Here is a 55,279-nt window from a genome sequence, read left to right as displayed (position 1 = left end):
CACGCGGCGCCAACACCACGGCCAAGTACCTCAACGACCGGGGGCTGCGCATTCTGGCGGCGCTGGACGCCGTCGCGCACCGCTACAACGCCACGCCCGGCCAAGTGGCCGTGGCCTGGCAGATGGTGCAACCGGGCATCACCGCACCCATTGCCAGCGCCACGTCGGTGGCCCAGCTGCACGAGCTGGTCAAGGCCACCCGGCTGCAACTGGACAGCGATGCACTGTCCCAGCTGGACGCTGCCAGCGCCCAAGGCTGAACCCAACAAAAAAGAACCCGCGCGTGCGCGGGCCCTAGGCGTATGGCTTGACGGGTTGCGGGCTGAATGGAATGACGCCCCCTCAGCCCATCAGCTGATCCGGCGACCGTTCTCCGCGTAGATCGCCAGGTAGATGGCGTCCGAGCCGATGTAGGGCGCCTTGTTGCCAAAGCCCACGTTGAAGTCGCCAAACGACAGCGACCGGATGGCCATCAGCCCGGCGCGCAGGCGTTCGCGCGTGGGCTCTTTGCCTGCGTTCTTCAGGCCTTCGATCATGATCTGGGCGTTGAGCCAGCCTTCCAGCGCGCTGCCGCTGTTCAAGAACGCAGGATCACCCCCCGTGGCTTTCATGGTGCTCTGGAACTTGCGCACCACCACCGACTTTTGCGAGTTGGCATCGGGGAACACCTGCACCAGCGCCAGCCCGCGCGTGGACGCGGCCAGCTTGGGCAGCTCCGACGAGATCACCGTGACAGACAGGCCGGCCAGCGGCACGCCCTGCGCCTTGGCACGGAAAGCCTGCACAAACGCGGTGTTGGCCGTGCCCGTGGTGGCCAGCAGCACGGCACCGGGGCGCTCAGCCGCCACCTTGTCGGCCAGCTCGGCGCCATTTTTGCCGTCCACGGCCAGCGCAAACTCGCCACCGCGCTCGACCTTGATCTCATCCAGCGCCGAAGACATGTCCTTGAGCACCTCTTTGCCAAACGGGTTGTCCAGGTACACCACGGCAATGCGCTTGAGGCCCATGTCCACGATCTGCTTGACCAGGCGCTGGGTTTCTTCGCGGTAGCTGGGGCGCAAGAAGAACACGTGCTTGTTGGCTGCTGCACGCAGCGACGTGGCACCGGTCACCGGGCCCACCGTAGGAATGCCCTTGGACTCGATCAGCGGCAGGATAGACGCCGTATTGGCCGTGCCCAGGGGCGAGATGAGCGCGAACACCGACTGCGCATCGACCATGTCGGTCACGTTCTTGAGCGTGCGCGCAGCCACGTAGCCGTCGTCCTTGACCTCCATGCGGATTTCACGACCCAACACGCCGCCAGCGGCATTCACCTCGGCAAACGCGGCCTTCATGCCCGCCACCTGCTCGATGCCTGCCTGGCCGAGCGGGCCCGTCAGGGCAATGGAACAGCCCAGGGTGATGGAGCGCGCAGTCAACGCCTCCTCGGCCGCCATCGCGGTGTGGGCCCATGCGGGCAGGCCAGTGGCGGCAACGGCCCGGGTGGCACGCAAAAGAAAGTGGCGACGGCTCATGGTGTGCAGGGCAGATAAAACAAAGGTGGGGCAGGCTACCGGCCAGAGCGCCTCCCCGCCTGTCAGCTGTGCGACAAAGGGTGGCAGGAGTACGTCAAATCAGGGTTTCTACCGAGATTCGACGGCGTGTGAGCCCCTGCAGCACCGCGCAACCCGGGGCTGAGCGCCTGCGCCACGCACACCCGCTCAATCGCCCAGCAACTGCGGCAGCACCGTCGCCGCCGTGCCACGCAGCACCGCGTGCGCTGCATCGTCCAACGCACTGGGCGCGGGGTTGAGCACCAACACCCTGGCACCGGCGGCCCGAGCCTGGTGGGCCAGACCGGCTGCGGGGTACACCGCACCGGCCGTGCCCACCACCAGCATCAGGTCGCACTGGTTGGCCGCCTGTTCGGCGGCCTCCAACGTCGCCAGCGGCAAAGACTCTCCAAACCACACCACGCCCGGACGCAGCAGGTTTCCGCAGCGGTCGCAGTACGGCGGGTGGCCGGCCACTGCGTGGTCGATGAAGCAGCAGTTGCGCGGGGTGTCGAGCCAGCGGTCCTGAAAAATGTCGCCGTGCAGGCATAGCACGCCGGTGCTACCCGCGCGCTGGTGCAGCCCGTCCACGTTCTGGGTGATGAGGGTGGTGCGGTCGGGGTGGCGGCGCTGAAAGTCGGCCAGCGCCAGATGCCCTGCGTTGGGCGACACACCGGCCAGCAGGTCGCGCCGGTACTGGTACCAGTCCCACACCCGCTGCGGGTGGGCGCGAAAGCCTGCCTCGGTCGCCATGTCTTCGGGGCGGAACTGTGCCCAGTAGCCCGTCTGCACATCGCGAAAGGTCGGCACGCCAGATTCGGCGCTGACCCCTGCGCCCGTCAGCACGGCGATGCGCTGGCTTTGCCGGACCCAGGCTTTCACGGTGTCCAGCATGGTGCCTTCCCCGGTGGAGCCAGCGGGCCGAGGATCAAGTCCTCTGGCGCAGCGCCTCGTACAGGCACACGCCGCTGGCCACGGATACGTTCAGGCTCTCGACCGCGCCCTTCATGGGGATGCTGACCAGCTCGTCGCAGGTCTTGCGCGTGAGCTGGCGCATGCCGTCGCCCTCGGCGCCCAGCACCAGGGCCACGGGGCCTTTCAGGTCCACCTGATAAATGGTCTTGGGCGCATCGTCGCTGGTGCCGATGCACCAGATGTTGCGCTCCTTGAGTTCGTTCAGGGTGCGCGAGAGGTTGGTGACCATGAAATACGGCATGGTCTCGGCCGCACCGCTGGCCACCTTGGCCACGGTGGCGTTGATGCCCACGGCGTGGTCCTTGGGGGCGATGACGGCATGGGCACCAGCGCCGTCGGCCACACGCAGGCAGGCACCCAGGTTGTGCGGGTCGGTCACGCCGTCCAGCACCAGCAGCAGGGGCTGCTCGATGCCTGCGGCTTCGAGGTTTTCCAGCAGCTCATCGAGCGAGGTGACCTGCGCCACGGGCTCCACGCGCGCGGCCACACCCTGGTGGCCATGGCTGCCCGCCAGCTTGGCTATGCGCACGCTGTCGGCTTCGATGAGGCGGGCACCGGCCTCGCGGGCACGGTCGAGAAACTGGCGCATGCGCGCATCGCGGCGCGTGGCTTCGTAGTAAATCTCGATGATGGATTGCGGCGCGGTCTTCAGACGCACGCCCACGGCGTGAAAGCCGAAGAGAACTTTGGGGCTGGACATGGGGGGATTATCCGCTGGGCGCAGCCCACTCCCTCAGACCACTATCAAATTCATAGCTGCTTGCGCATGTTTCACTAGCGCCTGCGGCCCAAAACGCTCAAAAACCCCACCCACCACTCACACCACGCGCCCTGCATCGATCGTGATGCGCCGCTCGCACTGCGCGGCGATCGCGCGGTCGTGGGTCACCAGCACCAGCGTTGTGCCCAACTCGCGGTTGAGCTCGAACATGAGCTTCATGATGGTTTCGCCGGTTGCAAAGTCCAGGCTGCCCGTTGGCTCGTCGGCCAGCAGCACGGCAGGCTGCACCACAAATGCCCGGGCCAGGGCCACGCGCTGCTGCTCACCGCCCGACAGCACCTTGGGGTAGTGCGACAGGCGCTGCCCCAGCCCCACGCGCGCTAGCATCTCGGTGGCGGCCTTGCGTGCATCACGGCGGTCGGCCAGCTCCAGCGGCAGCATGACGTTCTCCAGCGCTGTGAGGTTGCCCATGAGCTGGAAGCTCTGGAACACAAAACCCACCTTCTGGGCCCGCAATGCAGCCCGCGCATCTTCATCGATGGCAAACAGGTCGTGGCCGTCCAGCCGCACCGTTCCGCGCGTGGGGGTATCGAGCCCCGCGATGATGGACAGCAGCGTGCTCTTGCCCGAGCCCGAGGCGCCGACGATGGCCGCCGTTTCCCTGGCAGCCAGGCGGAAATCGATATCCCGCAGAATGTCGAGGGTTCCGGTGGAATCCGTCACCGACTTGAACACATGCTCCACGGCAATGATGGGGGTGGCGGGCGGTGTCTTGGGCAGCGGGGAGGGTTCGGACATGAAAGGCTCTTTACTTTGATTCGCAATCTGCAGCAACGGCGCCACTTTATCCTGAGCGCATCTATCGGCCTGGTGGTGGGGCTTTGTGCGCCCACGGCCTTTGCGCAGGCCGCCGCCAAGGCAGGGACTGCCGGACGCTCTTCGGTGATTCTGGTGCTGGGGGACTCGCTCAGCGCCGAATACGGCCTGGCGCGGGGCACGGGCTGGGTGGCACTGCTGGAAAAACAACTGGCGCAAGACAAGCTCGCAGCCACCGTGGTCAATGCCAGCGTGAGCGGCGAGACCACCTCGGGCGGCCGCTCGCGCCTGGCTGCACTGCTCGCGCAGCACAAGCCCAGCCATGTGGTGATTGAACTGGGGGGCAACGATGCCCTGCGCGGCCTGCCGCTCAAGAACACCGAAGAGAACCTGGCCTGGATGACCCAGGCGGCGCAAAAGGCCGGGGCCAAGGTCTTGCTGGTGGGTATGCAGGTGCCACCCAACTATGGCACCGACTACGCGAACAAGTTTGCGGGCCTGTTCACCACCGTGGCGCAGGCCCACAAGGCGGCTGTAGTGCCATTTTTCTTGAAGGGTGTGGCTGACGGACCAGACCCGACCCGCCTGTTCCAGCCCGACCGCATTCACCCTCGCGCCGAAGCGCATCCGCAAATGCTGGCCAACGTGTGGCCAGAGCTCAAAAAGCTGCTGCGTTAGGGATTCGCTGCACGCGTCGAGCGGTCAGTGTGCGCTGCGGATCGGGAGGGGCTGCCACGTGAACAACGCAGCAATAGCCGTAGCTATTGCGAGTATTTGCAACGCTGCAGACCGCCAGAGACCGCAGATGCACAGGGCGCGGCGATTTGTGCAGCGGACCCCCAGGTCACTCAGCCTGCAGGCTGCTCGGGATGGCCTGCAGCGCCCGCTGGCTGGTCGTCAGCGGGCTGGTCATCCCCTTGCGGATCGTTCGGCCTGCGCTGTGTTTTGGCCCTCAGCTTCTCTTCCTTTTTTTGTTTTTTGGCGAGTTCGCGCTGGCGTTTTTCGTATCCGTAGTTGGGTGTTGCCAAGGTAGTTGCTTCCTGAAGTTGAGACTCACTGTAACAGGACGGGGTTTTCAGGCCCCTGCCGGGGTGCGCTGCAGCGGAATGACGGCAGCTCGGTACGCATGCCAGCTGGCAAAGCCCAGCACAGGCCCCGCCAGCACCAGGCCCACCCCCCAGAACCACAGCGAGACGGCCACGATGAGGGTGATCAATGCCCCCCACAGCAGCATCACGCCGGGGTTTTCAATCACCACACGCATGCTGGTGATGCCCGCAGTCAGCGCGTCGGTGTCGCGATCCAGAATCATGGGGATGGACACCACGGAGGTGGAAAACACCAGCGCCGCAAACACACCGCCCACCACCGTGTACACCGCCACAAAGCTCCAGTTCTGCGGGTTGAACACCGCCTGAAGCACACCGGTGGTCGAGGGCATGCCGGTGTTGAAGAACACGGCAAACACCACCAGCGAGGCCCTGCCCCAAAGCAGCTCCAGCACCACCAGCACCAGCACCAGCATGCCCATGCTGCCCATGTGGCTGTCCCAGCAGGTAAGGGATTCGCTCAGCTGCGGCTTCAGGCTCGCCTCGCGCCGACGGCTGGCGTCATACAGCCCCATGGCCAGAAAAGGCCCCACCAGCAGACAACCACTGGCGAGCGACATGGTGTATTCAGGCCGCGTGCGGAACACCCAGCCCAGCACCCCCGCCATGACCCAGAAGCACACGCCATAGAAAACAGCAATGCCCGGCGCGGCGCGCACATCGTCCAGGCCGCGCCGCAGCCACCGGAAGGGGTCAGCCACGCGCAACGGCTGCAGCTGCACGGGCTGCGCGGTCTGGGCCTTCACGCGGTCGGCAATGGCCTCCGCCTGCCGGGCCTCGGAGGTGTCTGGGGTGCCAAGGGTGTCCGGCGCAGGCTTGGAGGATGTCGCGTTCATGCCGCCACACTAAGCCCGCCCGTTCGGCTGCGCCACTGAGGAAAGCCCGTATCCCACACGAAATCCAGCGGCAATGGGCCGCACCGGATCCCTGCCGAGGCCGCTCAGCCCTGGGTGAAGGCGCGTTCCATCGCCTGTTGCAGGTCGCGCCGCAGGTCCTCCACAGCCTCCAGGCCGATCGAAAACCGCACCAGCGTGCCCGGCTTCAAATGGGCGGGCGGCCGACTGCGCATGCTGGCAATGTTGTAAGGGACGACCAGGCTCATGGGGCCGCCCCAGCTGTAGCCCAGCTTGAACAAGCGCAAGCCGTCGCAGAAGGCATCCACCTGCTGTTGCGTGTACCGGGCGTCGATCATCACGCTGAACAGGCCAGCTGCCAGCCCCTGCCCGCCGTGCGCAGCGCCACACAGGCCCTTCCAGTGTGCATGGCCGGGCGCGCCTTCCAGCGCGGGGTGCAGCACTTGCGCAATGGCGGGTTGCTGCTGACACCACCGCGCCAGGTGGCGGGCAGCGTCATCGTGGGCGCGATAGCGCAGTCCGATGCTGGGCAGCGCACGCAGCACGGCCTCGGCGTCGTTGGCCCCCACGCCCAGTCCCAGCCGCATGTGCGTCAGCTTGATCTTCATGTGCAGGCCCGGGTCGCGCGTGATCACGCTGCCCATGAGCACGTCACCTCCACCGCTCGGATACTTGGTGAGCGCATGGGCCGAAATGTCCACCCCCAGGCTGCCGTCGCCCGTCAGGTCAAAGGGCGCAAACGCCAGGCCAGCGCCCCAGGTGTTGTCCAGCGCGGTTGTCACGCCCCTATCGCGGCAAATGCGCACCTGCTCGCACAGGTCCGGAAACTCCATGCTGACAGAGCCCGGCGCCTCCAGCCAAACCAGACGGGTGGCCGGCGTGATGCGGGCAGCCAGGTCGGCCGGATCCAACGGGTCGTAAAACACATGGGTGATCCCGAACCGGGCGAGTTCGCCATTGGCCAGATCCTTGCCGGGCCCGTAGGCGTTGTCGGGGATCAGCACCTCATCGCCGGGCTTGAGGAGCGCCAACCCCACGTTGGCAATGGCCGCCAAGCCACTGGGCACCAGCACACACTGCAGACCGCCCTCCAGCGCACACAGGCGCTCTTCGAGAATGAAGGTCGTGGGCGTACCGTGCAGCCCGTAGGTGTAGCCGCTTTTGTCTTTCCACTCGCGCGAGCGCATGGCCGCAATGCTGGGAAAGATGACGGTGGAGGCCTTGAAAACCCCCGGTTGGGGGGCTACAAACCCGGCCGGAGGCTGGTAGTCGTGGTGGACGATATGGGTGGCAAGATCAATGTCGTGGTCTTTCATGCCAGCCATGGTAGCGCGCCGCCCGGAGTGACCCGGGCGGCGCTCAGATTGCTTGGCGATCACACCGCAGGGCTTGGGATGCATGCACCACGAGCCCTGCAGGTTGGCATTAACCAGCCGTCACGACCAGCTGGTTGTTCACCGAGGTCACGCCACTCACGCCCTTGGCGATTGTCTCGGCGCGGTCACGGGCCACCGTGGAGGGTGCGGGCCCGTTCAGCGTGACCTTGCCGTTGACAGTGTCCACATTGATCTTGACGGCGCTCAGGTCGGGGTCCTTAGCCAGGCCCGCGCTTACCTGGGCAGTGATGGTGGCATCGTCGATCACGCCCTTGGCGGAGTTGGCTGCCTGTTTGGCCGTGGCTTCCGCATTGGCGGCGCCCTGCTCCATCTTGGTCTCTGCGTTCTGCATCGCGCCCTCGGCCTTTACACGAGCGTCAGCTGCGGCTTGTTCGGTCTTTTCGACGGCAGAGTCCAGTCGCTGGCCCACGGTGGGCTCTTCGGTCTTGTTGCAGGCGGCCAGGCCCAGGGCCAGGGCACTCACGGCCAGAATGCTCGCAACGCGATGGGCGGGACGGTCGATCAGATTCTTGGGGTTCATGCAATGACTCCTTGCGGTTGAAACATGGCCTCACTGTAGGCAGCGGGCCGCGGCTTGCGGGTCGGACATCGCCGAAGTGCTTGTAGGACGGCAACGCCAGCCGCGCATCGGCCGCAGTCCCTGCTGAGCGGGTGACAATCGGGGCATGACCGTGTCTTCGCTCGCCCGTTGGCTTCCTTTTTTGAAATGGCCCCGCCCTGACCGACAACTGCTCAAAGGGGAGTTCTGGGCGGGCATGACGGTGGGGCTGATGCTGGTGCCGCAGGGTGTGGCCTATGCGGCACTGGCGGGCATGCCGCTGGTCACGGGCATTTACGCATCGCTGATTCCGGCGTTGGTCGCCGTGCTGTTCAGTTCATCCACCCGGCTGGGGGTGGGGCCCACGGCACTCACCAGTTTGCTGATCGGCGCCTCGCTCACCGGCCTGGCCGAGCCAGGCAGTGCGCAGTGGGTGGCCCTGGCGGCATGGATGGCCCTGCTGTCGGGTCTGCTGCAGATGGTGATGGGCATGGCGCGCTTTGGCTGGTTGCTCAACCTCGTGACCTCACCCGTACTCAATGGTTTTACGCAGGCGGCGGCCCTGCTGATCCTGGGGTCGCAGTTGGGGGCACTGACCGGGTTGCGGGCTGCCGACTGGGGCGCCCTGCTGTCCACGCCATCGCTGGGGCTGTTCGACCTGACTGCAGCGGGCTTCGGCCTGGGGAGCCTCGCTTTGCTGATGCTGGCGCGCCGCCTGTTGCCCCAGTTCCCGGCGGCCATCGTGGTGGTGGGTGCTGCGGGTGCTCTGAGCTGGGCCCTGGGTTATGCCGATGCAGGTGGCGCAGTGGTGGGCGCCTTGCCGTCGGGCTTGCCAGCGCCCTATTGGCCCGGCGCCCTGCCCTGGTCCAGCTTCAGTGCATTGGTCATGCCCGTGCTGGTGGTGACGCTGGTGAGCTTTCTGGAGACGGCATCGAGCGCCAAGGTGGAAAGCCAGCGCTCCAAGGAGCAGTGGAACGAAAACCAGGACCTGATTGGCCAGGGCCTGGCCAAGATCAGCAGTGGCCTGTGCGGCAGTTTTGCCACGAGTGCGTCGTTTTCGCGCTCAGCCATCAACCTCTACGCCGGTGCCAAGACGGGCTGGGCCACACTGTTTGCGATCAGCCTGGTGCTGGTCGTGCTGCTGTGGCTGACGCCCGCGCTGTACCACGTGCCGCAGTCGGTGCTGGCGGCGGTCGTGGTCACGGCCGTCACCAGCCTCATCAAACCGGGCACCCTGATGAGGCTGTGGCGGGTGTCGCGGGTAGAGGCAGTGATCGGCGGCGTCACCTTTGCCCTGACCCTGGCCACGGCGCCGCGCATGTACTGGGGCGTGCTGGTGGGCTTGCTGATGAATCTGAGCCACTTTCTCTACCAGCGACTGCACCCGCGCATCATTGAAGTGGGCCTGCACCCTGATGGAAGCCTGCGCGACCGGCACCTGTGGCACTTGCCGCCACTGGCACCCCGGCTCCTGGCGCTGCGCATGGATGCGGAGCTGGACTTTGCCTCTGCCAGCGCTCTGGAGCGGCGCGTGACCGAACACCTGGCCGCCCACCCCGAGGTGCTGCACCTGTGTCTGCTGGCGCAGCCCATCAACCGCATCGATGTGACCGGCGTGGAAACCTTCGCCCAGTTGCTGGCGCAAATGGAACTGCGGGGTGGGACATTGCATCTGAGCGGACTGAAGCTGCCAGCAGAGCAGGTCCTGCGGCAGGCGGGGTTGCTGAAGCTGGGCCCCGGGCTTGCCATGTACCGCACCGATGCCGAGGCGCTGGTGGCACTGCAGCAGCTTCCCCAGCCCGTGGCGCGGGCGTGAGCCGGGTTTTACCTACGCTGCGCCGGCCTTGCGTTGGCCCTGTTCTTGCTGGCGCACTGGTACACTTGCCTAACTCTTTTTGTTCCAATTTGTGTCTGACTCTGCGGCCTCTCATCTGGTAGATTTGCGCGACCTTCGCCTGGATACTGCTCACGCTCTGGTGGCTCAGGCCGGCGGCAGCGAGGCAGCACTGCACCGCGAGGTGCCTTCCCTGTACCTGCAGGGTCTCATCGATGGCCTGTGCGAGCTGTCGCTCAAAGACCCGCTCACCGGCCTAGCCAACCGCAGACATTTCCGCGCGGTGCTCGAGCGCGAGATCGACCGTGTCACACGCTCAGGCGAGGCGGCCCTGCTGCTGATGCTGGACATCGACCATTTCAAGAAGGTGAACGACACCCACGGCCACCTGGCTGGTGACGTGGTGTTGCAGTCGGTGGCCCGCACGCTCAGTGCTTGCGTGCGCCCCATGGACACCTTGGCCCGCTACGGCGGCGAAGAATTTGCCGTGGTGCTGCCGGCCTGCCAGGCTGCCTTTGGCCGCGTGGTGGCAGAACGCATCCGGCGCGCAGTGGCCAACACGCCCATCCGCATTTCCCCCACGGTGGAGCTGAACGTCACCGTGAGCATCGGCGGAGCGTTTGCCATGCAGTGGATCCGATCCACCACCCTGCTGTGGACCGACCGGGCCGACCACCAGCTCTACCAGGCCAAGGCGTCGGGCCGCAACCGCGTCAGCATCGAGGAACAACCCGACAGCACCGTCAGTGCCGAAGAGAAAAGCCTGTTGTTTGGCCCGCTCTACACCCCTTCGGGTTGGGGCGACCTGCCTCCACTGGACCCCAACCCAACAGGCAGCGCCTACTGAAAGTTAGATGATGAGCGACGCGCTGTCCCCCCAACCCACAACGCCTGCAGCCCCTGCAGGCCCTGCCACCCCCCTGGCCTCTGCCGCTCCTGGCGCCCGCATCATTGCGGTGACCAGCGGCAAAGGCGGTGTGGGCAAGACTTTCGTATCGGCCAACCTGGCCGCCGCCCTCACCCGCCGAGGCCAGCGCGTGCTGGTGCTCGACGCCGACCTGGGCCTGGCCAACCTGGACGTGGTGCTGAACCTGCACCCCAAGATCACCCTGCACGACGTGTTCACCGGCAAGGCCGCACTGGACGACGCCGTGATCGCCGCGCCCGGTGGCTTTGACGTGCTGCTGGCCGGTTCGGGCATGGTGGAGTATTCGCGCCTCACGCCCGAAGTGCGCAACCAGTTCCTGAACGTGATCCAGGCGCTCACGCCGCGGTATGACGTGGTGCTGCTCGATACCGGCGCGGGCATCTCCGACGTGGTGCTGTTCTCGGTGTCCCTGGCCTCCGAGGTGCTGATCGTGGCCACGCCCGAGCCCACTTCGCTCACCGACGCCTACGCTGCCATCAAGGTGCTGGCCATGCAGCAAAAACGCCAGCATGTGCGCATGGTCATCAACCAGGCGGCGCGTCCGGGCGACGGCCGCGCCATCACCAGCCAGCTGCAGCAGGTGCTCGACCGCTTTGTGAGCACCGAATCCGGTCGCCCCATGCGGCTGATCCACATGGGCGACATCCCGGCCGACACCTCGGTGCGCGACGCCGTGATGCGCCGCCAGCTGCTGCTGTTGCAGACCCCCGGCTGCCCGGCGGCACTGGCCATTGCCCAGCTGGCCAACAAGATCGAGTCCACACTGCTGTCGCCTGCGGCCTGACCCGAATACGCCGAGCGGCGCATGAGGCGCAGCCCGGCCACTGTGACCCACAGGCCCGCCAGCGGGCCTTTGTGCATTTTTACTGCCGTGAACACTACCGACACCGTCCTCAACATCTCCTGCTACAAGTTCGTGCCGCTGCCCGATGCCGCCGCGCTGCGCGATGTGCTGCATGAGCGTGCAGTGGCCGCCCATCTCAAGGGCACCATCCTGCTGGCCGAAGAGGGCATCAACTTCTTTCTGGCGGGCCCGGTCGACGCGGTGCGGGGTTTTGTGGCTCAGCTGCGTACCGACGAACGCTTTGCCGACCTGGAGCCCAAGGAGAGCTGGTCGGCCACGGTGCCGTTTCGCAAGATGCTGGTCAAGGTCAAGCGCGAGATCATCCGCATGGACCACCCCACCATCCGCCCCGCCGCAGGCCGTGCGCCTTCGGTAGACCCGGCCACGCTGCGCCGCTGGCTGGACCAAGGCCATGACGACGACGGCCGCGAAGTGGTCACGCTCGACACCCGCAACGCCTTCGAGGTGGACGCAGGCACGTTCGACAACGCCATCGACTGGCGCATCGACAAGTTCACCGAGTTTCCCCCTGCGCTGCGTGCGCACAAAAGCGAACTGCAGGACAAGACGGTGGTGAGCTTCTGCACCGGCGGCATCCGCTGCGAAAAAGCCGCCATCCTCATGCGCGAGGAAGGCCTGCCCCATGTCTACCAGCTGGAGGGTGGCATCCTGAAATACTTTGAGCTGACAGACGGCGCGCACTACCACGGCGGGTGTTTTGTGTTTGACGAGCGCCGCGTGCTGGACACCGGGCTCGCCATCGACACGCCTACAGCGGCTGCAGCCGCTACAGAAGGCGCTATCAAATAATGAGCTGCCAGCGTTTTATGTACTGGCGCTACAGCCCATTTTTATCTCCATATCACACTTTGATCACGCCTTGAAGCGGTGTTCCGGCAGGGGTATCCACTCCACCTCGCCCGGCACCTGGCCCATGGCCTGGGCCTCCCAGTCGCTGGCGGCCTGCACGATGCGGTCCTTGCGGCTGGAGACAAAGTTCCACCACATGTGGCGTGGCGCATCCAGCGGCTCGCCGCCAATCACCATCAGGCGCACGGCGCTCTCGCCCGCCGTCAGGCGCAGGGGCTGGCCGGGTTCCGCCACTGCCAGGATGTGCGCAGGCACCTCATCGCCGTTCAGCGACACGGGTGCATCCACGGTGTACACCGCCAGCTCGGGCACCAGCGCCGGAATCTCTATCGTGGCGCCGGCAGACAACTGAATGTCCAGGTACAAGGTGCGCGAATACGTGGCCACCGGCGAGGTCTGACCAAAGGCCTCGCCAATCAACACCCGCACGGTGGCGCCATCCACCAGCAGCTCCGGAATGGCCGCCGCAGGCGTGTGCACAAACGAGGGGTCGGCTTCCTCGTGGGCGGCCGGCAACGCAGCCCAAAGCTGGATGCCATGGTTCACATAAGCCTGGTTCGCCAGGCTCTCCGGGCGGCGCTCGGAGTGCACGATGCCGCGCCCCGCTGTCATCCAGTTGATGGCGCCGGGCTCGATCTGCTGCACGTAGCCCAGGCTGTCGCGGTGCATGATGGCGCCAGAGAACAAGTAGGTCACCGTCGCCAGGCCAATGTGCGGATGGGGCCGCACATCGTGGCTGTCGCCCGGTGCCACCGTCACCGGACCGAAGTGGTCGAAAAACAGGAAGGGCCCCACGGCCTTGCGCTGCACAGCGGGCAGCAGGCGGCGCACGGTGAAACCGCCGCCCAGATCCTTGGCATGGCCCGTGAGGGGCAGAAAGCTGGGGGTATCGCTCATGGTGCACGCTCCAACGAAGTGCTGATCTCGGTCGTCACCGTGGTCATCAGCTTGTGCACAGGGCATTTCTGCGCCACGGTTTCCAGCTCGGCGATCTGGGCATCGGTGAGATCACCGCTGACCTGCAGCCGGGTCGCGAGGCGGTAGACCCCCGTGCGTTCGGCCGATGCGTCGCGCTCGACCACGGTCAGCACATCTTCCACCGGCAGGCCCTTGCGGCGTGCGTACCACAATACCGTGAGCGCCTTGCAGGCCCCCAAGGCAGCGTCATACAGGTCGTGCGGGCTGGGGCCGCTGTCAGCGCCGCCCTCCTCCACACTGCCATCGGCCACGAGGTCGTGCGCGCGGATATGCACGGTCTGGGCCATGGGCGCGCCGGGGACGCGCCGCAATTCAACTGCCATGGGGTGTTCTCCTGGTTGTATTGGGGCGCGCCACTGTAGCGCCAAAAGTGGGCTTCGCCTTAACGGACGAGGCGGCGGGCCACGTCAGCCACGCGCTGGCCGAACTGCTTGCCCGTTTCCAGGTCGCCAGGGAACATCTCGGCGGCCGAGGCGTCGGACGGCGACTGGGACATGGCGCCACTGAACGAGCCGATCCAGTTCACATCGTTGCGCGTGGCCGCCTTGGAGTTGGCGGGCATCATGCCGTTGCCCACCCAGATGCCGCCGTGCTGCATGGCCAGGTGGAACATGTAGTCCAGCGTGATCTGCTTGTCGCCATTGGTGCTGGCGCTGTTGGTGAAGCCCGCGAACAGCTTGTCCTTCCAGGCCTGGCTGAACCAGGGCTTGGACGAGGCGTCGGCAAATTTCTTGAACTGCCAGCTGGGGCCCGCCATGTAGGTCGGCGAGCCAAAGATGATGGCGCTGGCAGCGGCCAGCGTTTCCCAGCCGCCTTCGGGCAGGTTGCCCTCTGCATCAATGGCGACCAGCTGGGCGCCTGCACCTTCCGCCACAGACTGCGCCAGGCGCTGCGTGTGACCATAACCCGAGTGGTAAACAACTGCGATGTGTGCCATGAGATAACTCCTGTTGAAACGATGAGGGAACGAGACCAGGGGAAAGAACCAAAAGAACTACCAACAGAACGACAACCAACGACGAGATTGAATGCCAGAACCTGCACCCCTGCGGGTTGCAGGCCCTTTCCATGCCAACCGGATCAACGGTCCGAGCGGCGTGCGTCCAGGCTCCAGGCGCCGGCGCCAAACGCTGCCAGGGCCAGCAGGCCGCCGGTCACGCCCACGTTCTTGAAGAACATGAGCTGCTGCATCATTTGCTTGTCAGCGGGCAGGTTCCAGTAGGCATGAAAGAAGAAGCTGGCCACCAGCGTGAAGAAGGCCAACGCCAGTGCGGCAAAACGGGTGCCCACGCCAAAGATCAGCGCCAGGCTGCCCAGCACTTCGACCGCCGCCGCAACAGCTGCCGCCACCGTGGGCATGGGCAGGCCCACCGAAGTGATGTAGCCCACGGTACCGGCAAAGCCGGTCAGTTTGCTGATGCCCGCAGGCAGGAACAGGGCGGCCAGCAGCAGGCGCGATGCCAGGGCCAGAGGGTTTTGCAGGGATGTGAACATGGTGAAGAACTCCTGAGTGAAAGTGGTTACGAGGTAAAGATCAGGCGGCCAGGTCAAACACCAGCACCTCGGCGTCGTGGCCATCGGTCAACGACAAGGTGGTTTCCTTTTCCATCAGCAGCGCATCGCCGCCCGACAGGGCCTGCCCGTTGGCGCTCAGCGCGCCACGCACCAGGTGCACATAGGTCTTGCGGGCGGGGTTCAGCGCCAGGGTGGCGGACTCGTCACCATCCAGCAAGCCCGCATACAAGGCTGCGTCAGCATGGATCTTCACCGAGCCCTGGGCGCCGTCGGGCGATGCCACCAGGCGCAGGGCGCCGCGCTTTTCCGACTCGGCAAAGGTCTTTTGCTCGTAGCTGGGCGGGATGCCGCGCACGTTCGGCTCGATCCATATCTGCAGAAAATGCGTGGTCTGGCCAGCAGCGTGGTTGAACTCGCTGTGCTGCACGCCGGTGCCTGCGCTCATGCGCTGCACGTCACCGGGCGGGATGCCCTTGACGTTGCCCATGCTGTCCTTGTGGGCCAGTTCGCCCGACAGCACGTAGCTGATGATTTCCATGTCGCGGTGGCCATGGGTGCCAAACCCGGTGCCCGGCGCAATGCGGTCTTCGTTGATGACCCGCAGGTTGCCAAAGCCCATGTGGGCAGGGTCGTAGTACCCGGCAAACGAGAAGCTGTGGAAGGAATTGAGCCAGCCATGGTCGGCGTGGCCCCGGTCTTGCGATTTACGAACAGTCAGCATGTGAGTGCTCCTTTCAAGACTCGACTGTAGGACCGCAGCCACCTCTACGGGCACAGACGGATTGATGGCACTGTTCAAATAATCTGAATTAACATGGCGCCACCATGCAAAACGCCCGCGATGTCCTCACCCCCGATGCGCTGACCATGCTGCAGGTGATTGCCGAGGCTGGCAGCTTTGCCGCCGCCGCACGGCAACTGGGCCTGGTGCCCAGCGCCCTCACCTACCGCGTGCGTCAGATCGAAGACGCACTGGACGTGCTGCTGTTCGACCGCAGCGCACGCCAGGCCCGCCCCACTGAGGCCGGGGTGGAGCTGCTGCGCGAAGGCGCGCGCCTGCTGCAAGACATCGACGCCGTGGCCCACCGCGTGCGCCGCGTGGCCACGGGCTGGGAGCCGCAGCTCACGCTGTCGGTGGACGGCATCATTTCGCCCCACACCCTGCTGGAGCTGGTGGACGCGTTCTACGCCATGAAGCCCCCGACGCGGCTGAAGCTGCGCGACGGCATCATGACCGGCACGCTGGAGGCGCTGACCTCCGGCCGCGCAGACCTGGCCATTGGCGTTTCGGTGGCCAGCAACAACGTGGCCGGCCTGCAGCAAGGGCTGCTGGGTGACGTGCTTTTCATCTACGTGGTGGCGCCCCATCACCCGCTGGCCACCGCGCCCGAGCCCATCTCCGACGCCACGCTGCTCGAACACCGCGCCGTGGCCGTGGCCGATTCGGCCACCCGGGGCGGCGCCACCATGGGCCTGCTGGGTGGGCAGGATGTGCTGACGGTGGACACCATGCAGGCCAAGGTGCGCGTGCAGTTGCGCGGCCTGGGCGGCGGTTTTCTGCCCGAACCCATGGTGCGCCCCTACCTGGAAGCCGGGCGCCTGGTGGCGCGCCGCGTGGCCCGGCCCGAACGCAACGTGCGCGTGCACTACGCCTGGGGTGGTCCTGGCTTCACCGCACCCGGCCGCGCGCTGCAGTGGTGGCTGAACCAGCTGCAAAGTCCCGCCACACGCCGCGCTCTGCTGGAAAACCACCATCATTTGTGACCCTGATCAAGTGCGCACAGGCCGGCACCGCGTGTAGAGTGGTTCCTGTTGGTTCTGCATCGCATTTCTTTTGCCGACCGTCACCGAAAGGCCTCCCATGAGCAAACCTGATCCTCTCCCCGCCAAACGGCTCCGACGCACCAGCGCCCCGATCCCTGCGGCCTCCGCAGCGCCCGCCACCCCAGTCACCCCCTCCGGCAAACCGCAGCGCCACTTCGCCATCATCGGCGCAGGCATGGCGGGCATTGCCTGCGCCCGTACCCTGGTCCAGGCCGGCCACCGGGTGACGGTGTTCGAAAAATCCCACCAGGCCGGTGGCCGCACCGCCACCATCGACAGCCCCTTTGGCAACTTTGATGCCGGCGCCCAATATTTCACCGTGCGCGACCCGCGTTTTGCCCGCGCCATCGACACCGTGCCCGGCATCTGCAAGCGCTGGAGCGCCAATTCGGTCCAGGTGCTGGACGCTGCAGGCCGCGTAGCCGCGGTGGGCCTGCCCCACCGCGAGGCCCATTGGGTGGCCAGCCCGGGCATGCAGTCGCTGGTCACCACCTGGGCCGCCCCCCTGGTTCAGGCAGGCCAGCTCATCACCCACACCCGCGTCACCCGCATCGAACCCGACGCCGTGAACGCACCAGGCTGGCAATTGCGCACCGAAGGCGCCGGCGGCGAGCAACATGTGTACGCAGGCTTCGATGCCGTGCTGCTGGCCCAGCCCTCCGTGCCTGCGCAGGCCCTGATTTCCGGCTCCGGACTCGACTCCCCACTGGCCGACGCCATGTCCAAGGTGGCCATTGCCCCCTGCTGGACCCTGATGCTGGCCTACCCCCAGGCCGTGCGCCCGGGCCTGACCACACTGGGCCCGCAATGGAACGCCGCGCGCAGCACCCACCACCGCATTGCCTGGCTGGCGCGCGAGTCGTCCAAGCCGGGTCGCAATGTGGTGGAGCGCTGGACGGTGCAGGCCAGCCCCGCCTGGTCGGCAGAACACCTCGAAGACGACGAAGCCCGCGTGCAGGCCAAGCTGCTCAAGGCATTTGCCGAGGTCACCGGCATCCGGGCCGAGCCCGCGCATGCCGACACCCGCCGCTGGCGCTATGCGCAGACCACCCACCCGCTGGGCAAGAGCCACCTGTGGGACGCCAAGGCCGGCCTGGGTGCGTGCGGAGACTGGTGCCTGGGGCACCGGCTGGAAGATGCCTTTGTGTCGGGCCTGGAACTGGCACTTGCCGTGGCATGACGGGGGGCGTGGGCGCAAAGCCGCACGACAAGGGCAGCTCCGCAGTACGCGTTGAAGGGCGCTATGTGGGGCGGTTTGCCCCCTCTCCCACGGGCCCGCTGCATGCGGGCTCTCTGGTGGCCGCGCTGGCCAGCTGGCTGGACGCACGCGCACACAACGGCCGGTGGCTGGTACGCATGGAAGATGTGGACCAGCCCCGCTGCGTGCCGGGGGCTGACACCTTCATCCTGCAGCAGCTGGCCGCCTGTGGTCTGCACCCCGATGCCCCGCCTCAGTGGCAGTCTGCGCGCAGCGGGCTGTACCAGCATGCCCTGGACCAGCTGGTGGCGCAGGGCGATGCCTATCCCTGCGCCTGTTCACGCAAGGACGTCGAAGACGCCCATGCCGCGCAGGGCCATGCGCGTGAACGCCATGCCGCACTGCCCTACCCCGGGACCTGCCGCCATGGGCTGCATGGCCGCACAGGGCGTTCCTGGCGCTTCAATGTGACAGACTTCAAGCCAAAACAGCCGATAGCGCTAGTGGATCATGCCTGGGGTGCTACATATTCAGTAGCGGACGGGCTACTGCAGTGGCACGACCGCCGCCTGGGCCGCCAGCAGCAACAGGTTGCAACCGCCGTGGGCGACTTTGTGCTGCGCCGCGCAGACGGGCTGTGGGCCTATCAGCTGGCGGTGGTGGTGGACGACGCCGACCAGGGCATCACCGATGTGGTCCGGGGCGAGGACCTGGCCGACAACACGCCCCGCCAGATCCTGCTGCAGCAGGCCCTGGGGGTGCCCACACCGCGCTACCTGCACACCCCCCTGGTGTGCGGGGACAACGGCGAAAAACTCTCCAAACAAAACGGCGCGCAGGCGCTGGAACTGCAGAACCCGTTGGTGGCTCTGTCGCACGCTGCGCTGGCACTGGGCCTGCCCGCTGTGGCAAATCTGCACAACATTTGCATACCCGACGCACTGGCACAGTGGGTGGTGGCGTGGCGACGAAACTACAATGGCCCACCGTGACCGAATTGACCACAGCTTCCGCCCCCGCCAGTGCTGCGCCTGCCGCAGCCGCCGTCCCTACAACGCCCGCCGTGCAGGGCTCTGCCCCCGCCGGTGTGACCCACCCCAAAACCATCAAGAGCTTTGTGCGCCGCGCCGGCCGCACCACCACGGGCCAGGCCAAGGCCTTTGAGGACTTCGGCCCGCGTTTTGTGCTGCCCTACACCCCCGCCCCGCTGGACGCCACCGCCGCCTTTGGCCGCAGCGCCCCGCTGGTGCTGGAGATCGGCTTTGGCATGGGCGAGGCCACGGCCCATATCGCCCGCGTGCGGCCTGATGACAACTTCCTGTGCTGCGAGGTGCATGAGCCCGGCGTGGGTGCCCTGCTCAAGCGCATTGGCGAGCAAGAGCTGACCAACATCCGCATCCTGCAGCACGACGCTGTGGAGGTGATCGACCACATGCTGCCGCCCGGCGTTCTTGACGGTGTGCACATCTTCTTCCCCGACCCCTGGCACAAGAAAAAGCACAACAAGCGCCGCCTGATCCAGCCCCCGCTGGTGGCCAAGCTGGCTGCACGCCTCAAGCCGGGCGGCTACCTGCATTGCGCCACCGACTGGCAGCCCTACGCCGAGCAAATGCTGCAGGTGCTGAGCGCCGAACCCCTCCTGCAAAACACCGCAGACGGCTTTGCACCGCAACCCGACTACCGCCCGCTGACCAAATTCGAAAACCGGGGCCTGCGACTGGGCCATGGGGTGTGGGACGTGGTGTTTGTGCGCCGTAACTGACCCCACGACATGCCCCGATCGGCCCGCACCACACCGCCTATGAAACCCATCCTGCAAAACCTGGTGGAGATGACTGGCCACCGCGACCACTTGCGGCTGGAGGTATCGGTGCTGTCCACGCTGCAAAAGCTCAGCAGCATCATCGAGGTGCGGGCCCTGGAGCTGTTCACGGACGGTGGCGTGCCCCATGTGCGCCCCCGCACCTGGGTGGACAGCGGCCAGCTCGTGTCCACCGACTCCGAAGCCGCCGCCGACCCCCGCCGCGAGCCGCTGGACCAATACCCCGCGCTGCGGGACTGCGTGGACAGCCATGGCGAAAGCGCGCTGGCCTCGCCCCGCCGGGGCCGCCATGTGCTGTGGCTGCCGGTGTGGATGCATGACAAGGTCAGCACCTGCCTGGAGATCACGCAGTCGCGCCCGTTCTCGGCCCACAAGCTCGACGTGCTCATGGGCGTGTTTCAGGTGTACCAGAACTACCAGAGCCTGCTCGACTACAGCGAGCGTGATGCGCTCACCGGCCTGTTCAACCGCAAGACGTTTGACGAGCAGTTCTCCCGCTACACCATGAGCGGGCTGGCCAGCCGGACGGGCGCCGTTACCGAGTCTTTTGCGGCCGAGGAAACCGCAGTGGCCAGCGACAACGAACCCGTGCAGCAATGGCTGGCGGTGGTGGACATCGACCACTTCAAGCAGGTCAACGACCGGTTCGGCCACCTGTATGGCGACGAGGTGCTGATCCTGATCGCCAACATCCTGCGCAGCTCTTTCCGCAGCCATGACCGCATCTTCCGCTTCGGCGGCGAGGAGTTTGTGGTGCTGCTGCGCTCCACCACACTGAGCACCGCCCACAAGGTGTTCAACCGCTTCCGGCTGGCCGTGCAGGAGTACCATTTCCCGCAGGTGGGCCAGGTCACGGTGAGCCTGGGCTTTGTGAGCACCACGCGCGGCTCGCCCGTAGAGATTCTGGGCCAGGCCGACCAGGCGCTTTACTACGCCAAGGAACATGGCCGCAACCAGGTTTGCTTCTATGACGATCTGGTGGCCAGCGGTCAACTGGCAACCAAGGTCGCCAACGACGACGTCGAGCTGTTCTGACCGGGCCCGGCCCCATGGCCATATGGCCCGCTGTCCGCTTCAACAAGGCTGGCCCGCGCAAGAAGTCATTGCCCCATCGTCCACCATAGGGCGTCTTTCCCCTCTCAGCCCAGCGACGCCAGAATGGCCTCCACATTGACCTCGTCGCGCTGCGCAGGCGTCAGAAAGCGCTCTGCGTAGTCGCGCCACACGCCGCTGGTCAGGAAGAAGCGGAACACCTCGGCATCGATGTGACGCTCGCGCACCATGTGGGTCATGATCTTGAGCGACTCGGACAAGGTCTTGGGTGGCTTGTAGGGCCGGTCGGCCGCAGTCAGCGCCTCAAAGATATCGGCCAGGGTCATCACCCGGTCGGCCAGCGTCAGCTCTGGCGCCTTCAGACGCCGGGGGTAGCCGGTGCCGTCCAGCTTTTCATGGTGGGACCCGGCAATCGACGGCACGCGCGCCAGGTGCGGCGGAAACGGCAGACCGCTGAGCATGATGATGGTCTGCACGATGTGGTCGTTGATCTTGAAGCGGTCTTCGGCGGTGAGCGTACCCCGCTGGATGGACAGGTTGTGCAGTTCGCCCAGGTGCGCCTCGTAGGGCGGCAACACCATGTCAAAGCCCCAGCGATTCGCGGGGTTGCCCGCCTCCACCGGCGGCTTGCGTGTGCCCCAGGGCACGATGTGCTCGGGCCGGTCGGCCAGCAGCGGCTCGTTGGCGGGCAAGGGGCGCACCGGCACGCTGGAAAGCCGCAGCATCTCGGCGGCCGACAGGCCCAGGCGGTCGTCAAAATGCCGTTGCCATATCTGGCGGCCAACGGCCTTGAGGCGGGCAATGTCCGCCTCGGCCATGAATTCGCCCCCCACATTGCAGCGGGCTACAAAGGCAAAGTCTTCCTGCAGTTGTTCGCGCCGCTGCAGCAACTCACGCTGCAGGCGCACCGGGTCCACGCCGGACACATGCTGCTTCCAGTAGTCCAGCTCAGCGTCCCGCCACAACACCTCAAAGCGCATGCGCACCTCGTGAATGCGGTTGTAGAGCGTTTCCAGCTTGGTGGCCTTGTCGATGATGTGCTCGGGGCTGGTGACCTTGCCGCAGTCATGCAACCAGGCCCCCAGGCGGAATTCGTAGCGCTCGGCATCGGTCATGGCCACCTGGGCAAACGGGCCGTCCTTGGCCGCACACATGCGGTCCATCAGCGCCTCGGCCAGCTCCGGCACGCGCTCGCAATGGCCACCGGTGTAGGGGCTCTTGGCGTCGATCGCGTCGGCCAGCAGGCGGATGACAGCATCGAGCAGCTTCTTCTGGCCTTCGATCAGGCTGCGCGTCTCGATGGCCACCGACAGCGTGCCCGACAACTTCTCGACAAACGCCCGGAAATGCGCGTCGTCCTGCGTCTGGTCCGCGATGTAGCGCAGCACCAGCAGACCCAGGGGCTGCCCGTCACGGGTGCGCAGCTGCACCCGCAGCACACGCGCGGGCTCGGTGTCGTCGTCGTCTTCGTGCTGGTCGCCCGGTTGGGGCTCGGTATGGTTGATGAAATGCACCATGGCCAGGTGCTCGGGGTAGCGCGACTGCTGCTCCGGGTCTTCGCAATGGCGGGCCGCGCGCAGCAAGCCGGTGCGTTGCGGGTCCACCAGGTACACCGCACCGCCGGTGCAACTGGTGGCGCGCACCAGCTCGTACAGCACGCTCGACAGCATCAGGTCGGTGCGCGACTCGGCGCTGATGTGGTGGGTGATGTGCAAGAACTCCTGGATGGTGTCGGACATGCGGTCCATCACTTGCCCCAGGTCGCGCACCTCGCGCACCGGCGACACCCGCCGTTCGGGCCGCCGGAAATCAAACCGCGCCAGCGCCCGGGCCTGCAACGCCAGCCCGAACAGACTGCGCCCCACGCGCCGGCCGGCCAGCCAGCCCAACGGCAGCATCAGGCCGATGAGCGACACCGACAGCCACACCTGCTGGCGCAGGTTGTTGTTCACCTCGGCCAGCAGCTCCTTGGTAGGAATCGCCATCAGGATCTGCAGCCCCTGCCAGCGCATCGATGCCAGCGGCAGCGAACGGCCCAGCCATTCCTCGCCGTCGGCCTGCAGGCGGCGTGACTCGCCATCTTTCAGGCCCAGCGCCTGCAGCGCATGCAGGCTGGGCACACCCAGATCGTCCAGGGCACGCAGCCGCAGGCCCGGCGTGTTGCCATCACGCAGTAGCACGCGTGACATATCGGGATAGGCCAGCACGCGGCGGTCCTTGTCCACCACCGCGATCTCGGTGCGGGGCATCAGGCGCAGGCCACTGATCTCATGTCCCAGGTCGGTCAGGGCCACGTCCAGGCCAATCACCGCACGCCCGTCCTCGCTGGGCTGGCTCAGCGTGATGCCCACCTCCTGCGTGGTGAAGAACACATAGGGTGCCGTGAGGATCTGGGTGTTCTGCTCCAGCGCCTCGGCGTACCAGGGGCGGGTACGGGGGTCGTAGCGGTATTCCGGGCGCACGGCCGAGTCGATCAGCCGCAAGTCTGCGTCGTAATAACTCCAGCGCCCCACCATGCCCGCCAGCCCACGCTCGCGCGCCATGGACTGCACCAGGTACGCCGTTTTGGGCGGTGCATCCAGCCGCACCCGCAAGGCCTCGTTTCGCACCGGCCGCACCAGCAAAAACTGCCCGTCCGGGTAACCGATGAACACCGCCGACAGCAGCGGGTTCTGCTCCAGCAGCCGCGCCAGTACAGGCAGGCGCCGCAGCCGCGCTGGCAGGGTGGACGCAGAGGCCACCGGGTCGAACGCCAGCAGGCGGATGGTGGCATCGGCCGGGTCCACGATGCGATGCACCCGTTCGGCAATGAGCTGGCTGATGCGCTGCGCACTCTCGTCCGATGCCGCAATGATGGCCTGGCGCGCGCTGGTGCTGACCTGGTACACCAGCAACGCTGTCAACAACAGCATGGCGGTGACCACCACGGTGGCGATCAGGACCTCAAAGGGGATGGTGATGCGGCGCCACCATGGCAGGTGGCCGCCTTGGCCCACCGAAGCAGCGCCCGTACCGCGAAGCACAGCGGACGGCGGCGGGTCTTGGGGGCTGTCGCGCAGGGTGTCCATGCGCTGCACTTTAGGGTGAAAGCTGGCGTTCCGTCACCCTCTTTTTGGCAGCCATGGCTGCCACACCACAGCGGCTGGTGCCGCTGTGGTGACAGGTACATCAGCCCAGTTGCTGCGTGACCCAGCCTGTCACCGAAGCCAGTGCTGCGGGCAGTTTGGACGCGTCCGTGCCGCCAGCCATGGCCATGTCGGGCTTGCCGCCGCCCTTGCCGCCGACTTGCTGGGCGACAAAGTTGACCAGTTCGCCCGCCTTGAGCTTGCCCACGCTGTCGGCGGTGACGCCCGCGGCGATCTGCACCTTGTCGCCATCCACGGCGGCCAGCACGATGGCAGCGGTCTTGAGCTTGTCCTTGAGCTTGTCCATGGTGTCGCGCAGGGTCTTGGCGTCGGCACCCGGCAGCGCCGCAGCCAGCACTTTGAGGCCCTTCACCTCCACCGCCTGGCTCACCAGTTCGTCACCCTGGCTCGAGGCCAGCTTACCCTTCAAGGCAGCCACTTCCTTTTCGAGCGCGCGGGCGTTGTCCAGCGCTTGGCTGATGCGGCCGTTGAGCTCGGCCACCGGCGCCTTGAGCGTGCTGGCGGCCTGGTTCACGGTGTCTTCCAGGTTCTGCAAGTACGCCAGTGCGTTGGCGCCGGTCACGGCCTCAATGCGGCGGATGCCAGCAGCCACGCCACCCTCGCCCACCACCTTGAACAGGCCGATGTCGCCCGTGCGCTGCACGTGTGTGCCGCCACACAGTTCGCGGCTGGTGCCGATGTCGAGCACGCGCACGGTTTCGCCGTACTTCTCGCCAAACAGCATCATGGCGCCGGTCTTCTGGGCCGACTCGATGTCCATCACGCGCGCTTGCGTGGGCTGGTTGGCCAGGATTTCTTCGTTCACACGGCGTTCGATCTCGCGGATTTCAGCCGCCGTCACGGCGCCGTTGTGTGTGAAGTCGAAGCGTGTGCGGTCGGCATTGACCAGGCTGCCCTTTTGCTGCACATGGCTGCCCAGTACTTCGCGCAGGGCCTTGTGCATGATGTGCGTGACCGAGTGGTTGCGCATGATGGCAGCGCGCACGGCGGTGTTCACCTGGGCCTGCACCGTGTCACCCACGTTCAGCGTGCCCTCTTCGAGCGTGCCGTGGTGGCCAAACACATCGGCCTTGATCTTGAGCGTGTCACCCACCGCAAAGCGTGCCGAGCCGCTGGTGATGACACCTTCGTCACCCACCTGGCCGCCGCTTTCGGCATAGAACGGGGTGGTGTCCAGCACCACCACGCCGTTTTGGCCGGCTTTCAGTGCTGCAGCGCTAGTACCGTCTACATAGATTGCTACGATTTTTGCAGTCTCTGCGAGGTGTTCGTAGCCCGTGAACTGGTTGGCGGCACCGGTGTACTCCAGCGCCTTGTCCATCTTGAACTTGCCAGCAGCGCGGGCCTGGGCCTTCTGCTTTTCCATGGCGGTCTTGAAGCCTGCCTCGTCCACTTCCACGTCGCGCTCGCGGCACACGTCGTTGGTCAGGTCGAGCGGGAAACCATAGGTATCGTGCAGCTTGAACGCCACGTCGCCAGGCAGCACCTTGGCGCCGCCATCCAGTGCCGTGTCCAGAATTTCCATGCCGTTGGCCAGCGTTTCGAAGAAGCGCTCTTCTTCCACCTTGAGCACCTCGGTGATGCGCTGCTCCTGCTCGCGCAGGGACGGGTAGGCATCGCCCATCACACGCACCAGGTCGGCCACCAACTTGTGGAAAAACGGCGTCTTCTTGCCCAGCTTGTAGCCGTGGCGGATGGCGCGGCGCACGATGCGGCGCTGCACGTAGCCGCGGCCTTCGTTGCTGGGGATCACGCCGTCGCTCACCAGGAAGGCGGTGGCACGGATGTGGTCAGCGATCACACGCAGGCTCTTGTTGTTCAGGTCGGCCACGCCGGTCTCGCGGCCAGCGGCCTTGATCAGCGCATCGAACAGGTCGATCTCGTAGTTGCTGTGCACGTGCTGCAGGATGGCGGCCAAGCGCTCCAGGCCCATGCCGGTGTCCACGCAGGGCGCGGGCAACGGGGTCACGGCGCCGGTTTCGTCCATGTTGAATTGCATGAACACGTTGTTCCAGATCTCGATGAAGCGGTCACCGTCTTCATCGGGGCTGCCGGGCGGGCCACCGGCAATGTGCGGACCGTGGTCGTAGAAAATTTCGCTGCACGGGCCGCAGGGGCCGGTGTCGGCCATCATCCAGAAGTTGTCGGACTTGTAGCGGCCGCCCTTGTTATCGCCGATGCGGATCACGCGCTCGGGTGGCAAGCCGATTTCCTTGGTCCAGATGTCGTAGGCCTCGTCGTCTTCCTGGTAGACCGTGGCCAGCAGGCGCTCTGGCGGCAGCTTGTAGACCTCGGTCAGCAGCTCCCAGGCCCACTTCAGCGATTCGCGCTTGAAGTAGTCGCCAAACGACCAGTTGCCCAGCATTTCAAAGAAGGTGTGGTGGCGCGCGGTGTAGCCCACGTTTTCCAGGTCGTTGTGCTTGCCACCCGCACGCAGGCAGGCCTGAACTGACACCGCCCGGTTGTACGAGCGCTTGTCGGTGCCCAGGAACACGTCCTTGAACTGCACCATGCCCGAGTTGGTGAACATCAGCGTGGGGTCGTTACCAGGCACCAGAGGGCTCGACGGCACCACGGTGTGGCCCTTGGAGACGAAGAAGTCCAGGAAGGACTTGCGGATGTCAGCGACAGAAAAAGTGGGAGTGCTCATGGTGTTGTGGAGTGGTTGCACGCAGCAGGCAGGCCGCAGGACCCGCGCCTGCGCGCTGCCTGTCGCTGCCCCTATGGGGACCAACCTTTCATTATAGGTTTGCAGTCTGGCGGTCCGTGGCGGGAGGGCGACAGGGCGGAGGTAGGTGCCTCCGATCCATGCGCCAACGAATGCGGAAAAATCCGCTTGCGCGCTTTAAATATCTTGTTAATATATTAATAACTTCAACCCGACCACCGATCCAAGGAGTCCCTCGTGAACCCACAACCCCGCTGGCAAGGCATCTTCCCTGCCATCACCACCAAGTTCCACGCCGACGAGTCCATCGACGCCGAGGGCACAGCCCGCCACATCGACTTCCAGATCCGCAACGGCATCCACGGGCTGGTCACCTGCGGTTCTCTCGGCGAAGCCAGCACCCTCACGCTGGAGGAAAAGCTCCAGGTCGCCAAGATCGCCCTCGAAGCTGCTGACGGCCGCGTACCAGTGCTCGCCAATGTGTCCGAAACCAGCACCCGCGAAGCCCTGCGGTACATCGACGGCGGCAACAAGCTCGGCGTGGCCGGCTACATGGTCATGCCCTCGGTGATCTACGTGGCCGACGCCCGCGAGGCCATGGCCAATGTGCGCGCCATGGCGGGTGCCGCCCAGCGCCCCCTGATGGTCTACAACAACCCTGTGGCCTACCGCGTGGACCTGAAGCCCGAGCACATGGTGGAGCTGGCCGACTGCGAGTGGATCGCCGCCATCAAGGAAAGCACCGGCGACATCCGCCGCATCACCGACCTGCGCAACACCGTGGGTGACCGCTACCAGCTCTTCCTGGGCGTGGACGACCTGGCTTACGAAGGCCTGGCCCTGGGCTGCGACGGCCTGCTGGCCGGCGTGGGTTGCGCCTTCCCGCGCGAAACCGTGGCGCTGTACGACCTGATGAAGGCTGGCAAATTTGCCGAGGCGCTGCCGCTCTACCAGTGGATGACGCCCATGCTGCACCTGGATGTGTCCAACAAGCTCGTGCAGAACCTCAAGCTCATCGATGCGCTGGTGGGTGTGGGCACCGAACACATGCGCCGCCCCCGCCTGCCCCTGGTGGGCGACGAACGCGCATTTGTCGAGAGTGTGGTGCGCAAGGCCCTGGCCACGCGCCCTACAAAATACCAGTCTGTCGCCTGAGACACTGAGCGCCCTACTCCACCACCACAGCACCATGCAACGCATCCACGTGATCGACTCCCACACGGGCGGCGAGCCGACCCGGCTTGTCATCGACGGTTTCCCGGACCTGGGCACCGGCACCATGGCCGAACGGCGTGCGCTGCTGGCCGAGCGCCACGATGCCTGGCGGGCCGCCACCGTGCTGGAACCGCGTGGCAGCGACGTGGTGGTGGGGGCGCTGCTCTGCGCGCCGCAAGACCCGGCCAACGCAGCGGGCGTGATCTTCTTCAACAACAGCGGCTACCTGGGCATGTGTGGCCACGGCACCATCGGGCTGATCGCATCGCTCGCCTACCTGGGCCGCATCACCCCTGGCGAGCACCGCATCGAAACCCCGGCGGGCACCGTCACCACCACCCTGCACACCGATGGCTCGGTCAGCGTGCGCAATGTGCCGGCCTACCGCCTGCACCATCAGCTGGCGGTGGACGTACCCGGCCATGGCCGCGTGGTGGGCGATGTGGCCTGGGGAGGCAACTGGTTCTTCCTGATCTCTGACCACGGCCAGCGTGTAGCCAGTGACAACCTGGAGGCGTTGATGGCCTACAGCTGCGCCGTGCAGCAAGCCCTCAAAGACCAGGGCATTCGGGGCGACAACGGCGGCGAGATTGACCACATCGAGCTGTTTGCCGACGATGACCAGGCCGACAGCCGTAACTATGTGCTGTGTCCCGGCAAGGCCTATGACCGCTCGCCCTGCGGCACGGGTACCAGCGCAAAGGTGGCCTGCCTGGCGGCTGACGGCAAGCTCGCACCGGGCGCACTCTGGCGCCAGGCCAGCATCATCGGCAGCCAGTTCGAGGCCAGCTACACGCTGCAGGACGATGGCAAGGTCATCCCCACCTTGCGGGGCCGCGCGCACATGAGCGCCGACGCTACTTTGCTGATTGAAGACAAGGACCCCTTTGCCTGGGGCATCCGGCTTTAACCCGACCCTGCTGCACCCGCGCCCCATGCAACACACCGATGTCCTTGTGATTGGCGCTGGCATCGTGGGTGCCGCCTGCGCCCATGCGCTGGTGTTGGCCGGGCTGTCGGTGCGTGTCATCGATGCGCGCCTCGGCGGCGCTACGGCAGCGGGCATGGGCCACCTGGTGGTGATGGACGACAACCCGGCAGAACTGGCGCTGAGCCAGACATCGCTGGACCTCTGGCACGCCTGGGCGCCCCACATGGACGCGGGCTGCGCGTTCACCCCTTGCGGCACGCTCTGGCTCGCTGCCAACGATGCCGAACTGCAGGCTGCGCATGACAAACGCACCACCCTGCAAGCGCATGGCATCGCCTGCGAGATGCTCGACGCCACCGCCCTGGCCCGCGCAGAACCCGCACTGCGCCCCGGTTTGGCGGGCGCGCTCAAGGTGCAGGGCGACAGCGTGGTCTATGCCCCGCGCGCAGCCCAGTGGCTGCTGGACCAGGCCGCAGCCCACGGGCGCCTTGTGTTGGAGCAAGCCGAAGCCCTGCAGATCGACGGCCACACGGTCACTCTGCGCGATGGCAGCCAACGCAGCGCAGGCGCCATCGTGCTGGCCAGTGGCATCCACGCCCCACGGCTGTGCCCCGGCCTGCCGCTGCGCCCCAAAAAGGGCCACCTTGTCATCACCGACCGCTACCCGGGCACCGTCCACCACCAACTGGTGGAGCTGGGCTACATCACCAGCGCCCACCACAGCGATGGCACCTCGGTGGCCTTCAACGTGCAGCCCCGGCCCACGGGGCAGCTGCTGATCGGCTCGTCGCGCGAGTTCGACACCACCGCCCCCGCCGTCAACAACGGCGTGCTCGCGCGCATGCTGCAACGTGCGCTCGACTACCTGCCCAGCCTGGCCGACCTCAACGCCATCCGCACCTGGACCGGCTTTCGCGCCGCCACGCCCGACAGCCTGCCGCTGATTGGCGCGCACCCCGAACACCCGCACCTGTGGCTGGCCGTGGGCCATGAAGGGCTGGGGGTAACCACCGCCCCGGCCACCGCGCAGTTGCTGGCGGCCCAGATCGCAGGGGGCACCCCGGCGATCGACCCCACGCCCTATGCACCTGCCCGCTTTGCGGGTCTGAGCGCACCATGACCCCATCCAGAACACCCGCCCTGGTGCACATCGTGGTGAATGGCACCCCCTCGCTGGTGCCCCCAGGGACCAGCGTCGCCGCCGCGCTGGCGCAGCAAACACCCGGCACCACACGCACCTCTGTCACCGGCGCGGCGCGGGCACCACTGTGTGGCATGGGTGTGTGCCACGAATGCAGGGTCCGCATCCACGGCCGCACACGCCTGGCGTGCCAGACGGTCTGCACCGAGGGCATGTCGATTCATACCGATGTCGGCACAGCACCCGGGAGCGCCACGCCATGAACCAGCCCGTGACCCCATCCATGACCGAGCAACACTCGGCGCACGAGCGCTGCGACATCCTCATCATCGGCGCTGGCCCTGCAGGTTTGGCGGCCGCCCTCGCTGCCGCATCCAGCGGGGCCGCGATCACCATCGTGGACGACAACCCGCAGCCCGGCGGGCAAATCTGGCGCGACGGCCCTCAGGTGATCTTGCCCGCCCTGGCGCAACAGCACCGCGCGGCGCTGGCCCGGCACACCAACATCCGCCTGCTGCCTGGCACCCGCGTGGTGGGCCTGGGTGATTCCCAACCCGGCGACAAAGCCCCGGCCCTGCTGCTGGAAGACGCTGACCGGGGCTGGACCCAGCACAGCCACCGCATCGTGCTGTGCACCGGAGCCCGCGAGCTGCTGCTGCCCTTTCCGGGCTGGACGTTGCCCGGTGTGACCGGTGCGGGCGCCTTGCAGGCCCTCATCAAGGCAGGGCTCGACGTGCGCGGCCAGCGCATCGTCATTGCAGGCACTGGCCCTCTGCTGCTGGCCGCTGCCACCACCGCCAACAAAGCGGGTGCCACCGTGGTGCGCGTGGCGGAGCAGGCGCCGTGGAGCGCGCTCGCTGGCTTTGCAGCGCAACTGCCGCGCTGGCCTGCCAAGGCGTTGCAAGCCCTCACGCTGCTTCACACGCAGTTGCGCGCCAGCAGCCATGTGCTGGAAGTCCAAGGCACCACGCAGGTGCAAACAGTGAGGCTGCGCAAAGACCAACACGCCGAAGAAACCATGGCCTGCGACCGCGTGGCCTGCGGGTTCGGGCTGGTGCCCAACACCCACCTGGGGCAGATGCTGGGCTGCACACTGGGCGGGCCGCTGAGCGGTGGCCAGGGCCTGGCTGTCGATGCCCACATGCGCACCAGCGTGCCCGGTGTGTTCGCCGCGGGTGAAGCCACCGGCTTTGGCGGCAGCGAACGTGCACTGGTTCAGGGCGCGATGGCAGGCCATGCTGCGGCGGGACAGGTGCAACAGGCCCAGGCGCTGCGCCCCCAGCTGGCACGCTGGGAGCGCTTTGCGCAGGCGTTGCAGGCTTCTTTTCCACTGAACGAAGCACTCAAAACCCTGGCGCAGCCCGGCACCCTGGTGTGCCGCTGCGAAGACGTGCCCTACGCTGCACTGGCCGATCGCAACGGCTGGATCGATGCCAAGCTCCACACCCGCTGCGGCATGGGCGCGTGCCAGGGCCGCATTTGCGGCGCTGCCGCACAGCACCTGTTTGGCTGGAAGCCTGCGCCCCCACGGCATCTGCTGGCGCCCACACGCATTGGCACGCTGGCCGCCTGCACGCCCGCGCCCACCACCAGCGCTCAGCGCGAGCCCGCAGCTCCCTCGGGCTGACGCGCGCGCAGCCGTTTTCTCCCGTCCTTCCTTTCAGGGCTTACCCGCACCCAGCAGGCATCCATCTTGCTTTTAAATATATTTGTTAGATATTAAAAAGCACAAGGCTTTTCTTTCATTGCCGCGCCCTCCTCCCCAGGAACCCCATCATGCCCACACCCAACAGTCCACCCGCCCCGCACTCTCCGGCGCCGCGCGCTCCCGTCCGCTGGGTGCTGGCGTTGTCCACGCAGGTTCTGCGCATGGAGCGGCATCTGCTCACCGCCCTCATGACGTTGTTGGTGCTGCTGATCCTGCTCAACGTCGTCACGCGCTACACCGGCATGCCCATCTACTGGGTGGACGAGGCGGCGGTCTACACGGTGGTCTGGCTGACCTTTTTGGGCGCCTCGGTGATGACGCGGCTGCGCATGGACTTTGCTGTGACCATGCTGACCGACCACCTCGGCGCGCGGGGCGCCAAGGCATTCAAGGTAGTGGCCACGTCCGGCGTGCTGCTGTTTGGCCTGGCCATGCTGGTGATGTGCTGGGTGTGGATGGACCCCATCGGCATTGCGCGCTACGGCTTTGACGCCAAGGAGTTTGCCGCCGAGAGCTTCAACTTCATCTACACCGAGCGCACCCAGACGCTGAACTGGCCCACCTGGGTGCTGCAACTCATCCTGCCGATCTTCTCGGCCACCTTCAGCGTGCATGCACTGGCCAACCTGTTCGAAGACATGGGAGCCGCAGAGCGTGTGCAGCACGCGGGCTTCGACGTAGTCAACGCCGACGCCGTGAACTGAGCGCCCCTGCGCCCGCAAAACCCACCAGAGCCCGACCATGATCACCACCCTGTTCTTCCTCGCCGCCTTGATGGTGGGTGTGCCCATCGGCGTATGCCTGTGCCTGTCAGGCGCGGTGTACATCCTCAGCATCGGCAGCCCGGTGCTGTTCCAGTCGTTCCCCATGCAGATGTTCGGCGGGGTGGACAGCTATGGCCTCATCGCCATCCCGCTGTTCATCCTGATCGGCGAGATCATGAACAGCGGCGGCATCACGCGGCGGCTGGTGGACCTGTCCATGGCCTTCATCGGCTCCGTCAAAGGGGGGCTGGCCTACGTGAACATCCTGGCCAACATGCTGGTGTCATCCATCATCGGCTCGGCCACCGCGCAGGTGGCCATCATGTCGCAAGTCATGGTGCCCGAGATGGAAAAGCAGGGCTACGACAAGACCTTTGCGGCGGGCCTCACGGTGTACGGCGGCATGCTCGGGCCCATCATCCCGCCCTCGGTGATGTTTGTGGTCTACAGCGTGCTGGCCCAGGTGGCCGTGGGCGACATGCTGATTGCCGGCATCCTGCCCGGCGTGCTGCTCACCGTGCTGTTCTTTGTCGTGATCGCGCTCATGGGCTTTGTCTACAACTACCCGCGCAGCGAAAAGCGCACGCTGGCCCAGCGCGCGCGCACCGTGGTGCAGGCGAGCCCCACGCTGCTGATCCCCATCATCATCGTGGGCTCCATCCTGAGTGGCCTGGCCAACCCCACCGAATCGGCCGCCGTGGGCGCGCTGGCCTCGGCCCTGGTGGGTCGCTATGTGACCAAGGAGTTCCGGTTCAGCGCCATGCCCGCCATCCTGCTGCGCTCGGCCATTTACTCCGCCATCGTGCTGTTTCTGGTGGCGGCAGCGGCCGTGTTCTCGTGGTTGCTAATCTACGGCAAGGTGCCTCAGATGGTCGCCGCCTGGGTGCAGACCGTGGCTCACGACCCGGTCACCTTCTTGCTGCTCACCAACGTCATCCTGCTGGTCATCGGCACGGTGATCGACGGCATCCCCGGTCTCATCATGACCGCCCCCATCCTGCTGCCGATTGCCACCGAGGTCTATCACATCGACCCGCGCCATTTTGGTGTGGTGATCGTCGTCAACCTGGTGCTGGGGCTGATGACCCCACCCGTGGGTCTGAGCTTTTTTGTCGCGTCAGCCGTCACCGGGGCCAAGCCCGGAAAGATGTTCATCGTCACGCTGCCGTTTTTCATCATCAGCTGCGTGGCGCTGGTGATGTTGTCGCTGTTCCCCAGCCTGTCGCTCGGTTTGCTCAAGTAGACCGCCGCCCAGCAAATCTCCCGTCCCCTCCCAAATTTCTTTCACACGGAGTTCACCATGACGACCCAGCCCGCCCACACCCCCGCTGTCACCCGCCGCCATTTCATCCAGCGCCACGCCGTGGCCGCTGCCACCGTCACGGGGCTGGGCTTTCCGGCCCTGGTGCGTGCCGCCGACGCCAAGGAGTTTCGCCTGGGCCTGATCACGCCCGCAGGCCACTCATGGAACCGCGCTGCCGTGCAGTTTGGCGAGGCGCTGAAGAAGGAAACCGATGGCCGCCTGAGCGTCACGGTCTTCCACTCGGGCCAGCTGGGCAACGAGGCGGCGATGATGCAGCAGCTGCAGTCCGGCGCGCTCGACATGGGCTGGATCCAGGCGGCCGAGCTGGGCTCGCGCGTGTCCAGCATCGCGGCCATCAACGCACCGTACCTCGTGCGATCCACCCCCGCAGTGGCCAAACTCGTCAAACACCCCTCCGCCACCAAGCTGCTCGAAGTGCTGCCGCGCGAAACCGGCACCATTGGCCTGGGCTGGGGCATTACCGGCATGCGCGCCGTGTTCTCCACCAAGGACATCAACGTGCCCACCGACATCAAGGGCATGAAGCTGCGCATCAACCCCACGCCCGTGTACCGCGACTTCTATCAAATGCTCGGCGCCGCGCCCACGCCCATCCCCACGCCCCAGGTGTTCGACGCCATGAGCAACGGCCAGGTGGATGGGCTGGAGGCGGACATCGAGTTCTCGTGGAACCAGCGCTTCGACAAGGTGGCCAAGGCCCTGCTGCAGATGAACGCCCTGTTCATGCCGTTCGCGCCGCTGGTCTCCGGCCGCATATGGCAAGGGCTGGATGCCAAGGACAAGGACATCATCCGCAAGCTGGTGGCCCAGTCGCTGGATGCGCAGATCAACGACATCGTGACCACCGAGGCCGGGCTGATCGAGAAGTTCAAGGGCACGTCCATCGCCTTCAAGACGGCATCGTCGTTCAACCCCGACGGCATCATCCAGGAGTTCGACAAGCTGTGGCTGCCCAAGGCGCCGCAGATTGCCGAGCTGCGCAAGGCGGGCGCCAGCCTCTGACAGTCCGCAGGGGTCACCGGGGCCGCATCCCATAAGATGCGGCCTCCCGCAACGTCCTTCACTTCCGATGACACTCCGCCGCCCCTCCCCCCAGCAAGACCCCGCGCCCAAGCGGCGCGCGGCGGACGTGGCCTACGACGCCATCGAGACCATGATCTCCACGCTGCAGCTGCAGCCCGGCAGCCCTGTGGTGGAGGCCGAGATCGCCGAGAGCACGGGCCTGGGCCGCACACCGGTGCGCGAGGCGCTGCTGCGCATGGTGTCCATCGGGCTCATCGTGCAGCAGCCCCGGCGCGGCTTGCTGGTGTCACACATCGATCTGGCCGACCACCTGGACGTGATCCAGACCCGCCGCGTACTGGAGCGCCTGCTGGCCTCCAACGCCGCACGCCGCGCCACCGCGCCGCAGCGCCAGGCCATCGTGCGCTGTGCGGAGAACATGGTGCAGGCCGCGGCGCGCGGCCACCTCGACGACTACATGCTGGCCGACCATGAGCTGGACCTCGTCACCCACCAGGCCAGCCAGAACCACTCGGCCGTCAAATGCGTGCAACCGCTCATCGTGCAGTGCCGCCGCTTCTGGTACGCCTACCAGCACGAGGGCGAGGTGTCAGAGGGTGCCCGCGCGCACATGCAACTGGCGCAGGGCATTGCCAGTGGCGACGAAGCCCAGGCCGTGGCGGGCGCGGAGCAGCTGATGGAGTACCTGGAGCGCTTTGCGCGGCGCATCATCGACCGCTAGGGACCCTCTGCACGAATCTCGCTGGCCAAGTGAGCGCAGCGGATCGGGAGGGGTTGCAAGGCGCAAAACGCAGCAATAGCCGTAGCTATTGCGAGTATTTGCAACGCAGCAGACCGCCCGAGCCCGCTGATGCACACGACGCGGTGATTCGTGCAGAGGGTCCCTATGGACCAGCCCCCCGGGCCACGGGCAGCTGCGTCAATCACTATCTATTTGATAGCAATCCAGGCATATTGCACTAGCGCATCCGCCCCAAAACGCTTCAAACCGCGTACTCAGGCCAGGGAACTGCCCTGTTCCGCCACCTGCTGGCCCATCTCGATGCGCTGCTCCAGAAAGCGCCACATCCGCTCGTCCTGGCTGAACGCCACGTTAAACCGCAGCCAGCCCGTAGGCCGGGGCTCCACCAGAAACAGCTGACCCGGCCCGAGCATGATGCCCGCACCGGTGGCCTCTTTCGACAGCTCGGCACTGTCGGGCAGGTCGGGGTGCCGGGCCCACAGGTACATGCCCGCCTCGGGCTCGTGGAACAGCTCGAACCCCAGGTTCAGCAAGCGCCGCCCCACCGTGCGGTGCGCCTCGGCCAGGCGTTCGCGCAGCGACTTGAGGTGCTTGCGCCAGCGTCCATCCGTCACTACACCAAACGTGATGCGCTCGGTGATCTCTGACGAGGTCAGGCCCGAGATCATCTTGAGCTGCACCAGCTCGTCGAGCAGGTCACGCCGCGCCGCCAGAAAGCCGGTGCGCAGATTGGGCGAAATCGTCTTGGAGAAGCTGCCCAGGTAGATCACGCGGTTGAGCTGGTCCAGGCTGGCCAGCGAGGGACGCACACCGGGGTCCATGTCGGCGTAGATGTCGTTCTCCACCAGCATGAAGTTGTGCTGCTCGGCCAGTTGCAGCAGCCGGTGCAGGTGCGCCACCGATGCCACCGAGCAGGTGGGGCTTTGCAGGCGCGGCTGCGTGAAGAACACCGTGGGCTGGCGCTCGGCCAGCAGGGCCTCCAGGGCGGGCAGGTCGTAGCCGGTGGCGGTGCGCGGCACACCCACCACTTGCGCTCCCGCAAAGCGCAACATGAACAGCAGGTTGGGATAGCCGGGGTCGTCCACCAGCACCACATCGCCAGGCTTGACGAGGCGACGCGCCACCAGGTCCAGCGCCTGGCTGGAGCCCTGCGTGAGCAGCACCTGGTCGGCGTCCACCGCCAGATGGTGTTCGGCCAGCGACTCGGCCACCACCATGCGCAGCGCCATGTGGCCGTGCGGCAGGCCATAGCCGTCCAGCTCGGGCCCATCGGACGACAGCTGGCGCATGCTGCGTTTGACCGCATCGCCAAACAGCCAGTCGTGCGGCAGCCAGCCGCAGCCCGGTTTCATGGGCAGGTTGCGGTTTTCAAAAATTTGTTTGAGGTACCAGCGCGCATCAAAACGGGGCACGGCCCGCTCGGGCGCACCAGTGCCGGGCGCAGCGCCCTCGTCGCCCCGCCGCTTCACAAAAAAGCCTGCATTGGCCCGCGACACCAGCCAGCCCTGCGCCACCAGGCGGTCGTAGGCCTCGACCACGGTGAACACGCTCACCCCGTGCGCAGCAGCAAAAGCGCGGATGGACGGGAGTTTGCTGCCGGGTTTGAGCACCTGCCCGGCGATGAGCCCCCGCAGACCATCGACGATCTGGCTGACCAGAGGTGTCTGGAGGTCGGGGCTGAGAGTGAGCATCAGGGGAGCAAAAAAGGGGGCGAATTGTGCACTGGGTTGGCGCACACCAAATCAGGGATTGCCTGTACAGGATTCTAGACCTGCACAGTGCGCGCCAAACAGCGCTGCGCTGTACATGGACGGGCCGTGGCGTGGATTCCAGAATTCGCCCCATTCCTGGTTTTCATTCCCTTTTTTGTCCTTCACAGCCACCGCCCACACCATGCAGCAAGACCGCCATTTCACCAACGCCGCCCTCCTCACCCGCCGCCACGCCGCAGTGGCCCGGGGCGTGGGCCAGGCCCATGAACTCTTCATCCACAAGGCCCGCAACGCCGAGCTGTGGGATGTGGAGGGCCGCCGCTTCATCGACTTTGCCGGTGGCATCGCGGTGCTCAACACCGGCCACCTGCACGCTGGCGTGATCGCCGCCGTCAAGGCCCAGCTGGACCTGTACACCCACACCTGCTTTCAGGTGGTGGCGTACGAACCGTACGTGGAAGTGTGCGAGCGCCTTAACACGCTGGCCCCCGGCGCGTTTGCCAAAAAGAGCCTGCTGCTCACCACCGGCGCCGAGGCCGTGGAAAACGCCATCAAGATCGCCCGCGCCTACACCAAGCGCCCTGGCGTGATCGCCTTCACGGGCGGCTACCACGGCCGCACCAACCTCACGCTGGGCCTCACCGGCAAGGTCGTTCCGTACAAGGTGGGTTTTGGTCCGTTCCCGGGTGAGACCTACCACGCGCTGTTCCCCAACGCACTGCATGGCGTGAGCGTGGAGCAGGCCCTGCATTCGGTGGAGCTGATCTTCAAGAACGACATCGAGCCCGAGCGCGTGGCCGCCTTCATCGTCGAGCCCGTGCAGGGCGAAGGCGGCTTCTATGTGGCCCCGCCCGAGTTCATCACCGGCCTCAAGGCCCTCGCAGACCGGTACGGCATCCTGCTGATTGCCGACGAAGTGCAGACTGGCGCGGGCCGCACGGGCACGTGGTTCGCCTGCGAACAATGGCCGGTGGCCCCCGACCTCATCACCACCGCCAAGTCGCTGGCGGGCGGCTTCCCCCTGTCGGGCGTGGTGGGCCGCGCTGACGTCATCGACGCGCCTGCAGCTGGCGGCCTGGGCGGCACCTATGCGGGCAGCCCGGTGGCCTGCGCGGCAGCCCTGGCGGTGATCGATGCGTTCGAGCAGGAAAACCTGCTGGCCCGCAGCCAGGACATGGGCGCGCTGCTGGTCAGTGCCCTGAAAGCAATGGCCGCCAAAGTACCCGCCATCGGCGACGTGCGCGGCCTGGGTGCCATGGTGGCGATCGAGCTGTTTGAAAACGGCGATCTACACCGCCCCGACGCCGCACTGACCAAAAAGGTCGTGGCCGAAGCCGCGCGGCGCGGGCTCATCCTGCTGTCCTGCGGCACTTACGGCAACGTGATCCGCATCCTGGTGCCCCTGACTGCATCGGACGAACTGCTGCACGAAGGCCTGGCCATCCTGGCCGACAGCTTCGCGGCTGTGGGCTGAATCCCTTCTCCCTTGATTGCCCCCACCACCATGAACCACGCAGAACCCCTGGTCCGCTTCAGCGGCGTGCAAAAAACCTACGACGGCGAACAGCTTGTGGTGCGTGCGCTGGACCTGGACATCCAGCGCGGCGAGTTCCTGAGCCTGCTGGGGCCTTCGGGCTCTGGCAAGACCACCACGCTGATGATGCTGGCCGGCTTCGAGTCGCCCACGGCGGGCGACATCCTGCTCGATGGCAAGCAGATCACGCGCACGCCGCCGCACAAGCGCAACTTTGGCATGGTGTTCCAGAACTACGCGCTGTTCCCCCACCTCACCGTGGGGCAGAACGTGGCTTACCCGCTCACCGTGCGCAAGGTGCCCAAGGCCGAGCAGGCCGAACGCGTGAAGAAGGCGCTGGACATGGTCCGCCTGTCGGGCATGGCCGACCGCCTGCCCGCACGCCTGTCGGGCGGCCAGCAGCAGCGCGTGGCGCTGGCCCGCGCCCTGGTGTTCAACCCCCAGCTGGTGCTGATGGACGAGCCCCTGGGCGCGCTGGACAAACAGCTGCGCGAGCACATGCAGATCGAGCTGAAAGAGCTGCACCGCCAGCTGGGCGTGACCTTTGTGTACGTGACCCATGACCAGGGCGAAGCCCTGACCATGAGCGACCGCGTGGCGGTGTTCAACGAAGGTGTCATTCAGCAGTTGGCCGATGTGGAGTCACTGTACGAGACCCCGTCCAACCGCTTTGTGGCGGGTTTTGTGGGCGACAGCACGGTCATCACCGGTACGCTGCAAGGCAGTGGTACGGCGTGGGCTTTGCAGTTGCCTGACGGCCAGCGCCTGCCCGGCCTCAATGTGAACCACCTGGCACCCGGCGCCCCGGCCGAGGCCTGCATCCGCCCCGAGCGCATTGCGCTGCATGCCGCCAGCGCCACGCCCCAGGCCCCCGCCCTGCGCGCCACGGTGGCCCGTGCCATCTATTACGGCGACCACCTGCGCCTGATGTGCGACATCGGCGCCGGCCAGGCGCAGGCCACCGTCAAGCTGCCGCTGACCCGCGCCGACGCCAACCCGCACCCCGAACCTGGCGATGCGGTGCTGCTGGAGTTCCCCACGGAATCCGTGCGCATCTACGCCGCGCCCACCATTCACTGAACCGTATTTTTTGTTCCCCGTCCCCTTCCCTCAACCCCTAGGAAACCGCACCATGAAAAACAAGAGCCTGATCGCCTGCGCTGCCCTGTCTGCCTGCCTGGCCCTGCCCAGCCTGGCGCAGCAGCAACTCACCGTCGTCAACTTCGGCGGTGCCAACGCCAATGCACAAAAGAAGGCCTTCTACGAGCCCTACGAAAAGGCTGGCAACAAGATCGTGGCCGTGGAGTACAACGGCGAGCAGGCCAAGGTCAAGGCCATGGTCGAGGCCAAGAAGGTGACCTGGGACGTGGTCGAGGTCGAATCGCCCGACGCCGCGCGCGGCTGCGATGAAGGCCTGTACGAAAAGCTGGACTACAGCAAGATCGTGCCCAAGGCCGACCTGCTGCCCGCTGCGGTGAACGAGTGCGCCGTGGGCATCTTTGTGTGGTCCACCGTCATGGCCTACAACGGCGACAAGCTCAAGACCCCACCCACCAGCTGGGCTGACTTCTGGGACACCAAGAAGATCCCGGGCAAGCGCGGCATGCGCAAGGGCGCGCGCTACAACCTCGAATTTGCGCTGCTGGCCGATGGCGTGAAGCCCGCCGACGTGTACAAGGTGCTGGCCACCAAGGACGGCGCCGACCGCGCGTTCAAGAAGCTGACCGAACTCAAGCCCAACATCCAGTGGTGGGAGGCCGGTGCCCAGGCGCCCCAGTTCCTGGTCGCAGGCGATGTGACCCTGACCACGGTGTTCAACGGCCGCATCGACGCCGCCAATCGCGAAGGCCGCAACCTCAAGATCTACTGGCCCGGCGGCATCTACGACCTGGACTACTGGGCCATCCCCAAGGGCACACCCAACAAGGATGCTGCTGTGAAGTTCATCGCCTTCACGATGCAGACCCCACAGCAAGCCGCCTATGCACAGAACATTGCCTATGGCCCGGCCAACACCAAGGCCCTGGCGTCGCTGGACAAGAAGGTGCTGGACGACCTGCCCACCTCGGCCACCAACGCCAAGGAGGCCCTGCAGTTCAGCGTGGGCTTCTGGGCCGACCAGGGCGAGGCGCTGGAAAAGCGCTTTGCCGCCTGGGCCACGCAGTAAGCCTGCGCCCGACCGCCTGAGCCATGAGCCCACACCAGCAGCAGACAGAGCCCACCACCATGCAAGCCCACTCCGGCGTGATCGCCATGAACGCCCCTGATATGGCCCCGCACCGCGCACAGGACAGCCACGCCCCCGGCGCGCTGCGCAAAGCCCTGGCCCGCGCCGAAGTGCGGCGCAAATGGCGGGCGTTCAGCCTCACGCTGCCCTTGCTGGTGTTTCTGCTGCTCACGCTGCTGGTGCCCATTGCCGCGCTGCTGCAGCGCGCGGTGGAGAACCCCGAGGTGGCCAACGCGCTGCCCGGCACCATGCGTGCCCTGGACGGCTGGGACCGGCGCGACGCACCACCGGCGGCGGCCTACGCCGCGCTGGTGGGCGATCTCGCCCGCCTGCCCGACCGTTCGGACGCTGGCGCCCTGGCGCGCCGGCTCAACTCCGAGGTACCGGGCGCACGCTCCATGGTGATGGGGGCCTACCGCGACCTGCCTTTTGAAGGTTCTGCCGACGCCATCAGGGAGCGCCTGCTGGGCGCCGACCCCCGCTGGGGCGAGGCACCCTTCTGGCGCGCCATAGCCAAGAACGGCGCCCGCTGGACGCCCGACTACCTGCTTGCATCGGTGGACCTGCAGCGCGACGCACTGGGCCAGGTCGAACGCATGCCCGAGGAGCAGCGCGCCTTCGGCGGCATCCTGCTGCGCACGTTCCACATCAGCCTGGTGGTCACACTGGTGTGCCTGCTGGTGGGCTACCCGCTGGCCTGGTGGCTCGCCTCATTGCCTGCGCGTTCGGCCAACGTGCTGATGATCCTGGTGCTGGTGCCTTTCTGGACCTCGATCCTGGTGCGTGTGGCCGCTTGGATCGTGCTGCTGCAATCCGAAGGCCTGGTCAACCGGGGCCTGATGGGCCTGGGCCTGATCGAACAGCCGCTGGCGCTGCTGTTCAACCGCACGGGCGTGGTGATTGCCATGGTGCACATCCTGCTGCCGTTCATGATCCTGCCGCTGTACAGCGTGATGAAAAGCGTGCCGCCCACCTACCTGCGCGCGGCGGTGTCGCTGGGCAGCTCGCCGATTGCCGCGTTCTTTCGGGTGTATGTGCCGCAAACCTACCCCGGCATTGGCGCGGGTGCGCTGCTGGTGTTCATCCTGGCCATTGGCTACTACGTCACGCCCGCACTGCTGGGCGGGGCCGATGACCAGATGCTGAGCTACTACATCGCCCGCTACACCAACGTGGAAGTGAACTGGGGCATGGCCTGCGCGCTGGGTGCCCTGCTGCTGGCTGCCACGCTGCTGCTGTACGGCGTGTACCGCCGCATTGGCAAAGCCGAATTGAGTCTGGGCTGATCACTCCCTCCAAAGCTGAAAGTCGCTGACCATGTTTCGCTTGCCCCAATTCCCCCTGTACGCCACGTTGGCCGACAAGCTCGGCTGGTGGGCCGTGCGCGCACTGTGCGTGTCCGTGCTGGTGTTCCTGCTGGCCCCCATCCTGGTGATGGTGCCGCTGTCGTTCTCCGAAAGCTCGTTCCTCGCCTACCCCATCCACGGCTGGTCGCTCAAGTGGTACCGCAACCTGTTCGAGTCGGCCGAATGGGCCCGTGCCACGCGCAACAGCTTCATCGTGGCGCCCGCAGCCACGATGATTGCCACTGTGCTGGGCACCCTGGCCGCCGTGGGCCTGTCGCGGGCGGACTTCCGGTTCAAGGGACTGCTCATGGCCATCCTGATTGCTCCCATGGTGGTGCCCATCATCGTGGTGGGCGTGGCCACCTACCTGTACTTCGCGCCGCTGGGCCTGGCCGACAGCTACATCGGCCTCATCATCGTGCACGCAGCCCTGGGCGCACCCTTTGTGCTGACCACCGTGCTGGCCACGCTGGCGGGCTTCAACCACAACCTGGTGCGCGCCTCGCTGAGCCTGGGTGAGACACCGCTCAACACCTTCTTCCGCGTGACGCTGCCGGTGATTGCGCCGGGCGTGATCTCCGGCGCGCTGTTTGCGTTTGCCACCTCCTTTGATGAAGTGGTGGTCACCCTCTTCCTGGCCGGGGCCGACCAGTCCACGCTGCCGCGCCAGATGTTCAATGGCATCCGCGAGAACATTTCGCCCACCATTGCCGCCGTGGCCACACTGCTCATCCTCTTCACCACCAGCCTCTTGCTGGCGTTGGAGTGGCTGCGGGGCCGGCGCGCATGATGGCGCAGGCCGTGTTCACCAGCGCACGCATCCCCACCCATGCCCCTGTTGCCGGTGCCACTTTGGCGACGCATTGCGCAGCCCCGCCCATGCTAGCCTTTGGCTAGATGTACGCGGGTCGTTGGCTACCCGCTCTGCACCCCTTCTCTTTTCTGCTCGCCCTCTGTTTCGTCACCTCTCCCGGAAGTATTCCCATGGACATGAAGACATCTCCCCTCACACTGCTGAACGACCCCACGCTGCTCAAGACTGACGGCCTCATCAACGGCCAATGGGTGGCGGGCAGCAGCCGCTTTGACGTGAACGACCCAGCCACGGGCCTGAAGCTGGCCGACGTGGCCAATCTGGGCCCGCAGGATGCCGAGGCCGCCATTGCCGCCGCAAACGCCGCCTGGGGCCCCTGGAAAACCAAGACCGCCAAGGAGCGCAGCATCATCCTGCGCAAGTGGTTTGACCTGCTGATGGCGAACCAGGACGACCTGGGCCGCATCATGACCGCCGAACAGGGCAAGCCCCTGCCAGAAGCCAAGGGCGAGGTCGCCTACGGCGCGAGCTTTGTGGAATGGTTTGCCGAAGAGGCCAAGCGCATCAACGGCGAGACCCTGCCCCAGTTTGACAACAACCGCCGCCTGCTGGTGCTCAAGCAACCCATCGGCGTGTGCGCGGCCATCACGCCATGGAACTTCCCGCTGGCCATGATCACCCGCAAGGTCGCGCCTGCGCTGGCTGCGGGCTGCCCCGTGGTCATCAAGCCGGCCGAGCTGACGCCGCTCACCGCCCTGGCCGCCGCCGAACTGGCCATCCGCGCGGGCATTCCGGCCGGTGTGTTCAACATCCTGCCCGCAGACAGCGACAACTCGATTGCCATCGGCAAGGTGCTGTGTGCGAGCGACGTGGTGCGCCACATCAGCTTCACGGGCAGCACCGAAGTGGGCCGCATCCTGATGGCGCAGTCGGCCCCCACGGTCAAGAAGATGTCGCTGGAGCTGGGTGGCAATGCGCCCTTCATCGTGTTCGACGACGCCGATATCGACAGCGCCGTGGAAGGTGCCTTTGCCAGCAAGTACCGCAACGCGGGCCAGACCTGCGTGTGCACCAACCGCTTTTATGTGCAGGAAGGCGTGTACGACGAGTTCGTGGCCAAGTTCGCCGCCAAGGTCAAGACGGCCAAGGTGGGCAATGGCTTTGAAGCCGGTGTGAACCAGGGCCCGCTGATCGAGGAAGCCGCGCTGGCCAAGGTGCAGCGCCACGTGGACGACGCGCTGGCCAAGGGCGGCCAGGTGGTGGCTGGCGGCCAGCGGCTCAAGAGTCTGGGCTCCGGGCAGTTCTTCGAGCCCACGGTGGTGGCCAATGCGTCGGCCGACATGCTGTGTGCCCGCGAAGAAACCTTTGGCCCGTTTGCGCCCGTGTTCAAGTTCAAGACCGAGCAGGAAGCCATCGACGCAGCCAACAACACCGAGTTCGGCCTGGCCAGCTACTTCTACAGCCGCGACGTGGGTCGCATCTTCCGCGTGACCGAGGCGCTGGAATACGGCATGGTCGGTGCCAACGTGGGCATTCTGGCCACAGAGCACGTACCCTTTGGCGGCGTCAAGCAGTCGGGCCTGGGCCGCGAAGGCTCGCACTACGGCATGGACGACTATGTGGAGATCAAATACCTGTGCCTGGGCGACATCCAGAGCGGCCAATGAGCGAATGCCAGGGAGCTGTCGCTTCGCTCTGCCGGTGAATAGCTATTATTTTTATAGCTTTACAGGCAGATATTTGTAGCGCTTCGAGCCCAAAATGTCTGAAAGCGCAGGTGGATTGCGTCCCTGCGCGCTTTGGCGCCCGAAGTCTCTTGCGCGTCTGCAGCGAGGGGCTTACACGCAGCGGTAGATCACTTCAAAGCGACTGACCTGGGCCGACAGTTCTGCCCCCAGGCCATATCGTGCGCAATGTTTTTCGGCCGCATTGAGGGCTCCGTCAGGGCCCAGCGTTGAATTTTCCCAGTTAATGGATACCGACTTCCCGTTGCCAACAACAACGAACGGCGCGGGGGGTGTGTAGGCGCAGCCAGCCACACCTGCGGCCAGCACCGCCCGCCAGAGCCAAGCCGTCAGAGTCATCGGTTTCATGTGCGCGTCCATGCGGCCCGCAGTGTATCGGATAGGACTGCGGGGTGGACTCAGCGTTGTTGCGGCCCTCCGCTCAGCCACAGCCGCTTGATCTGCAGACCGGCCCACACCGCAAAAAATACGGACAGCCCAAACACCCAACCCGACAGCGCGCCCGCCATGCCGCCGGACAGCAGCGTGCCAACGGTGCAGCCCAGCCCGGTCACGCCCCCCCAGCCCAGGAACACGCCACCCGACAGGCCCCGTACAGCATCGCGCCACGTAGGCCAGCGCGGCACAAACTGGCGGCTGGCCGTGGCTGCCACGAACGCTCCCGCCACCAGGCCCACCAACAGCGCGGCATTGGGGGTAAACCAGGTGGCCTGCGGCACGGTAGCGCAACCCGCAAATCCATCGAGCCCATCGAGCCGGTCTGGAATCCAGCCCTGCTCCTGTGCCCACTGGCGTGCGGCGCTGCCCAGCGTCGCCGTCACGCCCAGGGGTCGCATGCGCACGATGGCAAATGCGCCAATCAGACCCACGACCAACCCGCCTACCCAGTAGTGCCAGCGCCCGGTCCACAGTTTGCGCCACACGGCACGCAGTCCTGGTACGACAGGGACTGCACCCGGCGCTGATGATGCGGCGGCCTCCTGCGCAAAGCCCCGCCAAAGCCAGGCAGCCACCAGGGCCAGCCCGCCCAGTTGCACCAGCAAGGCGCCGCCATACCCCAGGTGGGCAGGCAGCCACACCACGGGCGCATCGGCCACGCTCTGGCTGTACAAGGGGTTCCAGGTCTTGAAACCCAGGATGAAGCCCAGTGCCGACCCGGCCAGCGCGAACGGCGATACCGTGGCCCCTTCGGCCAGCCGGTACCAGTGCGCGCTGATGCACGAGCCCGACACCACCATGCCGGTACCAAACGACAGCCCAGCCGCTACCAGCACCCAGCTCACGGGGCCGATGTGCATGTCGGGCGGCAGCTTACCCGGCTGGGGCACCGGCAGCCAGCTGCCCAGCACCACGGTGTAGCCCACCACCCCCACCGCCAGCGCCAGCACGATGGCCAGCAGCCCGCGCGGATTGCGGTCTTCAAACCAGTCGCGCGCGTGGCAGTAAAAGCAAAAGCGCGAGCGCTGCAGCACGAGCCCCAGCACAGCACCCGTGACCAAAGCAAAGACGAGCGTGCGCCCGCCTGGCAAGCCCTGAACCGCCTGGGCACCCCAACCCAATGCCACCAGCGCTGCGAGCGACGCCAGGGCTCCTGCGCCAGAGAAATTGATCTTGTATGTCATTGCACCGCACCCATAAAAAAAGCCCGCACCAGGCGGGCTGTAAAGGAGACCCCCTACCAAAAATCAAAAACTCTCTTTGTTCTGCATTGCACCTTCTTCCCAAAAGGTTCTGTCGGTCAACCCATTCACTTCGCAGCCCAGATGGTGCCCGCCGGGTTGGTGATGGGCACGCCCACCGAGTTGCCGTATTCCGTCCACGAGCCGTCGTAGTTCTTCACGCTGTAGCCCAGGATCTTGGACAGCGCAAACCAGGTGTGGCTGGAGCGCTCGCCGATGCGGCAGTAGGTGATGATGGGCTTGCTGCCGTCCAGGCCTGCGCTGGCGTAGAGCTTTTTGAGGTCTTCAGCCGACTTGAAGGTGCCGTCTTCCTTCACTGCCTGGCCCCAGGGCACGTTGGCCGCGCCGGGGATGTGGCCGGCGCGGATACTCAGCTCGGGCACACCCGCCGGGGCAAAAATCTTGCCGGAGTATTCGTCGGCCGAGCGGATGTCCACCAGCTTCGCGTTGCTCTTGCCTTCGGCGGCTGCCAGTGCGTCCGACAGGCGGGCGCGCAGGTCGGTATTCACCTTGGTCACCTTGTAGCTGGTGGCTGCCACATCCGGTACGCGGTTGTTCAGCGGCTGGTTTTCCGCCTCCCACTTCTTGCGGCCGCCGTCGAGCAGCTTCACGTTCTTGACACCATAGATGTCAAACACCCACGCACCCCAGGCAGCAAACCAGTTGTTGGTGTCGCCGTACAGCACCACCGTGGTGTCTTGCGACACACCCGCCTTGGACAACAGGGCCTCAAACGCCTCCTTGCTCACGATGTCACGGCGCACCCGGTCGTTCAGGTCCTGGTGCCACGAGAAGTTGACCGCACCCGGCACATGGCCGCGCTCGTACAGGCCGGGGTTCACGCTCACCTCCACAACGCGCACCTGCTGGTTGTCCAGGTTCTGCGCCAGCCATTCGGTGGTGACCAGAGGGCCGGCGGGGATGGGTGTGGCAGCGAGCAAAGTTCCACCGAATAGCGCCATGCAGGATGCCAAGGAGGCACGCATCCAGCGGCGTCCAGACCATTGCGATGAGAGAGTGCGTTGGGTTGTCATTGGCATCCGTTCCTTTTCTTTGAAGTGCCTGCGCAGTGCAGCAGGTAGAAGGAATTTAGAGCCCGACGCGATCACACCCAACCAACATGTTCGGCTATGGATATGCGTTTTGCACGCTTGCACAAAGCGCTTGCCAGACAGCTGGCGGATGCTGCCTATAATCCGGAGCGTCGCGGGTGTAGTTCAATGGTAGGTATTCACTCTCAATTGAATATCCAACATATGAATAGAAAACTACACCGCAAACTACACCTAACGTTTGCTTCAACTTGTTGCTCGTCGTCCCCGCGATTGCCTGCCTCGTCATCGCCATCACCGATGGCGACACCCTGACCGTCCGCTGCGGCGAGCCAGACGCCTACGAGCAGGTCATCGTCCGCATCAGCGCCATTGACGCCCCCGAGAAGCGCCAAGCCTTCGGTCAGGTGTCGCGCCAGCACCTGGCGAAGCTCTGCTTTGAGCATGTCGCCACCATCACCCCTCGAACCCATGACAGGTACGGCCGCACCGTAGGCGATGTGGAGTGCCAAGGTCAGGACGTGGCCACCGAACAGGTGCGCTCAGGAATGGCCTGGTTCTATGTGAAGTATGGAAAGGGGTATGAGCACCTGCGAGGGCTGGAGACTGAGGCCCGGGAATCGGGGCGCGGGCTGTGGACGGCTGAGGCCATCCCACCTTGGGACTGGCGGAAGCTTCAAAAATGATTAGCCACCTACGGGTGGCTCTTTTCTTGGGCGGATGATCCTGGGGATAGTCAGGCCCCAGGGGGCGCCACCAGTAGCGAAACCCTCAGTCCTTGTGGCCAGCACACTTCCCATTGGCCTTGCGGTAGCCTGGGCCGCCACGCGAGCCGCAGCCACCGCGACTACCTCCCCCGCTTGAGTGCGACCTGGAGCCACCGCCACTGCGACGTCCCCGGGCTTGAGCATCATTCGCGACCAATCCTGCAAGACCGGCAATCAGCGCTGCACCGAGAAGGCGGCGTTTCATTGCTTCGTGCCTTCCTTACCCGTGTATGGATTCACGTTTCCCTTCTGACTCCAATTGTTGGACTTGGTGTTGTCTGGGTTGGTCGCATGGTGCGGAGGAACGTAGGTGCCGTTCTTTGTCGTGTGTCCTGCAACGCTGTGGCTGCCGCCAGAACTGTGTCCTCCGCCGCCCCCCTTTGCTACGGCCAACGAACAAACGGCCAATGCCGCGACCAGGATCAGAGTCTTCTTCATATCGTCATTCCCTCCGCGCCAACAGCAGCGCACGGAAATGGTGCACGACGCGGTGTTGCTGCACAAGGGAATTTGCGCCAGCCTGAGAGCAATGGATTGCGGCAGATCAAGAGAGGGCCACCAGCCGCCCCACCGAGCTGGCAATGGCCTTCGATCCAGCCGTTGGCCCGCCCCTTCGGATGGCTTCTTCATGTGTACTTGTGAACCAGCCTGCCCCACAGAGCTATGGCAATACCGATCATGGCTCCGAATGCCCCAGCACCATGCCCTTGCCCTGACGGGAATGGATGGCTGAACGGGCACTTCATTCAGGGTGCTATGCGTGCTCCCATGAGGTTGGGCTGGCCACCGTACAGCTACTACCACTCAGATTTTTCACGTGACAGACAATCACAAGTGAAACACATGGAGATAAATATTACTGAAGCGCGCATGTTGTAATGTTTTTTCATATTTTCCATGGGAGAACCAGTGAAACATTTAAAAATCGCTATCGCGTCGGCTCTTGTGTCGCTCTGTGCAAGTAACGCTTCAGCATGGAATATTGCTGAATTCTATTACACGATGGACCCAAGCACCATCGAACCGATTTCCTCCGGTTTTAATCCCATACTCACGCACACCGGCCCAGTATCTTTTCCCTCAAACGGGAAGGCATTTTTTAATGCCGTCAATATCGCAAATACGGCTGTCGGCTCGACTTTCACACAGTTTTCTCCTAATATCTGGAGCGGCTACGCATGGACCGGACTGGATCCTGCTGACCGCAGTAATCAATCTCAGTCCGGCTTAGGCTATAACGGAAATATCCCTTCGTACGGCAACAACGTATTTCAGCTGGATGCTGGACGGGTTGGGATGTTCTTGAACACATACAACCTGACTCCACCCAACCCGGCGCTTACCTCTGCCCAGCAATTCGTTCGCTTTTTCTCCCCTAAGCGAACAATTTGGACGCAAAACGATACAACCAGCCAATTATGTGTAAATGGTTATATTGACCTTCATAGCTGGGAAGGGTCAAAATCGCAAGCATTAATGACCTTCGCCTTTGACGAATTAGGAACCGATCGGTTCTTCTTTCTGAACATCATGATGCTTGATACAAGTCAATCCAACACGATGACTGAAGGCGTTATGATCGACAAGACTTCGGATACCGGCGCTCCAATTGCGATTACTTTCTTCCAATCGCAAAATTCCCCAAACCTATTGAGTCGATATTCAAGCCCCATTTCAGGCTATGGAGCGGTGCTGGAAGGCTATACGAAGGTGCCCTCAAAGGCAGCAAGTTATTCCTCTTCGCCAAAACACTGGGGCGCCTGTATAGATAAAACTCAGTTCGCCAGGATATTGCAAGATGTCCGTCAAAAAAGACCGCTATTCTCGGCAGATCCATCCGCCTACGGTCTTTCATCTGCTCTCTGGGGTCCTGAAATTGAAGGACCCGGGATCGTTGGGATGTCAATTTATGCCGCGAACGTGTTTCGTACCACTCCTTGAACGTGCCAACACATTCTGAGACGACGTAAGCAAGAATTGCTGCGGCTGCCCCGGCCTTGCAAAGAGGTAGAGGCAGCCGTCATCTCGCTATGCCTTCGTGGCGGGGATGAAGCGCCTTACAGCCGTACGCCAAGAACTCTGCAGTGTCCTTGGCCAGCTTTGAGCGGGCTTTCTTTTGGGTTGATCTCCTACGTGACTGGGGTGGCGCGCCGCGCTCAATCGACTCATGCACAAGGAGCGCTCCATGGCCACAGATCCGAACGAACACCCAGCTCACAAAGTCCCCGAGCAATTCCCCCTCCCGCCAGGCGATCTGCCGCCCAGCACCGAGCCGCCAACCCTGCCGCCGCAACCACAGCTCCCCAATGGTTCAGTGCCAGATCCCTACCAAGGCGAAGTGGAGAACGAGGACGACGACCCGGTAGGTAAGCCGCCGAGAATTTGAGCAGAGCTCCCAGCCATGATTCCAGAGCGTGGCTAGGAGGCCCTCGTGAACGTCCCATCGGACCCTAGCGGCTCGCACTGAGTGGCAAGCACTTGGCGACCTCTGGAGGTAATCGCCAAAACGCGTGCGTATTGCCTTTCCGAGTGTGGGTGCGGCAGCAGGACGGTTACCAATTCTGCAGCCCGCAATACGCGGAGCTTGTCGATGCTTGCTTCATCCTCCACGGTAAGTGGTAAGGAGGCTTCAGCGATCTCCCGCAGGTACTCAAATGGCATACACATCTCCCTTGGACATGTCTCGGAGCGTGAGATTCTTGACGAGTTGTCGCGGCGAAGATGTGAGCAATCGTTGCCCACTTTTGGTGCATGGCTACTTAAACTCCTCGGTCTGAAGCGACCGTGGATTTCAGAATTCAATCTCATCGCAGGAACTGCCCCGGATCTGTGCGGGCTTGCTTTTGCGGCACTTTGTGTTAGCCCCACCGGCCACCTACGGTGGCTTTTCATGCTGGCGCAGCGTTGAACAGCTCAACCGCCGGAACCCGAATCAGCGCCGCCGCTTCTTGCTGAGTACCGGTCAGCCAAATGTCCACGTCCACCAGCTCGATAGGGATCACGCTGCGTTTGTCCTGGTCTTCCAGTGGCAGCGGCTTTTTGGTCTTGGGGTCCAGTTCGTTCTTGTGCATGCGCCCCATGAGCGGGTGGCCATCAGCATTGATGGTCAGCATCGTGTAGCTCTCGTGCACCTCGCCTGTGGCCTTGTCGGTCCAAGTGTTCCAAAGTCCGGCCAGCCCCCAGGGGTGGCCATCGGCGCGACGGAACCGCCACCACTCGCATTTCTTGAACGGGGCGTCGTAGGGGCCCCAGTAAGGCTCATCAAACGTGTCTGCGGGGATGATGCACCGCTGCCCACGCGCCCAGGGCATCTTGAAGCTGGCCTTGGCTGCCAGCTCTTCCGACCTGGCGTTGTTGGTCTGGTACGCCAGTTTCGCCTCTTTGGCGAACCACGGGATCAGACCCCACTGGCCCACGACCAACTCGCGGCTGTAGCCCACGTCATCCCTCCCCCTGCGAATGAAGGGGCCTTGACCACGTAGGAATAGTGTTGTGTCCCACCATCGGACGGGATTGCGGCTGCCAATAGCCCACTCGCGTTCCATCTCAGCCATCGCTGGCGGTGTGTAGCGGTTGCACATACCACCACTGTACACCCAGCTTGCAAAACACTGTATGCTTTAACAGTGTTTGGAGAACATCATGAGAATCGAGATCCGCTACTCATGGCGGTACAAGTGGGGCGGCCGCATGGTCACGTCGAGCATCAAGATGACAGAGGAACGGGTCCGCAAGGAAAGCCCAGAGGCAGTGCGTCTGGACAACACAAGGGAAGAGTTCCTCATCCGGGACCAACCCTGCGAGATCGATCAGGCCAACATCGACCTTGTGTCCCGAAGTGTGGGGAATGGGCCCGTGCGCCTATCCCGACTGAATCGACCGAAGACCGTGCCGCAGGAGGCTGAGTTCGTGCCCCTGCCCCATGAAGCAGCGCTGTACCAGATCAGCGAGTTGGATGACGTCTGGACTGTGACCTCGACAGCCACCAGCCCGCACCGCGTCGTCTACCGGGGGCGTGGCCCCGTATCAGTGGAGCCAGCACCATGAGCAGCCCTATCCTCTACCCTACCCTGCTGCGCACGCCGACCTGGTACGGTGGCATGCCCGATGAGTTGGTGCTGCCGCTGGAGGCTGCAGCCTATAAGGTTGAGCAGGTAGAGCCCGACCGCTGGACGGTGACCGTGAAGCACACGGGCGAGGTGCTGTACCGAGGGATTGGGCCGGTGGAGGTAGTGGAGTCGCCAGCGCCGTTTTAAAAGCCAAACGGTCCAAACGATGCATTGCAGCGCGCCTCCAGACGTGGCAACAATGCCCGGCCCCGATCCCAAGCCTCATCAATCAATTTCACCAAATTCACAGCCCGCAAGCGCAGCTCCGCATCGCTCATCTCTTTGTGATGCTCACAAATGATCTCTATAGCGCCTTCAAATGCCGTCACTTTGGCGTAGACATAGACAACATCTTCTACCAACTCATGCCCCAGAAGCCCGATCTTGTCCACCACAACACCAAAGTACGCAGGGGCCGGAGACTTACCAAACCTAAAAATTAGCTGGTCCCTTGACCCATTGTCGATTGCCAGAATCCACGCAGCAATACCCTGCTCGAACTCCGACTTGTTAGCCTCATAAGTGCGAAGCTCTCCCAAAATGCCAGCAGCAAGCGCTGATCCATCACGGAATCGCTTGTAACTATCTCCAACGAATTGAGTTAAGTACACAGCTGCCACCGTCGCCGAGGCGCCAAGAATCGCTGTTGCTAAATCTGCCACACAAACCCTCCCAGAAGCAATGCGCCGATTGTTGCATCAGTCGATAAGCGGCCGGGGACAGGGTGGGCGCATTGTTGTGCATGCGCACGCGCATGCACTGCCATCAGAATTCACCTGCTGGCGGTCAACCTCCAAGGAATGGCGCGCGGTCTATAGCCATGCAATCTCGCTGGAGCTTATCAAGGGGCATCAGAGGGAATTCATCCCCTCGCGTTTGATCCAGCGAATCTTTCCAGCTAACGCTTCGAACATGGCCCCCATTCAGTGCGACGGCAGGAAGCCGGTGTCTGCTAACTCTGGGTTTTCAATGCCATCACCCGTGTCAAGTATGGAATACCTCGACCACTATAAAAACGGCTGTCTCTACTATCACACCTGCAATCGCTTTCTCTACTGCGCAACAGGATTCATTCGAGTAGCGATGGTATCGCCCAAAGCCGAAAGCGCAAAAGCAATCAATATTCCCATCTGATCACCCACACCGCCCAAACAAAGCATCAAATGAAATACGCAGACAAAATTCAATCGCAGATAATAATAAACAACATTCAAGCCGGAAAATTCACACCCCTCGAAATTGACAGTTTATTCATGAAATTGCGAGCATTCTCAAGGGGGAACCACGTATTTCGAGATGCGGCGGATCTCATTGCTCACAACGAAGGTCGCGATTCCGGACTAACAAATTCTCACATCAGGGATGTATTTCTTTCTTTTCGATTTTATATAGAGTACACATACGCAAAAAAAAATCTCGACATTTCCAAACCATTCCCATCATGGATCAAGAGCCTTCTGAAAGCACAGGTAAAAAATATTGATGCCTATACGTTAAAAAGCAAATTCAACACTGATCATCAACGATTTGGGGACTGGATTGAACAGAACTTTAAAATTGACAAAAGCACTGCTTCCGTAAAGCCATTTGCAATCAATTTGCCAAAATTAAAGATTGAACTCTTGGAGTTACTTCTCGGCAGAATTGTAGTGGCCCCCGCAATAACCGAAGAGACTCTGATTAGAGATCTGATCAATGTACTTAAGATCAATGGCTTTACTATTGACGAGAATGCAATTCAACGACAGAGTGCAAAAATTTGTTTGTGCACAATGATGCACATGCATAACACCCAGTACAAAATTGACACTGGATTTATTGCAACTTGCGAAATATCAAGTGAGCAGGCGCAACAAGAGATTACAACAAAAAATTCACATGAGTTGATGAATTTTGGAAAACTCTGTGTAAAAGCTGCATTCCCAGCATTTCAGGATCGCCCAACCAACGTGAAATTTGCGTTCGATATTCTTAAAACAAACACGGAGGCAATTGAATTTTCCACATTAGGCCTGATCAAACCACTAGAGATAAAGGAAATGCCCGGAGTGGAGTACGTAGTCTTTCAGCCCGGACCAACACTTATCCTCAGGGAGGATTTCATGCTTGAGGAACATGTTGAATAATCGGCACACTCGATAGTAATTCGCCCCCCGCTGATTACCCAGCGAATCGCAAGCACACAGAGCCGCGACATCTCTCATCAGGATTGCATGCCATTTGCGTTGGACATATAAGTGAATAATTGAATCGGCAAATAGAATTTAATCACTTCATCACGATCCAGAAATTTCCGACCTGCAAGTACATTGAGGAAGCAAACCGCGATAAATCAAATATGTGATGTTTCACGCGCAGCCTTTGAATAGCGGTAAGCGCGCGCACAGTGCGAGCGCACCTGATGTCAAGTAACACGCAGCCCTGCTGTGTCACGGCCCAGCCACAAGTGGCGCAGTACACGCCGCCAACGCGGCGCGCATCTTGATTTCGTAGGCCTCGCGGCGGTCGATCTCGGACAGGGCGGCACGCAGCAGCACCCACGGGGCTGCACCGGTGGCCAGCGACTCGGTGGGCATGGCGGGCCGGTCGGGCACCACCTCCTTGCACTCCACTGGAACGGGCACGTTCACACGTGTGTACTGTGGTGTTCCAGCGCAACCCGCGCCCACCAAGGCTGCGGCCAGCGTTGGTACAAAACGCACCGCCCGATGTTCCAGCGCGTTCCAAAATGTTCCACTCATTTCACCGCCCTCCCCTGCAGCCATTCATCGCCCAGCGCCTGCATGCTGGCGCACATATCGCCCGGCACCTTGGGCTGCAG

Annotated in this window: 56 protein-coding genes (2 of these 56 cut by a window edge); 32 read left to right on the top strand and 24 right to left on the bottom strand. The window is 64.4% G+C overall.

Annotated features, from left to right (window positions below; translation table 11 throughout):
• Positions 1–260 carry the 3' portion of an aldo/keto reductase gene (locus ASD75_RS08140; RefSeq protein WP_056744617.1) on the top strand. Its footprint begins 697 nt before the window's first position, so the window shows 260 of its 957 coding nt (coding positions 698–957); its start codon lies beyond the left edge, outside the window; it ends in the stop codon at positions 258–260.
• A 90-nt stretch (positions 261–350) separates the two neighbouring features.
• On the opposite strand, the gene ASD75_RS08135 is transcribed toward ASD75_RS08140, so the two are convergent.
• The 4 genes from ASD75_RS08135 to ASD75_RS08120 form a co-directional block, all read right to left on the bottom strand.
• Positions 351–1,517, bottom strand: coding sequence for an ABC transporter substrate-binding protein (locus ASD75_RS08135; RefSeq protein ID WP_056744615.1), 1,167 nt, complete (start codon positions 1,515–1,517; stop codon positions 351–353).
• A gap of 186 nt (positions 1,518–1,703) precedes the next feature.
• Positions 1,704–2,429: an NAD-dependent deacylase gene (locus ASD75_RS08130; protein ID WP_056744613.1), complete on the bottom strand. Its 726-nt coding sequence runs from the start codon at positions 2,427–2,429 to the stop codon at positions 1,704–1,706.
• A 34-nt stretch (positions 2,430–2,463) separates the two neighbouring features.
• The gene (rlmB, locus tag ASD75_RS08125; protein WP_056063133.1) at positions 2,464–3,210 is read right to left on the bottom strand and encodes a 23S rRNA (guanosine(2251)-2'-O)-methyltransferase RlmB; all 747 of its coding nucleotides are present in this window, start codon (positions 3,208–3,210) and stop codon (positions 2,464–2,466) included.
• A 117-nt stretch (positions 3,211–3,327) separates the two neighbouring features.
• The gene (locus ASD75_RS08120; RefSeq protein ID WP_056063137.1) at positions 3,328–4,029 is read right to left on the bottom strand and encodes an ABC transporter ATP-binding protein; all 702 of its coding nucleotides are present in this window, start codon (positions 4,027–4,029) and stop codon (positions 3,328–3,330) included.
• A gap of 15 nt (positions 4,030–4,044) precedes the next feature.
• Here ASD75_RS08120 and ASD75_RS08115 point away from each other — a divergent pair, with 15 nt between their 5' ends.
• Entirely contained in the window at positions 4,045–4,725 is a 681-nt protein-coding gene (locus tag ASD75_RS08115) for an arylesterase (protein WP_056744611.1), read from the top strand.
• Positions 4,726–4,895: 170 nt separating this feature from the next.
• Here ASD75_RS08115 and ASD75_RS23265 read toward each other — a convergent pair whose 3' ends face one another.
• The 4 genes from ASD75_RS23265 to ASD75_RS08100 form a co-directional block, all read right to left on the bottom strand.
• On the bottom strand, positions 4,896–5,075 hold the full coding sequence (locus ASD75_RS23265; RefSeq protein ID WP_082564946.1) for a hypothetical protein: 180 nt from the start codon (positions 5,073–5,075) through the stop codon (positions 4,896–4,898).
• Positions 5,076–5,122: 47 nt separating this feature from the next.
• Positions 5,123–5,992 (bottom strand): DUF2189 domain-containing protein, encoded by an 870-nt coding sequence (locus ASD75_RS08110; RefSeq protein ID WP_235511575.1) that lies wholly within the window; start codon positions 5,990–5,992, stop codon positions 5,123–5,125.
• Positions 5,993–6,096: 104 nt separating this feature from the next.
• The gene (locus tag ASD75_RS08105) at positions 6,097–7,335 is read right to left on the bottom strand and encodes a PLP-dependent transferase (protein WP_056744609.1); all 1,239 of its coding nucleotides are present in this window, start codon (positions 7,333–7,335) and stop codon (positions 6,097–6,099) included.
• Between the two features lie 100 nt (positions 7,336–7,435).
• On the bottom strand, positions 7,436–7,927 hold the full coding sequence (locus ASD75_RS08100; RefSeq protein ID WP_056063145.1) for a BON domain-containing protein: 492 nt from the start codon (positions 7,925–7,927) through the stop codon (positions 7,436–7,438).
• A 145-nt stretch (positions 7,928–8,072) separates the two neighbouring features.
• On the opposite strand from ASD75_RS08100, the gene ASD75_RS08095 reads away from it, so the two are divergent.
• From ASD75_RS08095 to ASD75_RS08080, 4 genes are all read left to right on the top strand, one after another.
• On the top strand, positions 8,073–9,761 hold the full coding sequence (locus ASD75_RS08095; protein ID WP_056744606.1) for a SulP family inorganic anion transporter: 1,689 nt from the start codon (positions 8,073–8,075) through the stop codon (positions 9,759–9,761).
• Positions 9,762–9,852: 91 nt separating this feature from the next.
• Positions 9,853–10,626, top strand: coding sequence for a GGDEF domain-containing protein (locus ASD75_RS08090; protein WP_056065041.1), 774 nt, complete (start codon positions 9,853–9,855; stop codon positions 10,624–10,626).
• Between the two features lie 10 nt (positions 10,627–10,636).
• Positions 10,637–11,491, top strand: a complete 855-nt coding sequence (locus tag ASD75_RS08085) for a MinD/ParA family protein (RefSeq protein ID WP_056745138.1) — start codon at positions 10,637–10,639, stop codon at positions 11,489–11,491.
• A gap of 87 nt (positions 11,492–11,578) precedes the next feature.
• Positions 11,579–12,361: a sulfurtransferase gene (locus ASD75_RS08080; protein ID WP_056745135.1), complete on the top strand. Its 783-nt coding sequence runs from the start codon at positions 11,579–11,581 to the stop codon at positions 12,359–12,361.
• Positions 12,362–12,424: 63 nt separating this feature from the next.
• On the opposite strand, the gene ASD75_RS08075 is transcribed toward ASD75_RS08080, so the two are convergent.
• The 5 genes from ASD75_RS08075 to ASD75_RS08055 form a co-directional block, all read right to left on the bottom strand.
• Positions 12,425–13,318, bottom strand: a complete 894-nt coding sequence (locus ASD75_RS08075) for a pirin family protein (protein ID WP_056744605.1) — start codon at positions 13,316–13,318, stop codon at positions 12,425–12,427.
• Entirely contained in the window at positions 13,315–13,722 is a 408-nt protein-coding gene (locus ASD75_RS08070) for an OsmC family protein (RefSeq protein WP_056744603.1), read from the bottom strand. Before ASD75_RS08070 ends, ASD75_RS08075 begins: the two co-directional genes overlap by 4 nt.
• A 59-nt stretch (positions 13,723–13,781) precedes the next feature.
• On the bottom strand, positions 13,782–14,336 hold the full coding sequence (locus ASD75_RS08065) for a flavodoxin family protein (RefSeq protein ID WP_056744601.1): 555 nt from the start codon (positions 14,334–14,336) through the stop codon (positions 13,782–13,784).
• A gap of 143 nt (positions 14,337–14,479) precedes the next feature.
• Positions 14,480–14,893: a DoxX family protein gene (locus tag ASD75_RS08060; protein ID WP_056744599.1), complete on the bottom strand. Its 414-nt coding sequence runs from the start codon at positions 14,891–14,893 to the stop codon at positions 14,480–14,482.
• A gap of 40 nt (positions 14,894–14,933) precedes the next feature.
• Positions 14,934–15,635: a pirin family protein gene (locus ASD75_RS08055; protein ID WP_056744597.1), complete on the bottom strand. Its 702-nt coding sequence runs from the start codon at positions 15,633–15,635 to the stop codon at positions 14,934–14,936.
• 104 nt (positions 15,636–15,739) lie between these two features.
• Between ASD75_RS08055 and ASD75_RS08050 the strand changes: the two genes are divergently transcribed.
• The 5 genes from ASD75_RS08050 to ASD75_RS08030 all read left to right on the top strand — a co-directional run bounded on the left by ASD75_RS08050 (position 15,740) and on the right by ASD75_RS08030 (position 20,793).
• Complete coding sequence (locus tag ASD75_RS08050) at positions 15,740–16,678, top strand: LysR family transcriptional regulator (protein ID WP_056744595.1); 939 nt, start codon at positions 15,740–15,742, stop codon at positions 16,676–16,678.
• A gap of 235 nt (positions 16,679–16,913) precedes the next feature.
• The gene (locus tag ASD75_RS08045; protein WP_056744593.1) at positions 16,914–17,918 is read left to right on the top strand and encodes an NAD(P)/FAD-dependent oxidoreductase; all 1,005 of its coding nucleotides are present in this window, start codon (positions 16,914–16,916) and stop codon (positions 17,916–17,918) included.
• Positions 17,919–17,926: 8 nt separating this feature from the next.
• On the top strand, positions 17,927–18,928 hold the full coding sequence (gene gluQRS, locus ASD75_RS08040; protein ID WP_156400973.1) for a tRNA glutamyl-Q(34) synthetase GluQRS: 1,002 nt from the start codon (positions 17,927–17,929) through the stop codon (positions 18,926–18,928).
• Positions 18,925–19,698 carry a tRNA (guanosine(46)-N7)-methyltransferase TrmB gene (gene trmB, locus ASD75_RS08035; protein ID WP_056744589.1) on the top strand — a complete coding sequence of 258 codons (774 nt, stop codon included), beginning with the start codon at positions 18,925–18,927 and terminating at the stop codon, positions 19,696–19,698. The genes gluQRS and trmB overlap by 4 nt, the downstream gene beginning before the upstream one ends.
• A 39-nt stretch (positions 19,699–19,737) precedes the next feature.
• Entirely contained in the window at positions 19,738–20,793 is a 1,056-nt protein-coding gene (locus tag ASD75_RS08030) for a GGDEF domain-containing protein (protein WP_056063179.1), read from the top strand.
• A gap of 104 nt (positions 20,794–20,897) precedes the next feature.
• On the opposite strand, the gene ASD75_RS08025 is transcribed toward ASD75_RS08030, so the two are convergent.
• Entirely contained in the window at positions 20,898–23,879 is a 2,982-nt protein-coding gene (locus ASD75_RS08025) for an HD domain-containing phosphohydrolase (RefSeq protein ID WP_056744587.1), read from the bottom strand.
• Between the two features lie 100 nt (positions 23,880–23,979).
• A complete protein-coding gene (gene alaS, locus ASD75_RS08020; protein ID WP_056744585.1) occupies positions 23,980–26,607 on the bottom strand; it encodes an alanine--tRNA ligase in 2,628 nt (875 codons plus the stop codon).
• Positions 26,608–26,862: 255 nt separating this feature from the next.
• On the opposite strand from alaS, the gene ASD75_RS08015 reads away from it, so the two are divergent.
• From ASD75_RS08015 to ASD75_RS07975, 9 genes are all read left to right on the top strand, one after another.
• On the top strand, positions 26,863–27,780 hold the full coding sequence (locus tag ASD75_RS08015; protein WP_055398099.1) for a dihydrodipicolinate synthase family protein: 918 nt from the start codon (positions 26,863–26,865) through the stop codon (positions 27,778–27,780).
• Positions 27,781–27,814: 34 nt separating this feature from the next.
• Complete coding sequence (locus tag ASD75_RS08010) at positions 27,815–28,750, top strand: 4-hydroxyproline epimerase (protein WP_056744583.1); 936 nt, start codon at positions 27,815–27,817, stop codon at positions 28,748–28,750.
• A gap of 25 nt (positions 28,751–28,775) precedes the next feature.
• Positions 28,776–29,891: an FAD-binding oxidoreductase gene (locus ASD75_RS08005; protein ID WP_056744581.1), complete on the top strand. Its 1,116-nt coding sequence runs from the start codon at positions 28,776–28,778 to the stop codon at positions 29,889–29,891.
• Complete coding sequence (locus tag ASD75_RS08000; protein WP_056744579.1) at positions 29,888–30,175, top strand: 2Fe-2S iron-sulfur cluster-binding protein; 288 nt, start codon at positions 29,888–29,890, stop codon at positions 30,173–30,175. Before ASD75_RS08005 ends, ASD75_RS08000 begins: the two co-directional genes overlap by 4 nt.
• The gene (locus tag ASD75_RS07995) at positions 30,172–31,539 is read left to right on the top strand and encodes an FAD/NAD(P)-binding oxidoreductase (protein WP_235511574.1); all 1,368 of its coding nucleotides are present in this window, start codon (positions 30,172–30,174) and stop codon (positions 31,537–31,539) included. Before ASD75_RS08000 ends, ASD75_RS07995 begins: the two co-directional genes overlap by 4 nt.
• Positions 31,540–31,688: 149 nt before the next feature.
• Complete coding sequence (locus tag ASD75_RS07990) at positions 31,689–32,324, top strand: TRAP transporter small permease (RefSeq protein WP_056744575.1); 636 nt, start codon at positions 31,689–31,691, stop codon at positions 32,322–32,324.
• Positions 32,325–32,361: 37 nt separating this feature from the next.
• Positions 32,362–33,627, top strand: coding sequence for a TRAP transporter large permease (locus tag ASD75_RS07985; protein ID WP_056744573.1), 1,266 nt, complete (start codon positions 32,362–32,364; stop codon positions 33,625–33,627).
• A gap of 57 nt (positions 33,628–33,684) precedes the next feature.
• The gene (locus ASD75_RS07980; protein WP_056744571.1) at positions 33,685–34,710 is read left to right on the top strand and encodes a TRAP transporter substrate-binding protein; all 1,026 of its coding nucleotides are present in this window, start codon (positions 33,685–33,687) and stop codon (positions 34,708–34,710) included.
• A 67-nt stretch (positions 34,711–34,777) separates the two neighbouring features.
• Positions 34,778–35,452 (top strand): GntR family transcriptional regulator, encoded by a 675-nt coding sequence (locus ASD75_RS07975; RefSeq protein ID WP_056744569.1) that lies wholly within the window; start codon positions 34,778–34,780, stop codon positions 35,450–35,452.
• Between the two features lie 275 nt (positions 35,453–35,727).
• On the opposite strand, the gene ASD75_RS07970 is transcribed toward ASD75_RS07975, so the two are convergent.
• Positions 35,728–37,164: a PLP-dependent aminotransferase family protein gene (locus ASD75_RS07970; protein WP_056065047.1), complete on the bottom strand. Its 1,437-nt coding sequence runs from the start codon at positions 37,162–37,164 to the stop codon at positions 35,728–35,730.
• Positions 37,165–37,366: 202 nt separating this feature from the next.
• Between ASD75_RS07970 and gabT the strand changes: the two genes are divergently transcribed.
• The 6 genes from gabT (at position 37,367) to ASD75_RS07940 (ending at position 44,773) form a co-directional block, all read left to right on the top strand.
• Positions 37,367–38,659: a 4-aminobutyrate--2-oxoglutarate transaminase gene (gene gabT, locus ASD75_RS07965; RefSeq protein ID WP_056744567.1), complete on the top strand. Its 1,293-nt coding sequence runs from the start codon at positions 37,367–37,369 to the stop codon at positions 38,657–38,659.
• A gap of 30 nt (positions 38,660–38,689) precedes the next feature.
• A complete protein-coding gene (locus ASD75_RS07960; RefSeq protein WP_056745133.1) occupies positions 38,690–39,799 on the top strand; it encodes an ABC transporter ATP-binding protein in 1,110 nt (369 codons plus the stop codon).
• A 52-nt stretch (positions 39,800–39,851) separates the two neighbouring features.
• On the top strand, positions 39,852–40,886 hold the full coding sequence (locus tag ASD75_RS07955) for an ABC transporter substrate-binding protein (protein WP_056063211.1): 1,035 nt from the start codon (positions 39,852–39,854) through the stop codon (positions 40,884–40,886).
• 101 nt (positions 40,887–40,987) lie between these two features.
• The gene (locus ASD75_RS07950) at positions 40,988–42,232 is read left to right on the top strand and encodes an ABC transporter permease (protein WP_116750417.1); all 1,245 of its coding nucleotides are present in this window, start codon (positions 40,988–40,990) and stop codon (positions 42,230–42,232) included.
• A 31-nt stretch (positions 42,233–42,263) separates the two neighbouring features.
• Positions 42,264–43,082 (top strand): ABC transporter permease, encoded by an 819-nt coding sequence (locus ASD75_RS07945; protein WP_056744565.1) that lies wholly within the window; start codon positions 42,264–42,266, stop codon positions 43,080–43,082.
• A gap of 194 nt (positions 43,083–43,276) precedes the next feature.
• Positions 43,277–44,773, top strand: coding sequence for an NAD-dependent succinate-semialdehyde dehydrogenase (locus ASD75_RS07940; RefSeq protein WP_056744563.1), 1,497 nt, complete (start codon positions 43,277–43,279; stop codon positions 44,771–44,773).
• A gap of 171 nt (positions 44,774–44,944) precedes the next feature.
• Here ASD75_RS07940 and ASD75_RS07935 read toward each other — a convergent pair whose 3' ends face one another.
• The 3 genes from ASD75_RS07935 to ASD75_RS07925 form a co-directional block, all read right to left on the bottom strand.
• On the bottom strand, positions 44,945–45,199 hold the full coding sequence (locus ASD75_RS07935; RefSeq protein ID WP_156400972.1) for a hypothetical protein: 255 nt from the start codon (positions 45,197–45,199) through the stop codon (positions 44,945–44,947).
• A 50-nt stretch (positions 45,200–45,249) separates the two neighbouring features.
• Complete coding sequence (locus tag ASD75_RS07930; protein ID WP_056744559.1) at positions 45,250–46,473, bottom strand: YeeE/YedE family protein; 1,224 nt, start codon at positions 46,471–46,473, stop codon at positions 45,250–45,252.
• 125 nt (positions 46,474–46,598) lie between these two features.
• A complete protein-coding gene (locus ASD75_RS07925) occupies positions 46,599–47,492 on the bottom strand; it encodes a sulfurtransferase (RefSeq protein WP_200947576.1) in 894 nt (297 codons plus the stop codon).
• A gap of 341 nt (positions 47,493–47,833) precedes the next feature.
• On the opposite strand from ASD75_RS07925, the gene ASD75_RS07920 reads away from it, so the two are divergent.
• Positions 47,834–48,268, top strand: a complete 435-nt coding sequence (locus ASD75_RS07920; RefSeq protein ID WP_235511573.1) for a thermonuclease family protein — start codon at positions 47,834–47,836, stop codon at positions 48,266–48,268.
• Positions 48,269–48,550: 282 nt separating this feature from the next.
• Here ASD75_RS07920 and ASD75_RS23260 read toward each other — a convergent pair whose 3' ends face one another.
• Positions 48,551–48,787: a hypothetical protein gene (locus ASD75_RS23260; protein WP_082564945.1), complete on the bottom strand. Its 237-nt coding sequence runs from the start codon at positions 48,785–48,787 to the stop codon at positions 48,551–48,553.
• Between the two features lie 459 nt (positions 48,788–49,246).
• Between ASD75_RS23260 and ASD75_RS23670 the strand changes: the two genes are divergently transcribed.
• The gene (locus ASD75_RS23670; protein WP_162251087.1) at positions 49,247–50,290 is read left to right on the top strand and encodes a hypothetical protein; all 1,044 of its coding nucleotides are present in this window, start codon (positions 49,247–49,249) and stop codon (positions 50,288–50,290) included.
• A gap of 947 nt (positions 50,291–51,237) precedes the next feature.
• Here ASD75_RS23670 and ASD75_RS07915 read toward each other — a convergent pair.
• The gene (locus ASD75_RS07915) at positions 51,238–51,894 is read right to left on the bottom strand and encodes an SOS response-associated peptidase (RefSeq protein WP_369817475.1); all 657 of its coding nucleotides are present in this window, start codon (positions 51,892–51,894) and stop codon (positions 51,238–51,240) included.
• A 97-nt stretch (positions 51,895–51,991) separates the two neighbouring features.
• Here ASD75_RS07915 and ASD75_RS07910 point away from each other — a divergent pair, with 97 nt between their 5' ends.
• Positions 51,992–52,396: a hypothetical protein gene (locus ASD75_RS07910; protein ID WP_056744551.1), complete on the top strand. Its 405-nt coding sequence runs from the start codon at positions 51,992–51,994 to the stop codon at positions 52,394–52,396.
• Positions 52,393–52,605 carry a hypothetical protein gene (locus tag ASD75_RS07905; RefSeq protein ID WP_056744549.1) on the top strand — a complete coding sequence of 71 codons (213 nt, stop codon included), beginning with the start codon at positions 52,393–52,395 and terminating at the stop codon, positions 52,603–52,605. The genes ASD75_RS07910 and ASD75_RS07905 overlap by 4 nt, the downstream gene beginning before the upstream one ends.
• Here ASD75_RS07905 and ASD75_RS07900 read toward each other — a convergent pair.
• Entirely contained in the window at positions 52,602–53,120 is a 519-nt protein-coding gene (locus ASD75_RS07900; protein ID WP_156400970.1) for a hypothetical protein, read from the bottom strand. The two genes, ASD75_RS07905 and ASD75_RS07900, sit on opposite strands and share 4 nt — an antisense overlap.
• Positions 53,121–53,139: 19 nt before the next feature.
• Here ASD75_RS07900 and ASD75_RS23665 point away from each other — a divergent pair, with 19 nt between their 5' ends.
• Both ASD75_RS23665 and ASD75_RS23660 read left to right on the top strand, forming a co-directional pair.
• Positions 53,140–53,592 carry a hypothetical protein gene (locus ASD75_RS23665; RefSeq protein WP_156400969.1) on the top strand — a complete coding sequence of 151 codons (453 nt, stop codon included), beginning with the start codon at positions 53,140–53,142 and terminating at the stop codon, positions 53,590–53,592.
• 29 nt (positions 53,593–53,621) lie between these two features.
• Positions 53,622–54,584 (top strand): hypothetical protein, encoded by a 963-nt coding sequence (locus ASD75_RS23660; RefSeq protein ID WP_156400968.1) that lies wholly within the window; start codon positions 53,622–53,624, stop codon positions 54,582–54,584.
• Between the two features lie 303 nt (positions 54,585–54,887).
• Here the strand turns inward: ASD75_RS23660 and ASD75_RS07890 are convergent, their stop codons facing one another.
• Both ASD75_RS07890 and ASD75_RS07885 read right to left on the bottom strand, forming a co-directional pair.
• Positions 54,888–55,199 (bottom strand): hypothetical protein, encoded by a 312-nt coding sequence (locus ASD75_RS07890; protein WP_056744544.1) that lies wholly within the window; start codon positions 55,197–55,199, stop codon positions 54,888–54,890.
• Positions 55,196–55,279, bottom strand: partial view of a hypothetical protein gene (locus ASD75_RS07885; protein ID WP_056744542.1) — the end only. The gene runs 279 nt beyond the window's last position; only the last 84 of its 363 coding nucleotides appear in the window; its start codon lies beyond the right edge, outside the window; it ends in the stop codon at positions 55,196–55,198. Before ASD75_RS07885 ends, ASD75_RS07890 begins: the two co-directional genes overlap by 4 nt.

The sequence above is a fragment of the Acidovorax sp. Root568 genome (assembly GCF_001427445.1).
Classification (GTDB): Bacteria; Pseudomonadota; Gammaproteobacteria; order Burkholderiales; family Burkholderiaceae_C; genus Acidovorax; species Acidovorax delafieldii.
This window is presented reverse-complemented; position numbering and strand designations above follow the sequence as displayed.

What these genes read in the sequence shown, in the direction of transcription:
- ASD75_RS08135 (WP_056744615.1), bottom strand. Translation starts at nt 1,517, where the DNA reads ATGAGCCGTCGCCACTTTCTTTTGCGTGCCACCCGGGCCGTTGCCGCC.
- ASD75_RS08130 (WP_056744613.1), bottom strand. Translation starts at nt 2,429, where the DNA reads ATGCTGGACACCGTGAAAGCCTGGGTCCGGCAAAGCCAGCGCATCGCC.
- rlmB (WP_056063133.1), bottom strand. Translation starts at nt 3,210, where the DNA reads ATGTCCAGCCCCAAAGTTCTCTTCGGCTTTCACGCCGTGGGCGTGCGT.
- ASD75_RS08120 (WP_056063137.1), bottom strand. Translation starts at nt 4,029, where the DNA reads ATGTCCGAACCCTCCCCGCTGCCCAAGACACCGCCCGCCACCCCCATC.
- ASD75_RS08110 (WP_235511575.1), bottom strand. Translation starts at nt 5,992, where the DNA reads ATGAACGCGACATCCTCCAAGCCTGCGCCGGACACCCTTGGCACCCCA.
- ASD75_RS08105 (WP_056744609.1), bottom strand. Translation starts at nt 7,335, where the DNA reads ATGGCTGGCATGAAAGACCACGACATTGATCTTGCCACCCATATCGTC.
- ASD75_RS08100 (WP_056063145.1), bottom strand. Translation starts at nt 7,927, where the DNA reads ATGAACCCCAAGAATCTGATCGACCGTCCCGCCCATCGCGTTGCGAGC.
- ASD75_RS08095 (WP_056744606.1), top strand. Translation starts at nt 8,073, where the DNA reads ATGACCGTGTCTTCGCTCGCCCGTTGGCTTCCTTTTTTGAAATGGCCC.
- ASD75_RS08085 (WP_056745138.1), top strand. Translation starts at nt 10,637, where the DNA reads ATGAGCGACGCGCTGTCCCCCCAACCCACAACGCCTGCAGCCCCTGCA.
- ASD75_RS08075 (WP_056744605.1), bottom strand. Translation starts at nt 13,318, where the DNA reads ATGAGCGATACCCCCAGCTTTCTGCCCCTCACGGGCCATGCCAAGGAT.
- ASD75_RS08070 (WP_056744603.1), bottom strand. Translation starts at nt 13,722, where the DNA reads ATGGCAGTTGAATTGCGGCGCGTCCCCGGCGCGCCCATGGCCCAGACC.
- ASD75_RS08065 (WP_056744601.1), bottom strand. Translation starts at nt 14,336, where the DNA reads ATGGCACACATCGCAGTTGTTTACCACTCGGGTTATGGTCACACGCAG.
- ASD75_RS08060 (WP_056744599.1), bottom strand. Translation starts at nt 14,893, where the DNA reads ATGTTCACATCCCTGCAAAACCCTCTGGCCCTGGCATCGCGCCTGCTG.
- ASD75_RS08055 (WP_056744597.1), bottom strand. Translation starts at nt 15,635, where the DNA reads ATGCTGACTGTTCGTAAATCGCAAGACCGGGGCCACGCCGACCATGGC.
- ASD75_RS08050 (WP_056744595.1), top strand. Translation starts at nt 15,740, where the DNA reads ATGCAAAACGCCCGCGATGTCCTCACCCCCGATGCGCTGACCATGCTG.
- ASD75_RS08045 (WP_056744593.1), top strand. Translation starts at nt 16,914, where the DNA reads ATGGCGGGCATTGCCTGCGCCCGTACCCTGGTCCAGGCCGGCCACCGG.
- ASD75_RS08030 (WP_056063179.1), top strand. Translation starts at nt 19,738, where the DNA reads ATGAAACCCATCCTGCAAAACCTGGTGGAGATGACTGGCCACCGCGAC.
- ASD75_RS08025 (WP_056744587.1), bottom strand. Translation starts at nt 23,879, where the DNA reads ATGGACACCCTGCGCGACAGCCCCCAAGACCCGCCGCCGTCCGCTGTG.
- alaS (WP_056744585.1), bottom strand. Translation starts at nt 26,607, where the DNA reads ATGAGCACTCCCACTTTTTCTGTCGCTGACATCCGCAAGTCCTTCCTG.
- ASD75_RS08010 (WP_056744583.1), top strand. Translation starts at nt 27,815, where the DNA reads ATGCAACGCATCCACGTGATCGACTCCCACACGGGCGGCGAGCCGACC.
- ASD75_RS08005 (WP_056744581.1), top strand. Translation starts at nt 28,776, where the DNA reads ATGCAACACACCGATGTCCTTGTGATTGGCGCTGGCATCGTGGGTGCC.
- ASD75_RS08000 (WP_056744579.1), top strand. Translation starts at nt 29,888, where the DNA reads ATGACCCCATCCAGAACACCCGCCCTGGTGCACATCGTGGTGAATGGC.
- ASD75_RS07995 (WP_235511574.1), top strand. Translation starts at nt 30,172, where the DNA reads ATGAACCAGCCCGTGACCCCATCCATGACCGAGCAACACTCGGCGCAC.
- ASD75_RS07990 (WP_056744575.1), top strand. Translation starts at nt 31,689, where the DNA reads ATGCCCACACCCAACAGTCCACCCGCCCCGCACTCTCCGGCGCCGCGC.
- ASD75_RS07985 (WP_056744573.1), top strand. Translation starts at nt 32,362, where the DNA reads ATGATCACCACCCTGTTCTTCCTCGCCGCCTTGATGGTGGGTGTGCCC.
- ASD75_RS07980 (WP_056744571.1), top strand. Translation starts at nt 33,685, where the DNA reads ATGACGACCCAGCCCGCCCACACCCCCGCTGTCACCCGCCGCCATTTC.
- ASD75_RS07975 (WP_056744569.1), top strand. Translation starts at nt 34,778, where the DNA reads ATGACACTCCGCCGCCCCTCCCCCCAGCAAGACCCCGCGCCCAAGCGG.
- ASD75_RS07970 (WP_056065047.1), bottom strand. Translation starts at nt 37,164, where the DNA reads ATGCTCACTCTCAGCCCCGACCTCCAGACACCTCTGGTCAGCCAGATC.
- gabT (WP_056744567.1), top strand. Translation starts at nt 37,367, where the DNA reads ATGCAGCAAGACCGCCATTTCACCAACGCCGCCCTCCTCACCCGCCGC.
- ASD75_RS07960 (WP_056745133.1), top strand. Translation starts at nt 38,690, where the DNA reads ATGAACCACGCAGAACCCCTGGTCCGCTTCAGCGGCGTGCAAAAAACC.
- ASD75_RS07955 (WP_056063211.1), top strand. Translation starts at nt 39,852, where the DNA reads ATGAAAAACAAGAGCCTGATCGCCTGCGCTGCCCTGTCTGCCTGCCTG.
- ASD75_RS07950 (WP_116750417.1), top strand. Translation starts at nt 40,988, where the DNA reads ATGGCCCCGCACCGCGCACAGGACAGCCACGCCCCCGGCGCGCTGCGC.
- ASD75_RS07945 (WP_056744565.1), top strand. Translation starts at nt 42,264, where the DNA reads ATGTTTCGCTTGCCCCAATTCCCCCTGTACGCCACGTTGGCCGACAAG.
- ASD75_RS07940 (WP_056744563.1), top strand. Translation starts at nt 43,277, where the DNA reads ATGGACATGAAGACATCTCCCCTCACACTGCTGAACGACCCCACGCTG.
- ASD75_RS07935 (WP_156400972.1), bottom strand. Translation starts at nt 45,199, where the DNA reads ATGAAACCGATGACTCTGACGGCTTGGCTCTGGCGGGCGGTGCTGGCC.
- ASD75_RS07930 (WP_056744559.1), bottom strand. Translation starts at nt 46,473, where the DNA reads ATGACATACAAGATCAATTTCTCTGGCGCAGGAGCCCTGGCGTCGCTC.
- ASD75_RS07925 (WP_200947576.1), bottom strand. Translation starts at nt 47,492, where the DNA reads ATGGCGCTATTCGGTGGAACTTTGCTCGCTGCCACACCCATCCCCGCC.
- ASD75_RS23260 (WP_082564945.1), bottom strand. Translation starts at nt 48,787, where the DNA reads ATGAAGAAGACTCTGATCCTGGTCGCGGCATTGGCCGTTTGTTCGTTG.
- ASD75_RS23670 (WP_162251087.1), top strand. Translation starts at nt 49,247, where the DNA reads ATGGGAGAACCAGTGAAACATTTAAAAATCGCTATCGCGTCGGCTCTT.
- ASD75_RS07915 (WP_369817475.1), bottom strand. Translation starts at nt 51,894, where the DNA reads ATGGAACGCGAGTGGGCTATTGGCAGCCGCAATCCCGTCCGATGGTGG.
- ASD75_RS07910 (WP_056744551.1), top strand. Translation starts at nt 51,992, where the DNA reads ATGAGAATCGAGATCCGCTACTCATGGCGGTACAAGTGGGGCGGCCGC.
- ASD75_RS07905 (WP_056744549.1), top strand. Translation starts at nt 52,393, where the DNA reads ATGAGCAGCCCTATCCTCTACCCTACCCTGCTGCGCACGCCGACCTGG.
- ASD75_RS23665 (WP_156400969.1), top strand. Translation starts at nt 53,140, where the DNA reads ATGCGCCGATTGTTGCATCAGTCGATAAGCGGCCGGGGACAGGGTGGG.
- ASD75_RS23660 (WP_156400968.1), top strand. Translation starts at nt 53,622, where the DNA reads ATGAAATACGCAGACAAAATTCAATCGCAGATAATAATAAACAACATT.
- ASD75_RS07890 (WP_056744544.1), bottom strand. Translation starts at nt 55,199, where the DNA reads ATGAGTGGAACATTTTGGAACGCGCTGGAACATCGGGCGGTGCGTTTT.